Origin of the sequence: Mucilaginibacter angelicae, assembly GCF_042434235.1 — a bacterium.
Lineage (GTDB): Bacteria > Bacteroidota > Bacteroidia > Sphingobacteriales > Sphingobacteriaceae > Mucilaginibacter > Mucilaginibacter angelicae.
In genome coordinates this window covers 288358-346028 of record NZ_JBHLTS010000079.1, presented here as the reverse complement: position 1 = coordinate 346028, position 57671 = coordinate 288358, and the positions used below count along the sequence as shown (strand labels likewise).

At 42.6% G+C, this 57671-nt stretch carries 51 protein-coding genes and 1 tRNA gene (2 of these 52 only partly in view); 22 read left to right on the top strand and 30 right to left on the bottom strand.

What is annotated here, in order from left to right; all coding sequences use genetic code 11:
• Both ACFFGT_RS31265 and ACFFGT_RS31260 read right to left on the bottom strand, forming a co-directional pair.
• Nucleotides 1-1721 carry the 5' portion of a hypothetical protein gene (locus ACFFGT_RS31265; protein ID WP_377026446.1) on the bottom strand. 112 nt of this gene lie to the left of the window's left edge, so 1721 of the gene's 1833 nt are visible here — the first part of the coding sequence; its start codon is at nt 1719-1721; its stop codon lies off the left edge, out of view.
• A gap of 282 nt (nt 1722-2003) precedes the next feature.
• Entirely contained in the window at nt 2004-2945 is a 942-nt protein-coding gene (locus tag ACFFGT_RS31260) for a hypothetical protein (protein WP_377026445.1), read from the bottom strand.
• A 358-nt stretch (nt 2946-3303) separates the two neighbouring features.
• On the opposite strand from ACFFGT_RS31260, the gene ACFFGT_RS31255 reads away from it, so the two are divergent.
• From ACFFGT_RS31255 to ACFFGT_RS31245, 3 genes are all read left to right on the top strand, one after another.
• Entirely contained in the window at nt 3304-3795 is a 492-nt protein-coding gene (locus tag ACFFGT_RS31255) for a hypothetical protein (protein ID WP_377026444.1), read from the top strand.
• A gap of 678 nt (nt 3796-4473) precedes the next feature.
• Nucleotides 4474-5274 (top strand): sensor histidine kinase, encoded by an 801-nt coding sequence (locus ACFFGT_RS31250; RefSeq protein ID WP_377026443.1) that lies wholly within the window; start codon nt 4474-4476, stop codon nt 5272-5274.
• Nucleotides 5275-5325: 51 nt separating this feature from the next.
• Nucleotides 5326-5982, top strand: coding sequence for a response regulator transcription factor (locus tag ACFFGT_RS31245; RefSeq protein WP_377026442.1), 657 nt, complete (start codon nt 5326-5328; stop codon nt 5980-5982).
• Nucleotides 5983-6075: 93 nt separating this feature from the next.
• Here the strand turns inward: ACFFGT_RS31245 and ACFFGT_RS31240 are convergent, their stop codons facing one another.
• Nucleotides 6076-6966, bottom strand: a complete 891-nt coding sequence (locus ACFFGT_RS31240) for an AraC family transcriptional regulator (RefSeq protein ID WP_377026441.1) — start codon at nt 6964-6966, stop codon at nt 6076-6078.
• A gap of 124 nt (nt 6967-7090) precedes the next feature.
• Here ACFFGT_RS31240 and ACFFGT_RS31235 point away from each other — a divergent pair, with 124 nt between their 5' ends.
• Entirely contained in the window at nt 7091-7912 is an 822-nt protein-coding gene (locus tag ACFFGT_RS31235) for a phytanoyl-CoA dioxygenase family protein (RefSeq protein ID WP_377026440.1), read from the top strand.
• A 131-nt stretch (nt 7913-8043) separates the two neighbouring features.
• On the opposite strand, the gene ACFFGT_RS31230 is transcribed toward ACFFGT_RS31235, so the two are convergent.
• From ACFFGT_RS31230 to ACFFGT_RS31205, 6 genes are read right to left on the bottom strand one after another with little or no spacing between them, the layout of a single operon-like run.
• On the bottom strand, nt 8044-9033 hold the full coding sequence (locus ACFFGT_RS31230; protein ID WP_377026439.1) for an L-histidine N(alpha)-methyltransferase: 990 nt from the start codon (nt 9031-9033) through the stop codon (nt 8044-8046).
• A 26-nt stretch (nt 9034-9059) separates the two neighbouring features.
• Nucleotides 9060-10211, bottom strand: a complete 1152-nt coding sequence (gene egtB, locus ACFFGT_RS31225) for an ergothioneine biosynthesis protein EgtB (protein ID WP_377026438.1) — start codon at nt 10209-10211, stop codon at nt 9060-9062.
• A 5-nt stretch (nt 10212-10216) separates the two neighbouring features.
• Nucleotides 10217-11788: an ABC transporter permease/substrate-binding protein gene (locus ACFFGT_RS31220; protein ID WP_377026437.1), complete on the bottom strand. Its 1572-nt coding sequence runs from the start codon at nt 11786-11788 to the stop codon at nt 10217-10219.
• Complete coding sequence (locus ACFFGT_RS31215; protein ID WP_377026436.1) at nt 11781-12743, bottom strand: ABC transporter ATP-binding protein; 963 nt, start codon at nt 12741-12743, stop codon at nt 11781-11783. The genes ACFFGT_RS31220 and ACFFGT_RS31215 overlap by 8 nt, the downstream gene beginning before the upstream one ends.
• A gap of 11 nt (nt 12744-12754) precedes the next feature.
• Entirely contained in the window at nt 12755-14140 is a 1386-nt protein-coding gene (locus ACFFGT_RS31210) for a mercuric reductase (RefSeq protein WP_377026435.1), read from the bottom strand.
• 3 nt (nt 14141-14143) lie between these two features.
• Nucleotides 14144-14425, bottom strand: a complete 282-nt coding sequence (locus tag ACFFGT_RS31205) for a DUF427 domain-containing protein (protein ID WP_110584115.1) — start codon at nt 14423-14425, stop codon at nt 14144-14146.
• Between the two features lie 200 nt (nt 14426-14625).
• Between ACFFGT_RS31205 and ACFFGT_RS31200 the strand changes: the two genes are divergently transcribed.
• From ACFFGT_RS31200 to ACFFGT_RS31190, 3 genes are all read left to right on the top strand, one after another.
• Nucleotides 14626-14697 (top strand) — tRNA-Glu (locus tag ACFFGT_RS31200).
• 143 nt (nt 14698-14840) lie between these two features.
• Nucleotides 14841-18278 carry an ABC transporter permease gene (locus ACFFGT_RS31195; RefSeq protein WP_377026434.1) on the top strand — a complete coding sequence of 1146 codons (3438 nt, stop codon included), beginning with the start codon at nt 14841-14843 and terminating at the stop codon, nt 18276-18278.
• A gap of 130 nt (nt 18279-18408) precedes the next feature.
• Nucleotides 18409-19083, top strand: a complete 675-nt coding sequence (locus tag ACFFGT_RS31190) for a hypothetical protein (protein ID WP_377026433.1) — start codon at nt 18409-18411, stop codon at nt 19081-19083.
• Nucleotides 19084-19396: 313 nt separating this feature from the next.
• Here ACFFGT_RS31190 and ACFFGT_RS31185 read toward each other — a convergent pair whose 3' ends face one another.
• From ACFFGT_RS31185 to ACFFGT_RS31165, 5 genes are all read right to left on the bottom strand, one after another.
• A complete protein-coding gene (locus ACFFGT_RS31185) occupies nt 19397-19888 on the bottom strand; it encodes a hypothetical protein (RefSeq protein ID WP_377026432.1) in 492 nt (163 codons plus the stop codon).
• Between the two features lie 156 nt (nt 19889-20044).
• Nucleotides 20045-21025, bottom strand: coding sequence for a hypothetical protein (locus ACFFGT_RS31180; RefSeq protein ID WP_377026431.1), 981 nt, complete (start codon nt 21023-21025; stop codon nt 20045-20047).
• Nucleotides 21026-21412: 387 nt separating this feature from the next.
• The gene (locus ACFFGT_RS31175) at nt 21413-21847 is read right to left on the bottom strand and encodes a VOC family protein (protein ID WP_377026430.1); all 435 of its coding nucleotides are present in this window, start codon (nt 21845-21847) and stop codon (nt 21413-21415) included.
• A 69-nt stretch (nt 21848-21916) separates the two neighbouring features.
• Entirely contained in the window at nt 21917-22417 is a 501-nt protein-coding gene (locus ACFFGT_RS31170) for an SRPBCC family protein (protein ID WP_377026429.1), read from the bottom strand.
• On the bottom strand, nt 22414-22734 hold the full coding sequence (locus ACFFGT_RS31165) for an ArsR/SmtB family transcription factor (protein ID WP_377026428.1): 321 nt from the start codon (nt 22732-22734) through the stop codon (nt 22414-22416). Before ACFFGT_RS31165 ends, ACFFGT_RS31170 begins: the two co-directional genes overlap by 4 nt.
• Nucleotides 22735-23133: 399 nt before the next feature.
• On the opposite strand from ACFFGT_RS31165, the gene ACFFGT_RS31160 reads away from it, so the two are divergent.
• The 3 genes from ACFFGT_RS31160 (at nt 23134) to ACFFGT_RS31150 (ending at nt 24601) form a co-directional block, all read left to right on the top strand.
• Nucleotides 23134-23547: a nuclear transport factor 2-like protein gene (locus tag ACFFGT_RS31160; RefSeq protein WP_377026427.1), complete on the top strand. Its 414-nt coding sequence runs from the start codon at nt 23134-23136 to the stop codon at nt 23545-23547.
• A gap of 220 nt (nt 23548-23767) precedes the next feature.
• Nucleotides 23768-24055, top strand: a complete 288-nt coding sequence (locus ACFFGT_RS31155) for a hypothetical protein (protein ID WP_377026426.1) — start codon at nt 23768-23770, stop codon at nt 24053-24055.
• Between the two features lie 84 nt (nt 24056-24139).
• The gene (locus ACFFGT_RS31150; protein WP_377026425.1) at nt 24140-24601 is read left to right on the top strand and encodes a DoxX family protein; all 462 of its coding nucleotides are present in this window, start codon (nt 24140-24142) and stop codon (nt 24599-24601) included.
• A 364-nt stretch (nt 24602-24965) separates the two neighbouring features.
• Here the strand turns inward: ACFFGT_RS31150 and ACFFGT_RS31145 are convergent, their stop codons facing one another.
• Nucleotides 24966-25934, bottom strand: a complete 969-nt coding sequence (locus ACFFGT_RS31145; protein WP_377026424.1) for a zinc-binding alcohol dehydrogenase family protein — start codon at nt 25932-25934, stop codon at nt 24966-24968.
• Between the two features lie 115 nt (nt 25935-26049).
• Nucleotides 26050-26673, bottom strand: coding sequence for a Crp/Fnr family transcriptional regulator (locus ACFFGT_RS31140; protein ID WP_377026423.1), 624 nt, complete (start codon nt 26671-26673; stop codon nt 26050-26052).
• Nucleotides 26674-26901: 228 nt separating this feature from the next.
• Here ACFFGT_RS31140 and ACFFGT_RS31135 point away from each other — a divergent pair, with 228 nt between their 5' ends.
• From ACFFGT_RS31135 to ACFFGT_RS31120, 4 genes are all read left to right on the top strand, one after another.
• Complete coding sequence (locus tag ACFFGT_RS31135) at nt 26902-30195, top strand: hypothetical protein (RefSeq protein ID WP_377026422.1); 3294 nt, start codon at nt 26902-26904, stop codon at nt 30193-30195.
• A complete protein-coding gene (locus ACFFGT_RS31130; protein WP_377026421.1) occupies nt 30188-32110 on the top strand; it encodes a DUF3858 domain-containing protein in 1923 nt (640 codons plus the stop codon). The genes ACFFGT_RS31135 and ACFFGT_RS31130 overlap by 8 nt, the downstream gene beginning before the upstream one ends.
• A gap of 3 nt (nt 32111-32113) precedes the next feature.
• Nucleotides 32114-34081: a DUF3857 domain-containing protein gene (locus ACFFGT_RS31125; RefSeq protein WP_377026420.1), complete on the top strand. Its 1968-nt coding sequence runs from the start codon at nt 32114-32116 to the stop codon at nt 34079-34081.
• Nucleotides 34082-34367: 286 nt separating this feature from the next.
• Nucleotides 34368-34808, top strand: a complete 441-nt coding sequence (locus ACFFGT_RS31120; RefSeq protein WP_377026419.1) for a cupin domain-containing protein — start codon at nt 34368-34370, stop codon at nt 34806-34808.
• A 1-nt stretch (nt 34809) separates the two neighbouring features.
• Here the strand turns inward: ACFFGT_RS31120 and ACFFGT_RS31115 are convergent, their stop codons facing one another.
• The 8 genes from ACFFGT_RS31115 to ACFFGT_RS31080 all read right to left on the bottom strand — a co-directional run bounded on the left by ACFFGT_RS31115 (nt 34810) and on the right by ACFFGT_RS31080 (nt 40213).
• Entirely contained in the window at nt 34810-35652 is an 843-nt protein-coding gene (locus tag ACFFGT_RS31115; RefSeq protein WP_377026418.1) for an SDR family NAD(P)-dependent oxidoreductase, read from the bottom strand.
• A 73-nt stretch (nt 35653-35725) separates the two neighbouring features.
• A complete protein-coding gene (locus ACFFGT_RS31110; RefSeq protein ID WP_377026417.1) occupies nt 35726-36475 on the bottom strand; it encodes an MBL fold metallo-hydrolase in 750 nt (249 codons plus the stop codon).
• Nucleotides 36472-37548 (bottom strand): NAD(P)H-dependent flavin oxidoreductase, encoded by a 1077-nt coding sequence (locus ACFFGT_RS31105; RefSeq protein WP_377026416.1) that lies wholly within the window; start codon nt 37546-37548, stop codon nt 36472-36474. Before ACFFGT_RS31105 ends, ACFFGT_RS31110 begins: the two co-directional genes overlap by 4 nt.
• Before the next feature lie 7 nt (nt 37549-37555).
• Nucleotides 37556-38008, bottom strand: coding sequence for a nuclear transport factor 2 family protein (locus tag ACFFGT_RS31100; protein ID WP_377026415.1), 453 nt, complete (start codon nt 38006-38008; stop codon nt 37556-37558).
• Nucleotides 38009-38013: 5 nt separating this feature from the next.
• On the bottom strand, nt 38014-38745 hold the full coding sequence (locus tag ACFFGT_RS31095) for an SDR family NAD(P)-dependent oxidoreductase (protein WP_377026414.1): 732 nt from the start codon (nt 38743-38745) through the stop codon (nt 38014-38016).
• 4 nt (nt 38746-38749) lie between these two features.
• Complete coding sequence (locus tag ACFFGT_RS31090; RefSeq protein ID WP_243483928.1) at nt 38750-38968, bottom strand: tautomerase family protein; 219 nt, start codon at nt 38966-38968, stop codon at nt 38750-38752.
• 29 nt (nt 38969-38997) lie between these two features.
• Nucleotides 38998-39531 carry a YceI family protein gene (locus tag ACFFGT_RS31085; protein WP_377026413.1) on the bottom strand — a complete coding sequence of 178 codons (534 nt, stop codon included), beginning with the start codon at nt 39529-39531 and terminating at the stop codon, nt 38998-39000.
• A gap of 109 nt (nt 39532-39640) precedes the next feature.
• Nucleotides 39641-40213: a Crp/Fnr family transcriptional regulator gene (locus ACFFGT_RS31080; RefSeq protein WP_377026412.1), complete on the bottom strand. Its 573-nt coding sequence runs from the start codon at nt 40211-40213 to the stop codon at nt 39641-39643.
• A gap of 196 nt (nt 40214-40409) precedes the next feature.
• On the opposite strand from ACFFGT_RS31080, the gene ACFFGT_RS31075 reads away from it, so the two are divergent.
• From ACFFGT_RS31075 to ACFFGT_RS31065, 3 genes are all read left to right on the top strand, one after another.
• Nucleotides 40410-40895, top strand: coding sequence for a peptide deformylase (locus ACFFGT_RS31075; protein WP_377026411.1), 486 nt, complete (start codon nt 40410-40412; stop codon nt 40893-40895).
• Between the two features lie 59 nt (nt 40896-40954).
• A complete protein-coding gene (locus ACFFGT_RS31070; RefSeq protein ID WP_377026410.1) occupies nt 40955-41338 on the top strand; it encodes a VOC family protein in 384 nt (127 codons plus the stop codon).
• Nucleotides 41339-41491: 153 nt separating this feature from the next.
• Entirely contained in the window at nt 41492-42532 is a 1041-nt protein-coding gene (locus ACFFGT_RS31065) for a DUF4097 family beta strand repeat-containing protein (RefSeq protein ID WP_377026409.1), read from the top strand.
• A 57-nt stretch (nt 42533-42589) separates the two neighbouring features.
• On the opposite strand, the gene ACFFGT_RS31060 is transcribed toward ACFFGT_RS31065, so the two are convergent.
• The gene (locus tag ACFFGT_RS31060) at nt 42590-43762 is read right to left on the bottom strand and encodes an MFS transporter (RefSeq protein WP_377026408.1); all 1173 of its coding nucleotides are present in this window, start codon (nt 43760-43762) and stop codon (nt 42590-42592) included.
• A 374-nt stretch (nt 43763-44136) separates the two neighbouring features.
• Here ACFFGT_RS31060 and ACFFGT_RS31050 point away from each other — a divergent pair, with 374 nt between their 5' ends.
• From ACFFGT_RS31050 to ACFFGT_RS31035, 4 genes are all read left to right on the top strand, one after another.
• Nucleotides 44137-44754, top strand: coding sequence for a hypothetical protein (locus ACFFGT_RS31050; protein ID WP_377026407.1), 618 nt, complete (start codon nt 44137-44139; stop codon nt 44752-44754).
• Between the two features lie 355 nt (nt 44755-45109).
• Complete coding sequence (locus ACFFGT_RS31045; protein ID WP_377026406.1) at nt 45110-48103, top strand: SusC/RagA family TonB-linked outer membrane protein; 2994 nt, start codon at nt 45110-45112, stop codon at nt 48101-48103.
• 20 nt (nt 48104-48123) lie between these two features.
• Nucleotides 48124-49752 (top strand): RagB/SusD family nutrient uptake outer membrane protein, encoded by a 1629-nt coding sequence (locus tag ACFFGT_RS31040; protein ID WP_377026405.1) that lies wholly within the window; start codon nt 48124-48126, stop codon nt 49750-49752.
• Between the two features lie 76 nt (nt 49753-49828).
• Nucleotides 49829-50923, top strand: a complete 1095-nt coding sequence (locus tag ACFFGT_RS31035; RefSeq protein WP_377026404.1) for a phosphatidylinositol-specific phospholipase C1-like protein — start codon at nt 49829-49831, stop codon at nt 50921-50923.
• A gap of 76 nt (nt 50924-50999) precedes the next feature.
• Here ACFFGT_RS31035 and ACFFGT_RS31030 read toward each other — a convergent pair whose 3' ends face one another.
• Nucleotides 51000-51281 (bottom strand): DUF4242 domain-containing protein, encoded by a 282-nt coding sequence (locus tag ACFFGT_RS31030; protein WP_377026403.1) that lies wholly within the window; start codon nt 51279-51281, stop codon nt 51000-51002.
• Nucleotides 51282-51617: 336 nt separating this feature from the next.
• Here ACFFGT_RS31030 and ACFFGT_RS31025 point away from each other — a divergent pair, with 336 nt between their 5' ends.
• The gene (locus ACFFGT_RS31025) at nt 51618-53888 is read left to right on the top strand and encodes an FG-GAP-like repeat-containing protein (protein ID WP_377026402.1); all 2271 of its coding nucleotides are present in this window, start codon (nt 51618-51620) and stop codon (nt 53886-53888) included.
• 106 nt (nt 53889-53994) lie between these two features.
• Here the strand turns inward: ACFFGT_RS31025 and ACFFGT_RS31020 are convergent, their stop codons facing one another.
• The 4 genes in view from ACFFGT_RS31020 to ACFFGT_RS31005 are tightly spaced (at most 24 nt apart) and all read right to left on the bottom strand, a layout consistent with a single transcriptional unit that may run on beyond the window.
• Entirely contained in the window at nt 53995-55245 is a 1251-nt protein-coding gene (locus ACFFGT_RS31020) for a cation:proton antiporter (protein ID WP_377026401.1), read from the bottom strand.
• A gap of 24 nt (nt 55246-55269) precedes the next feature.
• On the bottom strand, nt 55270-56571 hold the full coding sequence (gene flxY, locus ACFFGT_RS31015; protein WP_377026400.1) for a flexirubin biosynthesis putative acyl-CoA ligase FlxY: 1302 nt from the start codon (nt 56569-56571) through the stop codon (nt 55270-55272).
• Complete coding sequence (acpS, locus tag ACFFGT_RS31010; RefSeq protein ID WP_377026399.1) at nt 56568-56945, bottom strand: holo-ACP synthase; 378 nt, start codon at nt 56943-56945, stop codon at nt 56568-56570. Before acpS ends, flxY begins: the two co-directional genes overlap by 4 nt.
• On the bottom strand, nt 56942-57671 hold the final stretch of the coding sequence (locus tag ACFFGT_RS31005) for a C45 family autoproteolytic acyltransferase/hydrolase (protein ID WP_377026398.1). The gene runs 953 nt beyond the window's last position; only the last 730 of its 1683 coding nucleotides appear in the window; its start codon lies off the right edge, out of view; it ends in the stop codon at nt 56942-56944. Before ACFFGT_RS31005 ends, acpS begins: the two co-directional genes overlap by 4 nt.

Genomic DNA, 57671 nt, shown 5'->3' with positions numbered 1-57671 from the left:
AAAGGCTGGTCTAAAACAAAACCCATTGGCGGGTTTACCAGATCAAACTTGGCAAATCCTCCCCGCGGTACGTTGCCTTGCGGCAATCCGTGCACCTCATGGGCAAGGGCGTTTGAGTTTACACCCAGTGCCCAGTTAAGCATCAATTCGTGATCGGCTGTAAAATTGGCGTGTGCTGCACTCTGAACCGGGGTACATCCGCTGCCGCCACCATTAAATAGTTCCTGCAGCTTAAGCAGGTTAACATCGTTCCAGTTATTCACATAAATTTTACCGATGAGCGCCTGCGTATTTAAATTGGGTGATGACGGATTAGTTGGGTCATCGGTAGTTTGAAATTTAATATACAGCATAGTACCGTTTTTTTGATTTACCGGTAATACCTCATCGCCAGGGAGCAGCCCGGTGCTGGCATCACCGCCGCCAATAATGGTATTGGTATTTAAATAAAACAGTGAACCATAAAAGCCATTGTCAAGCGCTGGCTGGTCAACCCTTACCCAACCGTTGGCATCGGGATGCAGCACATGATCGGGTATGGGGTTGGGAAAACTATCGGCCGGGATACTATCGGGAACCGAAGCAGGCTGATTAATATCAATCACTACATCCTGAAAACCCACGGTGCCGTTCCAGGTAATTTGCCGGGTAGCAACCTTCAACGCGGTGCCCTCCATTTGGGCAACAGTTACCGGGCTGAAATTTACATTATCAAGCGAGTATAAAAAGCGGTAATGAAGCACGCTGCCCGGTGCCGAGGGAACCCTTTTGGTAGCATAACCTCCCAGCTTAACCGAACCGAAAAAACCATAACCTGTACCGCCAGCACCAAACTTGGTGATAAGGGTTTTACCGCCTGCGTCAATATCCGAAGTAATGCTGAAATACCCTACTGAAGTAAACCATGGCACTTCGCCGCCGCCTTTGGTACAAAGTTTTACGCAAAAGCAATTATTGGCATTGTGCCTGTCGTTCTGGCGGCCGCGGGTGCGGTCTTCGGCCAGCAATACAGTGCCCGATGAGCTCTCGATCCTGAAATAATAATCCGGACCGGCGGGCCATTCAACATTAAGCCATGGCAATAAGGTTTTCCTGAAATTATCCCCGGGGTATACAATGGTAAACTTCCCGTTATTATCGGTGAAGGCATCACCCAGGGCATCGTCCTGCAGCCAGTCAACATCGTAAGCAAATACCCTAACCCCTGCAATAGGCGCTTTGGTTTCACAATCGGTAACATAACCGCAAACCACCCAAATATCAAGCAGGGTAAGGATCCGGCAAAACCATTTGGAATCTATTTTATAATCAAATCTCGCGTATTGAGCATTTTCCTGCGTGCTTTTATACAGGGGTTGAAGCGTAGTAATATGAAACTGCAATGCCGGGTCTTTTTTAGGCAGTGGAATTTTGAAAGGCACATTGCCGCAATACCAGTCCACATCAATGCTGCCGCCTTCATAGCCGGATTTAGCGCCGTCAATTTCGATGGCAAAATCGCCGTTTTCCTGTACATCGGCCTGGGTGATGAACAGTCGTTCCTTGGCTTTCAGTTCATCATCATTTACCTGGTGAAAGGTTTGTTTGGGATCGGCCACAGCAAGCCGGGTTTCGTTCTGCTGATCGGAAGGACGATAAACTTTTACCGATGTGCCCGCAACGGGCAGTTCGCAGTCCGAACATAATAAACCGCGCAGGTTCCCTTTAATAATGTAGTTCATAAGTTTTTGATTAGTATTTGTACCGGCTTACTCTTTAAACTGGATTTTCAGCATACTCCACTGCAAGCAAACTATAATGAGCTCATTTGCTGAGTCAAAGTTTGGGCAAAACCGGTACGCAATCAACGTTGCCACTACGCTATTATAGCCTGTAGTGGTACGCGATATAAAAACGTATCATCACCATGAACAAAGCGTAGAATTACGCTTTAAGGAGAGAATTCTGTATAAAAAAGCGCCTTTCCTGCCCGGAAAGACGCTTTGCAATCACATTTTAGGTTGTTATTGATACAGATATGTTTCGGTAAGGTGTTGCATAGCTTCCTGAAACAGGACGAAAGCAGTCGCCTCATCGTTTTGGCTTATTGCGTTAAGCGAAGTAGCGATATATTTATCGTACAGGCCTTTAAATATCGCCTCTTTGTTTTGTGTTTTATCTATAGCTTCCAGTAAGGACGCCGAAATAGTATAGTACTTTTCAACTTCCACACCACTAAACTTATCAGTTAATATTTTGTCGCGGAAAGTTCTTAACAGGTTAAGCTGGCTTTCGGCTCCGCTACCTAACATGGTTGTTGTAATTTGGGTAAGGGCGCATGGATCATTTGATGTGGTTACAGCAGGACAGCCTGCTGTACCAGGACAAGGCACAGCTTGTTCAATAAACATTTTCATTCCATCAGATGGCTGAATAATAAGCTTATATGGCAGATCTTCTTCTGCGAGATGTCCGAAGTGATAAATAAAATTATGGCAATCCGTAGCATTTAAAAATTCGCCTAACCGTACCCTTCCCATAAATGATCCCCTATTGATTTTGGTGTAGCTCATTTCCGGATCAAGCTTTTTGAAGTTTAATACATGATTAAACAATACCTGCCATGTCCTTTCCAAGGAAATAATTTCGCCGGTGTTAGTCATAAAACCGTATTGATTAATAATAGAGTTAGGTAAACTGGCTGTGACTGTGTAATTACAAGGAATCAGAACCAAAATCCTCGACGATGGATCATTGGCATCTTCAAGGCCGTTCATAAATTTAATGCCTGACACATTTTCACCGCTCATAGCAGTTTCAACTGCCATGCGATTAAGCGTCACCGACCGGATCTCAGTAGGAAATTTCTGCTGAAAATTTTCGGTTAGTTCCTTGTAAAAGCTTTCGCTGATGAATTCACCAACCTGTTCCGGCCTGATCTGTGCAATTTGCATTTCTTGTTTCATAAAAAATGGGTTATAGGTTTTTGTAATATGATTATTATTAAAAGCAATTTAATAAACAATATCCATATTCAGGTATTATATTAAAACATTTTTACAACTTAAAAAGCAGGATCATTTATGCATAAAAAGCTTAAGTAAGGAGAGTTTTATAGCCACGTAAGATTACAGTTTCTGATACGTAAAAATACGCATAATAAACAGGTAACAAAACGCAAAACATTTGTAATTTATTAACAATCAACAACATAAAACCAGATCAAAAATCCATTGCAGCTTATGTGACCGGAGATATCATTGAAACAGATGCTTATTAGTATTAGTTTTATACAAACTAAATCCCTACACGCTATTATTTTTTATGGAAACACAAGAAAAAAGACCATCATCACCCATCACCGGCCACGAAGGCGCACCAATTGAACTTGATTTAGCAGCACAATGGACAGAAAACCACAGACACCGCAATCCTAAAGATAATATATCACAATTTTTTGGTCGCGAAATATTAAATACCATACTTAATCAGCCCGATTGTATGGGGATCCGTATCTATTATGCCAATGATCAAAGGCTGAACGGCTGGCAAAAATTTTGGATAGCAATAAGCAATTTTCTATTATCTGTAATTGCCAACGTTGGTGGACAGCAGCATTTTATTATAACTGGGGTTCTTGAAACAGGGGAAGATCAGCTACCTGAAGAAAATGCCCCAAAAGCTAAATCGACAGAAGGTGTACAAACATTCTCACTAATGTCTGCTACTACATCTAATACCCTTGGTGAAATGTCGATACCTTGTCCGGGGGGGGCTGGATGTCCTCAAAATAGGCTTACAGGAAAAACCTCATAGCCAAAAAGTCATTCAAGATGCCTCTCAATATCCTCCTACAAGACCTATCGGTTGTTTCCGGCTTTTCACCGGTATTCGCCGCACTTGTCTTTTACAGACGGTTAAATAGGGCATTAAAGCTGGCTACATGGTACTTTATTATTTCAGTATCGTTCGACTGCTTCTTGTGGATTGCATCATATGAACTTCGTGAGAAAAATACAATGCCTACCTTTCATATCTATGTAACCGTTAGCGTTATATTGATGGGACTTGTATACTATAATATATATGTAAAACCTTATTTCAAAATACTGGCGCTTGTTTTATCGGCATCAACACTGGCAATAGTATTATTTTATGCCAAAAACGTATTTGAATATCCATCTGTATCAATAACCTCATTGAGTGTTCTTTTAATTGTTTTATCGCTTATTTATTTCTATCAATTACTTAATCCCCTTGAATTTGTACATATTGAAAAACAAGGATTGTTTTGGATAAACGCGGGGGTCTTATTTTATTCAGCGGTTAACATATTTCTTTTTATGCTGCTTAATCAGATACCTAAAAAAGATATCGCAGACTTTTACATGATCCATAGCGTGACGAATATTATAGCTAATATATTATATTCGATAGGTTTACTATGCAAACCACAAAAAACATCACTAATTTAGGTTTGCATATATAATAATCATGTACAACAGCCCTATTTTAGAGATAACCCAAAACGGACTAATCCCGGTTCTGATCATCGGGACACTTGTGGTTGTTGTATTGATTATTTTTTTATTCTTCTTCGTAATTATATATCAGCGGAGAATGTTAAAAAACCAGGCGGACCTGCGTGCCCTGCACGATGCCCGGCAAACAGAATTGATGAACGCCGTTTTTGAAACCCAGGAAAGCGAACGCAGACGCCTGGCCGAAGACCTGCATGATAGTGTTGGCCAGGTACTTTCGGCTATAAAGCTTAACCTGCACAGGCTGGATAAAAACTGCGTAAACGAAGTAACGCAACCGCTGTTAATGGACACGCGAAAGCTGGCCGACGAATGCATCCAGGAGATCAGGAATATTATACAAAATGTACTCCCCCCCATACTTACGGATTATGGGTTGCTGGTTGCAGTTGAGGCGCTATGCACCAAGGTTGAACACAATACCCATATCAAAGTAAAGTTCACTAAAAACTTTGCTGATAAACGTTTCCCGAATGAAATTGAACTGGCATTTTACCGCATAGCCCAGGAACTTTTTGGCAATGCTATTAAGCACTCGGAAGCCACTGCCATTAACCTCAATATGGCCCTGGATGCAGGGTACCTGGTCATGGAGTTTAAGGATAACGGCAAGGGCTTTAATATGGGCGATGTTAAGCAAGGTTTCGGACTTAAAAACTTACAAAGTCGCGTGCAACTCATTAACGGCGAAATAAATACGTATAGCAAACCGCTTAGCGGGGCTATCACTATCATTAAATTAAAAGTAGCATAGTTAAAATCAATAGCCTATATTTATTGATTATTTGAATTTTGAAAGTAACCAATGGGCCCAATTAAATTAGGTATAGTAGACGACCATAAAATTTTCAGAAATGGTTTAAAAGCTACCCTTGAAGACTGCGGGGATTTTGAACTGGTACTCGAAGCTTCGAACGGTAAAGAGCTGATTGGCTTATTAACCGATAAAACTCCTGATGTTATATTGATGGATATTAAAATGCCTGAGATGGACGGCATCCAAACTGCCACTTACGTTCACCAGCATTTTAAGGAGATTAAGATCCTGGCGCTATCCATGTTTAATGAGGATAAATACATTGTGGATATGATGAAAGCCGGAGCATCGGGCTACCTGCTGAAAAACGCCGAACCGGAAGAGATCATCGAAGCAGTAGCAACCGTTCACAACAAAGGCTTTTATTTTAACGAGCACCTTTCCATAACACTCATTAAACAACTGGTGGGTAACGACCAGGCCGATAATATCCCCAACAATAGGACCGATTTAAATGAGCGCGAAATTGAAGTGCTTAAACTGGTATGCCAGGAATGCTCCAACCAGGAAATAGCGGATAAAATTTTTCTGAGCGTACGTACTGTTGAAGGTTACCGGGCAAGGTTATTTGAAAAAACCGGGTCGAAAAACTTAGTGGGATTAGTTATTTATGCCATTAAACGAGGCATCATCAATGTAACTTAGTCTTATTGGTCTGAAGTCTTTAGTCCGGAGTTTTAAGCTTTAATTGCAGAACAGAAAAAGACTTGTGACTAATGACTATCAGCTAACACCAAGCTATGCCGATAGCTTTTCGCCAGCCAAATTGCGCATAAACCTTTTGCGGTAATTAAGCGGACTCAGGTTCATTTTGGCTTTAAACATTTTATAAAAGTGCGATACATCACCAAAACCACTCTCAAAAGAGATCTCTGAAATAGGCTTATCTGTTTGTACCAGCTGCTGTATAGCGTAATTAAGGCGGTACTCAATTATGGTTTCCATGAACGTTTTGCGGGTAACTTTTTTAAAGTACTTGCAAAAAGCATTCGGCGTCATGTTGGCAATGCTGGCCGCTTTATCTAACGATACGTGCTTTCTGAAATTTTCAACCAGGTAAGCAAACACGGGATTGATCCGCTCACGCTCGGTATTAGAGCGTTCGCCTATAATGCGGTGCTGATCGAGCAGTACATACTCTTCTGATGAAGCCATGCGGTGCAATATCTCCAGCAAACCTATCAACATTCTGAAATTGCTTTTTTCCTCAACCAGGTTAAGTAACAATCTTTTCACCTCGGCGCGGGTTTCGCCATAGAATGAAACGCCGCATCCGCTCTGTTGAAAAAGCTTTTTGATAAGCTGAAGCTCAAACTTGTTGAAAAACTCTTCGCCTAAAAAAGCATCATTAAACTGGATCACTACGGCGCTTGCCTCGCGAAGTACGGTTTCGTTTGGTTCAAGTTTCCAGCAATGAGGCAAGTTAGGGCCAAGCAAAACCAAATCGCCGGATGCAAAATCCTCCATATGGCTGCCAACATAGCGCTTGCCTGTGCCGCTAATAATACACGTCAGCTCATATTCCTCGTGAAAATGATATGGGGCATCAAATGCCAGCTTATCAAATTTCCGCACAAGAAATGATTGTGTATTTGTGGGCTGAAGAACTTCGTACGACGCTTTTATCATTGCATATTTTAACGTAAATATTATTTCATATCAAATTACGGATAAAATCACCCATAAATGTACCATTCATTTCATTTTTTTTCAACAAAAGATGAGTTTACTTTGAAATATAAACCTAAAAGCTATGAATACACAGATCGCTCACCTACCGTCGCTTGAAAATTTCATAAAACTATCCAACCACAATATTAATGAATTTCGCGAAAAAGGCCATACCCTTGTACACGAAGTGCTTACAAAAGATGAAATTGCCTCCTATCGCCCCGTAATTGTTGGCGCGGCAGACAGGTATAATACCGAAAAGCGCAAACTGGAAGAGCGGGATACGTACGGCAAAGCTTTTTTACAGATCATGAACCTGTGGCAGGTTGATGAGGATGTTAAAACTTTTGTGATGGCCAAACGCCTGGCCAAAATTGCTGCCGATTTAATGGGTGTTGAAAACGTACGCATTTATCATGACCAGGCCCTGTTTAAAGAACCTGGTGGTGGTCCAACCCCCTGGCACCAGGACCAGTACTACTGGCCTATCGACACCAACAATACCGTAACCCTTTGGATGCCGCTGATTGACATTGATGTAAACATGGGTATGCTAACCTTTGCATCGGGCTCATACGTTGACGGTGCTGTGTTTAATACCGAGATTTCAGATGAATCGGAATCGGCTTTTGATGATTATGTTAAAGAAAAAGGATTTGAAATAACCCGCGCCAAAACCATGAAGGCCGGCGACGCAACCTGGCACCGGGGTTTTACCATCCACAACGCACCCGGCAACGACTCGGATAAAATGCGCGAGATCATGACCATCATTTACGTAGCCGATGGCGCCCGCATTACCCCCTATAAAAACGAATGGCAAAAAAACGATCACCATAAATGGCTGATGAGCAAACCTATCGGCGGGCTGATAGATTCGGAGTTGAATCCGAAAGTGCTGTAGTTTTCTTTGTTCCCGTCATTGCGAGGCACGAAGCAATCCCAAACTATACAGGGTGAATTTGCATAGCCGCTCTGCTAATCGGGGATTGCTTCGTGCCTCGCAATGACGCGCTAAGAAAAATCATGGTTTGTTTATGCTGCCACCCACACCGCATCAATAAACCATTTTTTGGTGTCAAAAAACTGGCCTATTGGCTGAAAACCTGTGTTTATCGCTATCTGGTCGGTTTGCATGATAGTAAACTTCTGGGAGATTTCCATGTAGATATATTCATCCTTTTTGAAACCTATTTTTTCGTTCCCAATTGTTACATGCTGATCCTGTAAGCTGATGAGATAGCTTTTGCAGGCACCGGTTTCAGGATCATAGGTTGGATAATGTTCAAACTTGTTTACATCAAAATCGGCGTGCAGCTCGCGGTTAATCCGCCGAAGCAGGTTAAGGTTAAACTCACGGGTAATGCCGCCTTTATCGTTATAGGCGGCAAGGATAACCCGCGGGTCCTTTTTCAAGTCCATACCAATCAATACCATATCCCCTTCCGACAGGTTATTTCTTAGTTCGCGGCAAAACTCAATAGCTCCGTCAAGCGGCATATTACCAATATTTGAACCTAAAAACAACACCACTTTACGCTTTGGCGAAATTGAAGCAGCCTTTTTCAACATTTCAAAATATTCGCCGTTAAGGCCGGTGATCTTTAAACCGGGCAGGGTTACGGGCAGGGTTATATTCAGGTACGATATTACGTTATCTGAGATATCTATCGGCAGGTAAGTAAAATCGGCCTTTTTATCAAGCAGGTATTTAAGCAGGTAAGTTGATTTCGTGGCATCACCGGCACCAAGCTCTATCAGGTCAAAAGCATCGCCATCAGCAATCAGTGCATCGCAGATTTCAGCAGTTTTTTCTGAAAAAATCTCCAGCTCGCAATCGGTTGGATAATATTCAGGGCAGTTCATAAGCTCCTGAAACAGCTTATCGCCATTGGCATCGTAAAAATACTTTGAGTTAAGGCGCTTAGGTTCTGCTTTCAGCCCCTCAATAACGTCAGCATAAAACTGCCTGTTTTCGTCGCTTATGGTACAACTAACGACTGGTTGTGTAAAGACTTGGTTCATAGGTGGTGGTGGTTTTTTTGAACAATTTACTTCGCAAGTCTTATGCCAGTAAATTGCCATCGTAAATTTGTTTGAAAAAAATTGCGATAAGTTGCACGGCTATGACCCGGAGGCGTAACTTCCGACGCGCCGCGTAACACTTTTTGGTTAACCATAAATTTGCCATTGTATTCGCCTATGGCGCCGGGCGCTTTGGCAAAACCGGGGTAAGGCAGGTATGAACTTTCTGTCCACTCCCAACGGCGGCCCCAGTTAAATTTCCCGGCGGCTGCCTCCCATTCAAACTCGGTTGGCAACCTTAAACCTTTCCATGACGCATAAGCATAGGCTTCAAAATAACTGATATGGGTAACAGGCTCTTTTAAATGCAAAGGCTCTAAACCATGATAGGTATAGCTATGCCATTCGTTATCTACCAAATGCCAGTACAGCGGGGCTTCAACCTTATTGGTTTTTACCCAATCCCAGCCTTCGGCATGCCAGTATCTAAAATCATGATAACCTCCACTATTGATAAACTCCAGATATTCAGCATTAGTTACCAGCATAGGGCTTACCTGGTAAGCATTAAGGTATACTTTATGGCAGTTAAGCTCATTATCAAAACAAAACCCATCGCCGGTAAAACCTATTTCGTAAATGCCTTCATCCATTTTAATAAAAGCATCATCCCTGCCTTCATCAATATGAGGCGCCACATAACTTTTATTATAGGCCGGAAACAGCGGGTTATGGCCTAATATGAATTTAATATCGGTCATTAAAAGCTCCTGGTGCTGCTCTTCGTGGTTGAAGCCCAGGATAAGTAATTCTTTAACATCGTCACTTACATCACCGCACAAAAAGCTTTCCATAGCCTCATCAACATACTTGCGGTAGCTGTAAATTTCAACAACCGTAGGGCGGCTCAGGTTACCTCTGTCGGTACGGATTACACGTGTACCAACAGTTTCGTAATAACTATTAAAAACGTAGTTATAATCAGGGTTATATTCCTGGTAGCCCATGAAATAGGGCTTGAGGATAAAGGTTTCAAAAAACCATGTTACGTGACCAATATGCCATTTTGGCGGACTAACATCCACTACCGGCTGCACTACATAGTCTTCCGTTTGCAAAAACGAGCAAATTTTTTCTGTACGCTGGCGTACTTCTTTGTACCGAGCTGTTAAATCCATTGAAATTACTTCCTGTCCAAAAACTGTTTTAAGTTTGAAATTGTTTTAATACTCAAGTCTTTTGCCTGTTTCTGTCTCATCATTAAAGCGTACGCGTTATTAAAGCCAATGGGCCTAAGCCATTTTATCTGATACTTACTTTCAAACTGGCGCTGTACGTAATTGTATGTGTTATCCCTGTTTACTGTTACCTCGTTAACTATTTTTGGCGATGCCTGTAAAATTGCCAGTAAACCTGTCCCCGTGTATTCGGGATAAAAATCTATCTGGTTATTGGTCAGTGCATCAAAGCAAATTTTGGTACCGCCAAGGCCTGTTTTGGTTGATACATCGTGATCTGTATAGCCCTTTATCAGCATGCTGTACATATTAGCCAGGATGTATTGTTCACCAAATATTTTTGACCCTATGCGTACTATTCCATCGCTCCCACCCCGCTCGGCCCGCCACAATTTATTGGCAACCAAAAAATCCTTAGCAACCCTTTCGGGGCTTTGGTGAAGATAGTCGGTACGATAATTTAAAACCGTCATGACTGAATCATTTATTTTGCCCGCAAGCAGGTTTAATGTCGGCTCAAGGTCAGGAAATTTTTGCAGTACATCATCGCGCACAATGGGCGCCGCATAATACGGTGGAAAAATATGCTTGTCGTCATCCAGTACAACCAGGTTGTAAGCTTTTAGCCTGCCATCGGTCGAATAACCGCTGATCACGTCAAGCTGCTTTTCAAACGCGGCCTTATACATCACCGCATCGCTAATCACAATGGTGTGGATCTTTAAGCCGTATTTACTCCGGAGGCCGAGATCACCATCCTGCCGGCCCATAAATTCGGGCGTAAAGCCTGCAGTAAGTTTCCCTTTTGATTTTGCGGGAACAATGTAAAACAGGCATAATATTATCAGTAACACCGGAAACACATATACAACCCGTTTCAGCTTTTTAAAACTGATTTTTTGCACCATTGACAGCAGCAGATCAAAAATAATCGCCAGCAGTGCTGATGGGATTGCCCCCGCCAGGATCATGTTGGTATTATTAAGCGAGATGCCACCGAAAATAAACTCGCCCAAGCCACCGGCCGCAATGAGCGAAGCCAGCGTAGCAACACCCACGTTAATCACTGTAGCGGTGCGGATGCCTGCAAATATCACGGGCATGGCCAAAGGTAGTTCTACCTTAAATAATATTTGCCATTTACTCATGCCCATGGCAACCGCAGCTTCCTTAACCGCCGCATCAACCCCTAAAATGCCCGTGTATGTATTACGGATAATGGGTAACAGCGCATATAACAGCAAGGCAACAATAGCAGGCTTAGGGCCTATCCCTAAAACAGGGATCATAAAACCGAGCAATGCTATGCTGGGGATAGTTTGCAATACCCCGGCAATCCCTAAAACCGCACCCGCCAATTGCTTTCTACGAACGATAAGGATCCCCAGCGGCAAGCCAACGAGTACAGCAATACAGAGCGAGATGAAGGTAAGCCCGATATGCTGCAGGGTTTGTTCCTGCAATTTGCCGGATTGCTGCTGCATAAACTGAAATAAGGTTTGCTGCTGCTCATTCATGGGCCTGGTGGTTTTTATATTGATAAAAAGCCGCCATCAGCTGTTCAAAGCTTACAGTTTTAACCTGATTTTGATCTTTACTGATATTGACGGTTTCGTCATCATTAAATTTAAAGCTCTCTAATGCCTCCCACAAATTGATGCCGGCAGTAAATGACGATGCATTTGCCTCCTTATGCAGTTCGGGCAGCAGTTCCCACAGATCGATCAGTTTAATGGCTTTAAACTCCAACTGCAAGCGCTGGTGCTTCAGAAAATCTTTTACAAAATCGTTCGCCGGGCTAAAAAGCAATTGAGCCGGTGTGCCCGACTGGACAATTTTGCCTTTGTCCATCAGGCAGATCCTGTCACCCAGTTCAAAGGCTTCCTGCACATCATGTGTAACCATAATGATGGTTTTGCGCTTAAGCTCATCAAGTGCTTTAAATTCGGCATGGATTTTTGAGCGGGTAACATTATCCAATGCCCCGAAAGGCTCATCCATCAATAACACTGGCGAATCAGATACCAATGCCCTGGCCAGGCCAATACGCTGCTGCTGACCGCCGCTTAGTTCATTAGGGTAAACATCTAAATACGAGGCATCGAGGTGAAGTTTCTCCATCAGCTCGGCGGTGCGTTTTTCTGTTTTCTGCTTATCCCATTTTAGCAGGTTGGGAACAACTGCAATGTTTTGGGCAACGGTATAATGCGGAAACAGGCCATTATTTTGCAGCACATAGCCAATTCCGCGGCGCAGGGTTTCGGGCTGCTGTTCCATGATGTTTTTACCATCAATGTAAATAGCGCCGTTTGTTGGCTCAATAAGCCTGTTGATCATTTTGAGCGAGGTGGTTTTACCGCAGCCGCTGGTACCTAACAGGATAAAGTTTTCATGCTCTTCTACTTCAAACGATACGCCATCAACCGCTTTAACCTCTCCAAAATGCTTGCTTACATTGTCAACTTTTATCATGCGCGCCGGATTTAATCACCAAGGGTCATGAAAAGGTTATTCAGCGATTCGGAATACAGCGGATGGGCAAAAACGCAATAACGGATCCTGTCGTAAGTAATGCCGCCTTCCATGGCCATTTGCAGTACGGTCATGATCTCGCCGCCTTCGGGCCCAAGCACAGTAGCGCCTAAGATCTCCTTTGTAACCGGATCAACAATAGCTTTCATAAAGCCGCGGGTATCGCCGGTTTCAATAGCACGGGCCACATGTGCCATTGGTAGTTTTGCCACTTTATATTTGATGCCTTGTTTTTTTGCCCCAGTTTCATCGAGGCCAATCCTGCCCAATTGCGGATCGGTAAACATGCAGTAAGGCACCGGCCGGTCTTTGATGCTATAATCCGTTTGCTCAAAAAGGTTACGGTAAACAATGGTATAGTCGTTATAGGAAATATGTGTAAATGCCGGGCCGCCCTTTGCATCGCCAAGCGCATAAACACCAGCGGCGGTAGTTTCCAGCTTGTCGTTTACCCTGATGTTGCCATGCTCATCCGTTTCGATCCCTGCAATGGGTAAATTCAATGCCTCCGTTTGTGGTTTACGGCCTATAGCTATCAGTACATGGGTGCATTTAATTTTCCGCTCCTCCCCTTTTTGGGATATAGTCACTGTTATTTTGCCGCCCGTTTTTTGTTTAAACTTAATGGCTTGTGTGTTATTGTGAATCGTGATGGATTCCATTTCGAGGATCTTTTGCATCTCTGCTGAAATATCCTCGTCCTCATGCGAAACTATCCGTTCCGATTTTTCCAGGATAGTAACCTTACTACCAAAGCGCCGGAACATTTGTCCAAACTCCAACCCGATATAATTTCCCCCAAGCACAAGCAGATGTTCCGGCACTTTGTCGAGATCAAGTATAGTGGTTGAGTTAAGATATTGAATCTCATTCAAGCCCTCAATTTCAGGGATCAAAGGCAATGCCCCCGGATTTAAAAAGACCAGACCGGCTGCAAAAGTTTGCTTTTTACCACTGTTAAGCCTAACCTCAACCGTTTTTTCGCCGGTAAAGACAGCCTCCCCAAACACCACATCAAGATTTCGCGTTTTTTCGGCGGCTTTCAGCCCACCATTACGCGAGCGTAATACAATATCATCCTTACGCTTTTTTATGGCGGCCAGATCAACCGAAAACTTTTTTACGGGTACGCCCAACTCATGGCTTTTACCGGCCATATAGGCGGCCTTTGCCGAAGCGACCATGGTTTTGGTGGGCGTACAGCCATCGTTAACACAGGTACCGCCATAAAATCGTTTCTCAATTAAAACAGTCTTTTTCCCTGCATTAGCCAGCCTCTTGGCTAAGGGGCCGCCGGCCTGACCGGCACCTATAACAATGGCATCGTAAGTTTTCATAGTTTATTCAGTAATTTTTACACCCTTCCAAAACGCTACATAATTGGTAATGTTTGTTGCAGCCTCTTTTGGCTCGGGATAATACCAGGCAGCATCCTGGTTTTCCTTGCCATCAACTTCAAGCGAATAGTATGATGCCAACCCCTTCCATGGGCAGGTTGTATGTACGTCGGACGGCTTAAGATACTCGGCCTTAACACTTTCTTTAGGGAAATAATGATTATTTTCAACAACAATAGTGTCATTACTTTCGGCAATGACCTGGTTATTCCAGATAGCTTTCATAAAAAGATGATTGATTTATGGAATAAAGATAGCCTTAACCCATCAAAGTTTGCAAGCCTGATGGTGCGATTTTATTTTATTTAATTGATATACAATCATTTTCACAAGCCTTTTAAATTTTTTTTTAAAATTATTTTTATTTTATCGACTAAACTCTATCTTTGCAATCCCAAATCAAGGGAAACAAAATAAAAAAAGACGGCCCGTTCGTCTAGGGGTTAGGACAGGAGATTTTCATTCTTCAAACAGGGGTTCGATTCCCCTACGGGCTACGAAGCCGCTTTACGAAAGTAGAGCGGCTTTTTGCTTGGTATTCTTATTCGGAACATTACAGCAAAACATATTTATCATCGCATAATTTTGTATATATCAATATATTGTAAATTTGGAATAGCCTTTGGGCTATTTGAATTACTTGAATCCCGATATATTCCATATTAACCTGTATCATGTGGCCGCCATGGCAACCCTGTTTTCGGGGTTTACTCTTGCGCTGCTTTTAGCATTCGCAAAAAGGGACGGCCAAACAGCCAACCTGTTTTTAAGTGCCGCTTTAACTGTAATTATACTGAAGACTGGCGGGCTTTCGCCGATTTTTTTACCAGCGCTGGGGCCGCTGTTGTATTTTTATGTACGGCAGTTAACGTCTCCAAACCTAAAATTTGGCCGAATGGATGTCCTCCATTTTTGCCCTTTGCTGGTTGCGTATTGGATGCCGGGCTGGCTGGTGCTAATTTCGGTTGTCATTTATTTATACCTGGCGCACCGGTTGATACAGCATTTTTATAACCGTTTGCAGCCGGTGTTGATGGATAGGCCGCGCTTTGCTTTCCACCGGTTGGGTAAGACCTTGCACCTGCTCGCTTTCCTTTGCATATTATGGCTGTTTAATGATGTCTTGAGTTTTACCGTTGCTTTTGTGCTTATTGGCGTAGCCGCCGAAGTGATGCTAAAATTGGATAGCAGCACGCAACCGGCCACACCGATAACAGATAGATACAATGCAAAGGAAAAAAGCCGCAGGCTAAAGGAAGCTGTAGCTGCAAACCGGTTTTATGAGGATGCCGAACTGACCTTGACCTCCCTGGCAGTAAAACTTAGTATCCATCCGCACGATTTATCGCGGATTATTAATGTGGGGATGGAAAAGAACTTCAGCGACTTTATAAATGAGTTCAGGGTTCGTGAAATTGTGCGAAAAATGCAGGATCCATCCTGCGATAGGCTCACGCTGCTCGGTATCGCCTATGAGTCGGGGTTTAATTCCAAAACTACTTTTAACCGGGTTTTTAAAGAAATGACCGGTAAAACACCAGTCGAATACAAAAGCAGTCTGGCAAAAGAGGTATCAATTGATAAGTTGGCACCTCCGCCACATGTATCGCCGGTAATATTGCGTTCAGGAAGCCCGGCAGGTTGGGCTCCTGTAAAATTAAACCGCAATTATATGATTAGAAATTATTTAAAAATAGCTTTTCGCACGCTGGCAAAACAAAAGACATTGTCTTTCATCAACATATTTGGATTGTCTGTTGGAATTGCCTGTTTCAGCCTATTCATGCTGTATGCTATCAATGAATTTAGTTTTGACGGTTTCCACAAAAATGCGGCTAACACCTACCTTGTTTTGGACGCAAATGGAAAGCAAAACATAAAAGCACTTGAAGGAGTCATTTACACCCCGATGCCCCTGGGGCCTGCGATGAAACAGGAGTTACCGGGAATAGAGAATTATGTTCGTTATATTCAGCCATATGAAACATTCGTAAAAATCAAAAATGAGGTGAGACGGGAAAATCTCGCCTATGCCGACTCCTCGTTCTTCCATGTTTTTTCGTTCAAATTTAAATACGGGAATGCCAAATCGGCTATCAATGGTTTGCACAGCATTGTATTAACTGAAAAAACTGCCGAAAGACTATTTGGTAAAACAAATGCCATTGGCGAATCATTCCAGGTAAAGATCGGGGATGCACTTGAAACCTTTATAGTTACAGCAATAGCCGAAAACCCGCCATCCAATTCTTCCTTCCAATACAGCATGCTTATCAATTTTGATTGCTTTGCTAACACGAGGTCAGGGAAAATGGGGGCCCATGACTGGTGGATGAATTTGTTTGTGACCATGGTTCAGCTAAAACCCGGAAGCACATTGGCTAATGACAATAAGTTATTCGCCAATTTCTGGCACAGGCATTTTCAAGCAGCAGGATCAGGCGGGTATAACCTGGTGCCAATCAAGGATATGCACACCAGTCCGGCACTGGTGGGTATTAAGATTTCGCCTGTTGATCCAAAATCGATTTGGATATTACTAAGTATCGCTGCCGGTGTTTTATTAATCGCCTGTATTAATTTCACCACGCTTTCCATAGGCCGTTCAGCAAGCCGCGCAAAAGAGGTAGGCGTTCGCAAAGTTATTGGCGGGACCAAAAAGGCTTTGGTAGTTCAGTTTTTGACAGAATCATTATTGCTTGCTTTTTTTTCGACGTTGATAGGCCTGGCACTTGTATACCTGCTTTTACCTTACTTCAACCAATTGTCCGGAAGGGAGCTAAGTTTCTCTTTCTTGCAATTCCCACAGTTAACCGGCCTTATTGCCGGCTTAGTGCTGATTGTTGGCCTGCTCTCCGGATGCTATCCTGCTTTAGTATTGTCGGGCTTTAATACAGTGGACGTGTTGAAGGCTAAAATCAAGTTAGGCGGCGCCAATTTTTTCACAAAGGCCTTGGTCACTTTTCAATTTGTGCTTTCCGCCACGCTTATTGTTTCTGCAATAATCATCACGCAGCAATTACGTTACATGGAATCAAGAAACCCTGGCTTTGATAAAGAGAATGTGCTTGTTGTGGAGACGTTTGGTGTATCGGATGCAAAACACCTTTTCCCGCTCTTCAAACAGGAACTTTCCGGGCATCCCGGCATTTCAGGTTTGGCCGGCGCCGACAATGGTCTTGGCGAGCATGAAGGGACGGGCTTCACGGACTTTAGTTACCAGGGCAAGGCTATAAATACAAAACAATTTCATATTGATCCCGACTACATACCAACGCTGGGGATGCACTTGCTTGCGGGAAGAAATTTCGACCCGGCAATTGCTTCAGATACCGTGAACGCTGTCATCATTAATGAATCGATGATGAACGAATTGGGATGGGGCCCCGAAAACTGCACCGGCCGGCAATTGGAAGGCTATGGTAACCAAAGCTTTAAAAACCCGACAGTGATAGGCGTTGTCCGCGATTTTAACTATGAGCCCCTTACTGATCGTGTACAACCGGCGTTGTTTCATCAGTTTGCCAGAGGCGGGGAAAGTCTCAATTCTTTTTATGTGCGCCTGCAGCCAGGCAATCCTTCAAAAGCTTTGGCTGTGATACATTCTGCATGGAAAAAAATTGCGCCCGATTACCCGTTGCAATATAATTTTCTCGACGAAGATATTAACCGCTTCTATAAAGCAGAAACAAGGTTGGGCAATATTATTAGCTGGGCAGGCGGGATTGCCATTTTTCTGGGATGCCTGGGCCTGCTGGGGCTTTCAGCGCTTGCGGTTGTCAACCGCACCAAAGAGATCGGCATCCGCAAAGTGCTTGGTGCATCTGTTTCAACTATCATCAGCCTGATTTCAAAAGATTTTTTAAGGCTTGTTGTAGTAGCTTTTTTTATTTCAACTCCAATAACATGGTGGTTAATGAATAAATGGCTGCAGGCCTATGTGTACAGGATAAATATTGAATGGTGGGTTTTTGGAATATCCTGCGTAGCAATTATAAGTGTAGCATTGCTGACGGTATGCTTCCAGGCGATCAAAGCAGCTATCAGTAATCCGGTGAAGAGTTTACGCTCCGAATAAAGGGGACTGGGCCACGCTCTATAAACCGGCAATTTTTTTATTCAGTAAAAAGCGAACTTGTTGATTTATATATTTATACTTATAGAATGGTTCTATATTTGAACCTGACACACCCTAAGGCATTACACATATGATCAAATTCCCTCATTTGCTTTCAGTGCTGCTATTAACAACCGTGGTCATCAACGCCAGCGCACAAAAGCACTCTTTTAACCCCGTGGTGGATGCAAACGGAAACCCCGTCGCCAATAGCAAGTATCTGCACATCAAAGGATCGCCTTTTATCTTTGACGAATGGCTGCCCGGAGAAGTGGTTACAAAGGCCGGTGAATCCCATAAGGGCATGTTGTTAAAGTATAATATTGAAACCAATCTGCTCACCTTTGTATATGACCCGAAGGACGAACCTTTGAAATTTGCAGAACCGATAACGGCATTTACTATTTTCGCCGAAAAGAAAATGAGCTTTGCCAACAATTTTCCAAAATTCGAGGGTAATGGGAAAGATTCCTACTATGAAGTGGTTGCACAGGGAAAAACCATGTTATTAAAACACTACAAGCGCTTCTTAAGAGAGATGACAAGTTCCGAATTGTCAAAAACCGATGCCGTATACGTACAAACGGCCACTTATTACATTTTTAAGGAAGGCAAAATGGCTGTTATTAAACCAGATGTAAAATCCGTACAAAAAGCCCTCGCCGATAAATCAACCCAGATAGATAGCTTCCTGGTTGCCAAAAATATTACTTTTGAAAACGAAGAAGATCTGAAAAAGGTTATTGATTTTTATAACAGCTTATAACGGCTGGGCATAGATTTCATTGGCTTTACCCCTCCATTATTTTTATTTATGCCTGTAAATGATTTTGACAGCTGCTTAGACAAGGAACCAGGTGAAATTAAAACGCGGGATGCCTCAAATCCTCTATAAAAGAATTTGAGATCTTCCCCTACGGGCTATGAAGCCCCTTTACAAAAGCAGAGCGGCTTTTTTGTTATTATTTACTTTCGAAACACGCGGCACGCGTACACCAGCGAGGAGAACACAAGCGGCCCACATGCGCTGATAGGGCTTTTATAATGGCAGTGCTGCGCGTAATTTTAAAATTTACGGGTTAGCTTTTACTTCGCTTATCCCACAACCTCATTAGGTTTATCATCTGCGAATCTGTAAGTGCCTGACACCAAATCAAAGTTCTGATCCCATATGTCATTACCATAGCGGGCTTTCCGGCTTCTATAAAAAATCTAAATGTATTTCCATCCCGGAGTTCAACGGTTCCTAAAACATAATCATACTTTTCAAGCACATGATTTATAGGCAGGTTATACCCTTTTGCGCCCGCCATGTGAGCAGTGCCTTCAATGCCTTTTTCTTTGGTAACAAAACGCCGGGTAGTCAGCAGGCTATAGTTGTCTGCATCAATAACGGTTGAGCATATGATTAATTCATCTTCCGCAATGGCTAATTGTATCTCCGGGTAGACTTGTAGAAAATCCGAATAATTTTCATAAAAATTTGTCCACCAGAAAACGTAGGGTTTGATCGTATGTCTTTTAATCTCGTAAATACAAAAACTGTGGATTATTTGGTCTGATTTTGGCACTTAAGATTAGTGTTAGTCCGTCGAAAAATAAATCTTTATAAATTCTAAATCAAATGATTTATTTTGGCGTACTAAAGCCGCTCTACTTTCGTAAAGCGGCTTTTTTGTTTCGATTTGATTTTCGGAACACGCGGCGCGTGTACACCGGCAAGGGGGTTATTTCCTCCGAAATAACCTATAGAAAAATCCTTTCTTATTATCGGAAAACTTTTCGGCATTTCCATCTTGTTTTGAACCTGCTTGCTGTGAATTATTTTCCGAGGGGTGAAATTGGAAAGACCTTTCGTTGAACGCCTTATATCTGTAACTCCGTTGAGCAATTTCAAAGCCAAGTTCAATAGGTAATGTTCCAATCTTTTTTTGAAATGAGCCATCAAACAAATCAAATTGTACCTGATATTCAAGCCCGGATAAATTTCCTGAGATCGTGTTTTCCATATCAGACAAATTTTCCGCAGAATCATCAAATATGGTACCTAAAACCTTCAGCCATTTATCATCAATTTTCATAAAGTAGAATTCAAAAAAATTTGTCTTTTCTACTATTAGTTCATTTTTTGTAACTGCGATGTGATACGATGGATTTTTGCCAAACTCAATATCAAAAGACATCCAAATTGCAGGTAATGTGAAGTTGACAATATCACCCACTATTCCCCCCTTGACTCCGGCCTTGCGGGAATAAAAATTTCTGGTGAATGGATGGAAATGCCAGCCTGAATAATCTGCCGATATTTTTTTTAAAATATCCATGTGTGCAGAGTGATGACCATCATTCTCGTATATTTTCTGTCCGTTTCTAACAACAAACCCATTTGACGAACATTTACCACCAAAACAATCAACGTTTATAAATACAATTTCTGTATCGGCAAAAATTTTTGAAAGTTCTATGCTGTAATCTCTTAGCTGATTCTCAACTTTATAAATCTTATCAGTTTCGCTGTTGAACTTTTCTTCTTTAAACTGACCAAATGGAATTTCTCTCAGATTATCATTCGTCTGACAAATAACCCCATGAAATGGAGTGAAAAATTCATGCACATATTGATATCTTAAATTCTTCGTAAGGTTATCTATTAAAGCGTCACGGTTATTTTCGACTTTAGCAATTATGTTATATGTGATATAGCTCATAAAGTGATTTCTACTGGGAAGAATTTAGCCCGATTAAGTTACACTATTTGGCAGTTTATTATCACACTTTTCTATAAATGTTAATCCCTGCGCTATCGCAAGCGTCCCATATGTGCGTAAACAGACAACACAATGATGCCGTATTATAAATCAAACGATGCGGCCTCTCCTGTTTTTAAGCAGATGCTTAAGCGCCAATTTCAAGCTTATATCCTTTTCCACCAACAACAATCTTGCTATAATTTAAACAACCATAAATCTTAAAACAAGCCCGATTACCCCTTATGGACAAAAAGGCCGATTAAACCTTTCGTTAATCGGCCTTTTGCTGGATTTTGAAACACGCGGCACACGTGCACCAATAGTACGTTGTTTGCTCTGTTAAACTTACCCGTTGTAATTGGGGTCAAATTCCACAATCCATTCAATACCATATTTATCTCTAAACATACCGGCGTATGTACCCCAGGGGCTGTCGCCAATCGGCCCTTCAACTTCTCCGCCTGCCGATAACCCGTTAAATATTTTATCGGCTTCTTCACGGCTTTCAGCGCTCGCATATATTTTAGATCTGTTTTCGTTTTCGCTTACCCGTCCTACAAATTCTGGAACATCATTAGCTATCAACACATTGTGTTTGCCGATAGGTAGTCCAATGTGCATTATTTTATTTGCTTCACTTTCTGCCACCTGAAACTCAGGACCTGCGAGATCCTTGAAGCGAATGATCTTTGTGAACTCTCCGCCAAAAACTGATTTGTAAAAATCGAATGCTTCCTGAGCATTGCCATTGAAGTTGATCCAGGGATTAATTGTTCTCATAATTTTAGTTTTTAAATTGTTATGTTTTTCTGTTTATCTCTTCGGTTATTAATAATCGGCTATTCACCTTTATGATTTTTGCGATAAGGTTGCAAACAAATCGTCCAGGTTTTTTAACATCAGGGTAAATCCTATCCTGAAACCATCCGATAATTTTTCCATTCGTTCAAGCGATTCATTAAAAATGGTAATATGCACTTTTGTTGTACCATTTTGTTCGCTGAAATTGTAATCCCATTCAGAACCCGGCAATTCAGGGTTTTCATCTTTATCTGCAAAGGAATTATATAGTTTAAAATTGGTTTTGGGTGTAATGGAAGTATATTCCTGTATTATCCAACGCTCTTGTCCTTCAGGGCTTATCATAGCATAAAATCTTCGCCCCCCAACTTTGAAATCCATGTATTTGGTTTTACAGCGCATGGGTGCAGGTGCTGCCCATTGGTCAAGTATCTCCTGTTTAGTAAAAGCATCCCATACCAAAGAAAGTCCGGCATCAAATTCTCTTGTTATAAATACCGTTTTCGCTGCTTTGTCAACAGTAAAATCAAATAGCAAATCGTTGTTCATTTTTTCTGTTTTTTAATTGTGGATAATACTTTGTCGAGCTGATTAAACTGAGTTTCCCAGTTTTGCCTGAATTGGGCCAACCAATTGTCAAATTCCTGCATTTTTTTTGCATTAAAGTGATAATAAATTTCCCTCCCTGACTGTTCGGGCTTAATCAATTCGCATTCATGCAATACTTTAATATGTTTTGACACAGCCTGCCGGCTCATATCAAATTTTTCGGCCATCGCATTTGGCGTTAACGCTTGAATAGCAATTAAAGTTAAAATAGCTCTGCGTGTTGGGTCAGCTATGGCCTGGAATATATCTTGTCTCATTTTTTAATATCTAATTGCGCAACCTTCAGGTTGCAAATATATATGCAACTTTTGAGTTGCGCAAATTTATTGCATTATTTTTTTTCGAGGTAATTGACAGGAAGATTTAATGACAGTAGTAGTATTTGTTACACAGAGCTGATGTGAGCGCTTTTTTGTTATTGCCCCTCACAGGAATGAGGCGCTGAAATAGAGCGCTGCCCGCCTTCAACCCGGATACCATCTATCGCTATTTCGTTAAAATTAACGAATATTATTTTTTGATGAGTTTTTAAATTATCATAAACAACTACAAATCAACAATATAACTCGAATGGCATTCTAATTGCATTCATACATGAATGTACGGGAGGGCTGGTAACTTCCCTCCCAACAAATAACACAATAGGAGAAATAACAATGCATCCATTACGTAAACTAAGGGAATCCGGTAAAGCTACAGCCGCGCAGGTGAGAGAGCTGCTTGCCGAAAACATCGTATTCAACAGCCCGATCCTGGTACGGCCTATCGAGGGACGTGACGCCATCGCGGCGATTTTCGCTCAATCGAGCTCTACACGCGGTTCCGGCACCTATACAGCCGAATTTAAACTTGATGAGCGCACCACCTTCCTCCGCTGGGTAGGAACCATGGATGGCCACAAGATTGAGAGCCTGGAGATCATCGTTGACAACGAACAGGGATTGATACAGGAGCGCACTATTGCCCTCCGCCCATATCCGGCGGTGAAACTGTTCCGCGATTCCATGTATGAATCGCTCAAGGATAAGCTGCCGCCCGATGTTTGGGAGTACTCAACTACGCTGCAGTGATCAAGTACCGTTCCTGCCCCCTGCCGGCCGCAAAACCGATAAGGGGCAGGAAAAATTATCCTCATTGACTACTGCTCCCATCCTGGAAACAATACATGGGAAAGAATTTTTAGAAAATTTTTTGACAGCCTTAGGATCAATATCCGGAGGCTTTTTTATTTATTTTTAGAGCACAAAAGGAAACCATACCTAAAACGTATAATAAAATTTATGAAACCCAATGAAAACTTTAACCGAATTTAAAGCATCATTAAGTTCAGATCAGCCCAATAGCGATCTTTCTGTGCAGTTAAAAAGCCTTTGGTACGATGGCAAAGGCAATTGGCACCAGGCGCATGCACAGGTTGATCATTTGAATGATCAGGCATCGGCATGGGTGCATGCCTACCTGCACCGTAAAGAAGGTGATATTGGGAATGCTGATTACTGGTATAGCAAAGCACGGCAAATCCGCCCGAACCTATCATTGGAAGAGGAATGGGAGCAATTGGTATTACAATTTCTTTGATCGGATAAGCCTGATAGTTTTCATTTTCATCAGTCGCAGTAAAAGGCTGCGTGATAAATCAAAAGGCAATTAAAATTGGACGATATGATTAAAGATCTTGTTCAAACCGACAGCAGTTATGTTTACCTGTTTCTTAGGGTTGTAGCCGGCGTTATTATTTTTCCATATGGTATGCAAAAACTTTTTGGCTGGTTCGATGACCTGGGTGGCGGAGTAGGGATCCATGGGTCGCTTGAACAGTTAAGGAGAAAAAAAATTCCAGTATTCATTGGTTGGTTGATAATTATTGGACAGTCATTGGGCTGTTTGATGTTAATATTGGGCTGCCTGACAAGGATTGCAGCGGCCGGGAATCTAATTGTTTTTACAGGAGCGCTCATTGTTCATGCACCCGATGGCTGGGCAATGAATTGGCTTGGAAAAAAGAAAGGCGAAGGCGTTGAGTATTTTGTTTTACTTCTTTCAATTCTTCTCGTGCTTATTTTTAAGGGAAGTGGCGCTGTGTCTGTTGATATTTGGGTTGCAAAATATCTTGCTAAAGATTAGTATTCTGCGTTTATAGCTATGGGCATAAACAGGAACATTTATGACTACATGCCGGTTGCACTTAACTTGCCAAACGCTTTAAATCTTCAATTAAAAAATTAGGGCACTCTTCCCCGCAGAACTATGAAGCCACCTCACTAAAGTAAAACGGCTTTTTATGCCTATGCTTTTTGAGACGATGCAATGATATCACCAACCTCAAGCCAAAATTATTTCATTTGCGTTTTTTCGATTTGGCATTACCACAGTATAAAAAATGGGGAGCATCCGAGCGTGCAGTAGCAATGTCAAGTATTCCCTCTTCCTTGAAAAATTAGTCAACAGCTATATAAAATGGCGTGATCCTTTGGAAAATTGAAAGCGCTCAGGTCAATACAACAATTTTACCATTCGCAGCATTGTTATCCATTAAGCTATGGGCATCAACTATGTCTTCCAGGTCAAACACCCGCCCGATGCTGAGTTTAACTCTCCCTGCTTCTGCTTCATTGATGAACTGCTGAAAGCTTTGCTGATCAACCCTGATCTGTCCACTGTTGTATATGGTGAGACTAACGGTTGCCGGGATGTATTCCATCGGGGTAAACTCCTGGAACGACCATTGTTCGGACAGGATCCCCGTCATACAAACAATACCGCCGGGTGCTGCACAGTCCAGTGAATCTTTAAGGGTCGATGTACCTATCAATTCCAATACTTTATTTACACCCTCCGGAATTATCGCCTTTATCTTTTGTGCAATATAACCATCATCAATTACTACATGATCCGCGCCATTGTTCAACAGCAGATCTTTTTTCTCCGGGTTTCTCGTTGTGGCAATCACAGTCAATCCGTTGTTTTTGGTCAACTGGGTTGCCAGCATGCCGATAGAAGATGTTCCGCCCCGGATCAAAATTGTTTCACCCCGGTGAATTTTCAATGCCAGATGAAGAGAGCCATACACTGTTTGAAACATTTCAGGCATTGCCCCTAATTGTTCCCATGAGAGGTTACTCTCAAACGGGTTCAGCAAAGATTTCGGCAGTACAGTATATTCGGCATAGCTGCCGTCAAAATCACGTCCCATGCCACCCATAAAGGCGGCTACCTTTTGTCCTGGTTTAAACTCGCCGGATGGGTCATTTTCCACTTCGCCTACACATTCTATACCCAGTACACGTGGAAACCTGACATTGGGCGATAATCCCTTACGGGTCATTAGCTCCGACCGGTTGAGGCCAAAAGCCTTCACTTTAATTAAAACCCAACCTTCTGCCGGTGTTGGAACCGGTCTTTCTTCAATTATAATACTTTCCGGTCCGCCGGCTATTTTTAAAACTGCTGCTTTCATTTTTTTATTTAAAACCCGCGCTCCTGATTTATTTAGAGCAACTATGCAAAGCAAAGGTCAGTGAAAGCCTGTTAAATAACCGATAAGGTATCTTAAGAAATACCCTTAAGATAGTTTAAGGTTTATAGATAAGTTTTTTGCGAATGGAACTGAGAAATTCGGGCGTTATACCGAGATAAGAAGCAATCTGTGTATTAGGCAGCCGGTTAGCCAGGTTAGGGTATTGCTTCAGGAAATACTCGTAACGCTCGTCGGCCGAAGAGCTGATATTTTGCAGCACCCTGTTTTGCAACTCGATATATTTTTGTTCGATGATTACCCTAAAGTTATGGTCAAACTTTTGGAAATGAACATACAGGTATATTAAATCATCATGCCTGATCTGCAATATGGTGCTTGGTTCAACTGCTTCAATATAAAGTTTGCCAGGCTTTTCCGAATAAAAACTACCCAGGTCAGTGGCCCAATCGTTTTCGGCAATAAATTCTAAATTATGTTCCTTACCGTTTGCATCAACGGCATACATTTTCAGGCAACCGGATACTACAAAGGTAAAGTGACGACAAACATCACCCTGCTGTAATACAAACTGCCTGCGCTTAATCCGCCTTTCAATAAAAAACGTTTTCAACACATCCCGCTCCTCTGCATTGAGCGGAAAGTAATTATTAAAATGTTGCTCCAGTTTTTCTATCAACACATTTACTTGTTTATCTGCACCAAGTCCTAATTTAAACAAATTAGCATTATTTCCCGGTTAAACTACAAGACCCGGTAATTAATGGCTGCTGTGGATTTCCATAATATAACAGCCTGCTTTTTTCGCTTACGCCTGTTAAAAAACGCCCCCATGTGGTGGTAATATCCTACATCTTTTTAAAGAACTTTTAATACACAATAACACTTTATTTGTTTGAGAAAATATTTTATTTTCACTTGTTGAGAAAACAGAATTGAACCTTATCACATGAAGTATTTTTTATCGTTTTTATTACTGCTTGTTTTATCCAAAACATCACTTGCTCAAAAAGTTGAACTGATCAATTCAGGGGAGCTGATCAATAAAGCAATCACCCTTTATGATTCCAGCCAGCATAAAACCGCGCTTAAATTGCTCAGCAAAGTAAACCGCAGCGACACTAACTATGTACGGGCAGTTTATGAAAAAGCCATCAATTGCGAAGCCGACAGTCAGTTTACCCAGGCAATAAAATATTGCCAGGAAGGCCTTGCCCTTAAGGAGCAGCGCGAATTTGAGCCCGATTTTTATAACAGTTACGGAAATACACTGAACGATATGAAGCAACCCGAAAATGCTATCCGGGTTTTTGATATCGCCATTGCTAAATATCCGGCTTACTCCCTGCTGTATTTTAATAAGGGTATAGCGCTGATAGCATTAAAACGTTATGCCGATGCTGAAGCCCAGTTTCAAAAAACTCTACTCATAAACCCTTACATGTATAGCGCCCATTATCAGCTGGGTATTGCGGCATTACAGCAGGGTAAAATAATACCGGCGTTTTTAAGCTTTACCGGCTATCTGCTGGTTAATCCCCAGGGTAAATACTGGTCAAAATCAATCAACTTGTTAGATAAAATAACAAAGAGCACAGATGATGTGCTTGAGATGAAAAACAAGCGTACCGGCCAGCAGGACGAAGCTTACGCAGAAATAGAAGAGATAGTGCTTTCAAAAATAGCGCTCGATAAATCATATAAAACCATCATTTCAATTGATGACCCCATTTCAAGGCAGATGCAGGCTGTTTTTGAAAAACTGGAATACAAAAAGGAAAGCAAGGATTTTTGGATACAATATTACCTGCCTTTTTATAAGCAGGTTTACAGCCAGGGCAAATTTGAGCCCTTCGTGTTCCACGCCTTCTCAAATGTAAATATCCCTTCAGTGCAGGACTATAATAAAAAGAATAAGAAGCTCCTCGAAGCCTTTGTTAACGATGCCGCTGCCTATTTTAACCTTGTACGGGCCACCCGCGAGCCGAATTTTGTCAAACGCGATTCGGTTAAGGTTAAATACTATTTTGAGGACGGCAAATTTATAGGAAAGGGAACACTAATCAATAACGGAGAAACTGTAATTGGCCCCTGGGAGTCAGATTATCCGGCAGGCAATAAAAAATCATCCGGCAATTACAGTGCGCTGGGCAAAAGGGAAGGCCTATGGACTTATTATTTCAGAAATGGAGACATCAGGGCAAAAGAGCTTTTTAAGGACGGCAAGCTAAATGGCGTGCAGGAGTATTATTATGAAAATGGCAACCTGAGCTCCCGGGAAACTTATTTAAATGGAGTTGCAGAAGGATTGGTTACCACCTATTATTACAACGGCAACATGCACACGTCTGTTAATTATAAACTTGATAAAAAAGAGGGCCAGGAAAAACAGTTTTACGAAAACGGCAAGCTGGAAATGGTTAATAACTACACCGCCAATGTGCTTAACGGCCTTGCAACAGAATATTTTAAAAGCGGCAAAGTTAAAAGTACTACGCACTATGCAGCCGGAAAAATAGATGGCCCTTACAAATCCTTTTACGAAAACGGGCAAACTGAAACCGAAGGCCCATTTATTAAAGATAACGCCGAAGGCGATTTTATCTACTATTACGCATCGGGCAAGGTTAGGGAAAAACGTCATTACATTGGCGGCACCGAAGAAGGACCTCACCAGGAGTTTTATGAAAACGGGCAGCTATTGGTTAGTGATACCCGTAAAAAAGGAAAAATGGATGGCGAAGCCACAGGCTACTATGAAAATGGCAAGGTTTTGTCAAAATATGTTTATAGTAACGGCGTTCCCAAATCGGCAAATTACATTAATAAAGCCGGCAATAAAATTTATGCTGCCGATATAAAAAGCGATGCCATTAATATTGTTTCTTACCATACCGATGGCTATAAAAACTCACATGCTTATTATAATTCAAAAGGCGACCTGGATGGCCCCGATACTATATTCTACCCCTCGGGAAAAATAAACCAGATAAACCAGTATAAAGACGGCGCTATGAACGGCCTTTCCGTTACTTACTATCTCAACGGAAAAATAAAATCAGAAGTAAATGTAATTGATGGCAAGGACGATGGCTATCTAACTACCTTTTACCAAAACGGCAAGCCCGAATCTGAAGGCTGGACCCGCGGGGGGCAGCACCAGGGCGAATGGCTGTTTTATGATGAGGGCGGAAAACTAAGTAGCAGATCATATTATTTAAATGATGATTTGTCTGGTTACAAAGAAACTTACGACCCCAATGGCAAAAAAAGCATGGAAGAAAAATATCAGGGGGGCTGGCTTGAAAAACTAACCCAGTATGATACTTTGGAAAATGTTATAGCTGTTGATACTTTTCCAAAATGTTCAGGAAAATATCGCCTTCTGTATCCCGGTGGGCAGTTAAGGGTACAGGGCAATTATATTAACGGCAACTTTGACGGCCCTTTTAAATCATACTATGTTGATGGCTCGGCAGAAAGCGCTTATTTCTACAAAAAAGGCAGTATTGACAGCACCTATGTGAGCTATTATTACGGTGGTAAAAAGTACAGTGAGGGCCGCCTGCGCAACGGGGATAAAATAGGCGAATGGAAAACATACGATGAAGACGGAAAACTAAGCAGCAGTGCTAACTATATTGCCGATGATATAGATGGAGAAAAAACCTACTTTTTTGAAACCGGAACCAAAGATTATATAGGCAACTATAAAAATGGTGTTCTTAATGGCGTATCAAAAAAATACGACCCGGATGGCAGCCTTGCTTACCAGGTAAACTTTAGCAACAACCATGCAATGTCATATTCGTACTTAGGGCCTGATGGCAAGCTGGTGCCTGATAAACCCATTGATTTTGTAAACGGCTCGATAAAAGCATATTTCCAAAACGGAAAACTATCCCGTGAATGCACCTATAGTGATGGTGTAAAAAATGGCAACGATGCCCTTTACTACAGTAACGGCCAGGTTCGCTCGACAGATAAACCAGTATACGGCACCGCCGAAGGGTTAACAAAAACTTACCATCCCAACGGAAAACCAGAGTTGGAGTATTATTATGTAAATGACAACCCCGATGGTATCTGTAAAGAGTATTACAACAACGGGAATTTAAAAAAGGAATTGCACTACATAAATGGGGTAAATCATGGCCCGGTCAAATATTTTAACGAGACCGGCAAGCTGATTAAAACACTCAATTATTACTATGGCAAATTATTATCTGTTAAAAATGAATAAGCCGTACCTGTTATTTTTGCCTTTGTACTTGTGTTTTTCCTTGTATTCGGGCGTACTAAAAGCGCAAAGCTTTGATGTATTGCGCAAGCAATTTCCTGATGAAAAAGCGGTGCTTTTAAACCGGGTTTATGAGTATAACATTGATTTAAAAAACGGCGAGCCCTATGTAACAAGCAAAGAGCTGCAGCAGATAGAATACCTTTTGGGCAGCGCCACCGCTTACATGGGTAAATTTGGCTTTTCGCACAGTGATTTTCACCAGTTAGTATCGTACGAGGCATTTACCCGCACACCCGATGATAAAAAACTGAAAGTTAGCGAATTTAAAACCAACACCGATAAAGAAGGTTTTGTGTTTTATGACGATGTTAAAGAAACAACATTCCATTTCCCTTCGGTTGAACCTGGTGCTATAGGAAACTTGCAGGTATCATGGCTTAATAAAGACGCCCATCTTTTATCGCCATTTTATTTCACCAGCAATATTCCTACTATAAACAGCGAGCTGAAACTGACGGTATCCAAAGATATATCGTTAAAATATCAGCTCATAGGATTAGATACCAGCAATATAACAGTTAGTGTAAAAAGTGAGCACCGTAATAACGTTTATACATTTCAATATAAAAACTGCCCGGCCGATAAAAGTTATGATGATGCACCAGGCTTTGCATGGTATTCGCCCCATGTGGTTTTTTATATAGGGAGCTATAAAAACAACCAGGGTAGCAGCACATCATATTTATCCAACGTAAACGACCTGTACCGCCTGAGCTATAACTACATAAAAGCGGTAAATAACCAAACTAATCCCGAGCTCAAACATATTGTTGATTCTTTAACAAAAGGGGTAAGCTCCGAAGAAATTAAGGCCAGAAACATATACGCATGGGTTCAAAGCAACATTAAATATGTGGCATTTGAAGACGGTATGGGAGGCTTTATACCGCGCGACGCCGGTTTGGTATGCAGCCGGCGCTTTGGCGATTGTAAGGATATGGCCAGCATCCTTACCGAAATGCTTAATGCAGCCGGTGTAAAAGCATATTTTACTTGGATAGGCACCCGCGATTTGCCCTACAGTTTTACCAAAACACCGTTGCCGCTGGTAAGCAACCACATGATCTGCACTATTAAGCTTAATGATAAATTTATTTTTTTAGATGGTACAGATCCAACCTGTGTTTTTGGGATGCCATCCTCGGCCATACAGGATAAGGAGGCCATGATAGCCGTCAGCGAAAATGATTTCCAGATTTTAAAAGTGCCTGTAATTGAAAAAAGCAAAAATGTTTTGGTTGATTCAACCTGGCTTACGCTTACACCAACCGGCATAAAGGGACATGTGAAAAAAGATTTCAAGGGGTATTTTGCCATGGAGATGCATGGAAAGCTTATTTACTGGGACAAAAAGAACATGGACGAAATTATGGAGAACCTGCTTGAAAGAGGGTCGAACAAATTTAAGCTCGATACTTTCAGCATTGATCAAAAGAAAAGTGCGGGAGAGTTTTCGATGTCGGCCGATTTTACTTTACCCGACTATGCCAAAAAACTGGGTAACGATTACTACCTGAACCTGAACCTTTTTAAATTTTTCCAGAACTCACATATCGATTATCCAAAACGAAAAGTACCTATAGAGCATGATTTTAACTTTGAAACCAAATATGTGACCCTGTTTAAATTGCCCGACGGATATAAGGTTTCCTACCTGCCTCAAAGTAAAACCTTTCACAATAAAACCTGGGGTTTTGATTTAAAGTACGAGCAGAAAGATAATTATGTAATACTAACACAGGAGTTTGATAACGATCACCTGATAACCACAAGCGATGAATTTGAACAATGGAATAAGGTGCTCGAAGCCTTGTTTCCGCAATATAAAGAAACCTTAAGCCTCACAAAAATTTAAAAAATGATAAAGCAAACCCTGTGTTTACTGACAGCTTTACTGTCAATTGAGTATGTACACGCGCAAGCCAGCCAAATTGAAAAAGAAAAATGGGCCGAAAAACCCGTAATCAATAAGGTTGACAGCAAATATGATAAAGAAGCTGCAGTTATAATTTCGGATAAAAGAAGGGTTGAGTTCGTGGATCTGTCAAAGGATATGATAGACGAATATTATACCATCCACAAGATCATCCACATTAACGACGATAAGGGCATCGAAAACTTTAATAAGATCTACCTCGGCGTAAGCGAAAACGCCGATATAGTTGAAATTAAAGCCCGCAATATTCTCCCTAACGGAAAAGTTATTGAACTTGATAAAAACAATATCAAAGACATTAAAGACAAAAACGACGACGTTTACAAAATTTTTGCCATGGATGGCCTGGAAAAAGGCTGCGATGTTGAATACTATTATACCTACAAAAAAGCAACATCATTTTTTGGCCGCGAAGTATTACAGCAAAGCTTTCCGATATTGGAAAGCTCTTTCCAGGTCATAGCACCCAAACGTTTAAAGTTTGAAATTAAACCCTATAATTTTGAAGTTCCTGTTACAGATACGGTACTTAATGAAAAACGGATAACGCAATGCAGCTTCAAAAATACCGTGGGCGCCGAGGAGGAAAAATACGCTAATTATTACGCCAATTTGTTCAGAATTGAATACAAGCTTTCCTACAATCAGGCAACTACTACCGGCGAGCGCCTTTTTACCTGGAACATTCTGGCTAAAAGATTATATGGATTGTATACCGGAAACTCTGACAAGGAAACAAAGACGCTTGCCGACCTGGTTAAGAAAAATGGCTGGGATGCCATTAGCGACGAAACTGCTAAAATAATTGCTGTTGAAAATTATATAAAGAAGACTTTTTCATACAACGAGGATTTAAAAAGCGAAAACGATAATGTTGTTGAAAAAATCATTCAGAACAAAAATTCCGGCACAATAGGTATTATGCGCCTTTATAGCGGCATATTCCAAAACCTGGGTGTAAAATATCAGTTTGTTTTAACTGGCAGCCGGGATAAATTCCTGATTGATAAGGGATTTGAAAACTGGAACAACTGCGATTATCCCATATTTTATTTCCCTGCCGAAAATAAATTCATGGCCCCTACCCGGCCCGATTTGCGGTATCCCTGGATAAATCCGCTATGGGGTGCAACCAATGGCCTTTATTGCAAAAGCACCACGCTCGGTACCTTCTCAACAGCTATTGCCGAAGTAAAGGAAATTCCGCTGGAGGACTATACCAAATCGGCCCAAAGTATGGATGTTAAGCTGGCGTTCAGCAATGACCTCGATTCATTAATTATTGATGAAAAGCAGATTTTTTCAGGTTATCCTTCCATCGGTTACAGAAATGCTTTCAACTTTTCAAATGATGAGCAAAGAAAAGATATAATTAAGGATATAACCCAGCGGTATTCAAATTCAGAAAACCTCTTGTTTTCCGAAATATTAAACCAGCCATTTGAAAGCCAGGGCAATCTTCCGGTTATTTTACATACAAAGGCAAAAACAGGCACATTGATAGAAAGAGCAGGCAACAAGCTGCTTTTGAAAATTGGAATGGCCATTGGCCCGCAGATAGAAATGTACCAAGAAAAGCCAAGGCAGGAATCTGTTGATACCGGTTTTGGGCACACCGAAGAAAGGAAACTTGAGGTTACCATTCCCGAAGGATATAAGGTGAGTAATTTGAACGACTTAAAAATTAATCAGACCTATAAAGATAACGGTGAATTAACTATGGGCTTTGTATCAGATTATGAGCTAAAAGGCAACCTGCTGGTTATCCATATTATGGAGGAATACAGGAAAACCACTTATCCGCTTTCTCAATTTGCCGATTTCAGGAAAATCATAAACGCATCTTCAGATTTTAATAAAGTGGTTTTAGTGCTTGAGAAAAAGTCATAAAACGCATTGTAACTCAGCTTATGTAAGGGTTAAAAAAACATTCTCCCATGAGATTGGAAGCCACTTTAAGAAATTGGAGCGGCTTTTTTGTTGATCCCCCTATTATGACGCTGTGATAATATTAGCAGGAGTCCCGAGAAATAAAAGTCCGGGATTATGTGATTCGCTCAAACCTGACATCCTTAGATAATTCATTTCGTCGCCACTTTAATTTTCAAACACTTCAATTAATATTCATTAAATTAGTTGAATAAACCTTCGTCTAAACACATAAACCCAATCATACATGTTTCCTCATTTTAAAGAACGCATCAGCTTCGGCAGCCTTGAGATCAATTTTTTGCTTGATGGCGATGATACCGACGGCTCACTGGTACAATTTGAACTTGTTGTTCCGCCCGGAGTAAAAGTGCCTGCACCTCATTTTCATGTTGAGGTAGATGAAACATTATATATACTGGAAGGAACACTTACCCAATTGATCGGCGCAGAAATGCGGGAATTGCACCCCGGCGACCATTGTTTTATAAAAAGGGGGACTGTTCATGGCTTTAACAACCTGCATGATAAAACAGCCAGGGCGCTTTGTACGCTGTCACCGGCATCTATCGGCCCGGCTTATTTTCGTGAAATTGCCGCATTACTTAATGCCGGCGGCCCGCCAGACATGCAAAGGGTCATGGCCATTATGAAAAAGCACGGACTTGAGCCTGTTAAACCGGCATAGATTATGATTTAAAATCGGCCGAGATAGTTAACTGCTTCCATTGTTCCAGTTCGGCAGTCATTGCACTGAGCTTTTCAGATGCACGTTTATAGGCATCTTCGCCCAGATAAAGATGGAGCGGCGGCTCGGCCATTTCTGTAAGGCCGATCATAATTTCCGAAGCATTTTCAGGGTCGCCGGGTTGTTTACCATCAGCAGCAAGGTAGCGCTGCTGGGCATTTTTAACTGCATGATAACCCTGAATGTTACTTTCGGTAAAAGCCAGTGAACCGGCAGTAAGGAAACCCGTACGGAAGCCCGATGGCTCAACCACAGTTACTTTAATGCCAAATTCTTTAACATCGAGTGCAAGTACTTCCGAAAAGGCGGCAACTGCGGCCTTGGTTGCCGAATAAACCGACCAGCCCGGCGCGCCAACAAAACCGGCTACCGAACCTATATTGATAATATAACCCGAACCCTGCCCGCGCATAACAGGCAGCACTGCTTTGGTAACATCAATAGCAGCCAGCACATTCACGCTGAAAATATCGCGGATCTTTTGCCTTTCGGTTTCTTCAACCGTACCAGCCATACCGTAACCGGCATTGTTAACCAGTACATCAATTTGCCCGAAGGCTTTGAGCGTTTCACGGATGGATTCATCTATACAATCCGGGTTGCCCAGGTCAACGGCTAAAGGTAAAAACCTGTCGGTATCAATTATACCTACCGCCTGTTTCAACGATTGCGCATTACGTGATGTTGCGGCCACACGATGACCTTTTTCCAATAGTTTTTTTACGAGGGTAAGTCCCAATCCCTGGGAGGCCCCGGTTACATACCATACTTTTGTTGAGTTCATGGTTTAATTTTTTTATGCATGAGCCATCCAGTCCGCATTTTCAGCAGCCCATAAACCCACACCAGTAATTAATTTATAAACTTGTTTTTACGCCCGGATTAAGGATCCTAAGCTGCCCGCCAATACCCAGCGCGTTAAATGATTGCTGCAGCATCTCACCCGTTTCGGTATAATGCGACCAGCCCTCAAAATGCACCGGTATAATTGTGGCACCGGGAAAGGCAAAGGCCGTATCAATTGCATCATTAGTACCCATAGTTACATTGAACGGCCCGCGCGGTTTAGCGGCCCCCGCAAATATGAATACGTATTGAGGGTTAAATTTTTCTGCCACTTCTTTTATTCCGTCATAAAACACGGTATCTCCGGTAATATAAATCTGAATACCCGCGGTGGTTACAATAAAACCGGTTACATCGCCTGTAAGTTTTTCGCTGCCTGCGGGGCCATGCCTTGCAGGTGTACCGGTTATAACTACATCATCATTTAATGTAATGCTTTCCCATGGTGCAAGGCCAATTGCGTTACCGCCCAGCCGCTCTGCCCCTATTTTCGTCGTTAATGTTTTATCAACCTGTTTCAATAGCTCCCGGCCTGCATGGTCAAGATTATCGCCGTGCTGGTCGTGGCTTAGCAAAACCACATCTATTTTACCGATCTCGGTAGTAGCCGGGCCTTCGGTTTTATGGTAGGCGGGTTTATCATTGATCATAAATTGCTCGCCTGCGGGGTCAAGTGTAGGATCGGTCATAAGCCTTAAGCCGCCGATCTCCAGAATGACGGTTGGTCCGCCCAGGTAAATTACATTAACTTCGTTTTTCATGGGTTCATAATATTGGCAGTGTCTTCAATTATTGATTGCATCAACGCGGCTGCCTTAGTATGTTTCAATATCGGCGCTATCTGCCCACCCCAAAACAAAATCATGTCCCATTTTTGCTGCTCAAGCGCTGCTTTTCTTAATGGCGACATAAAAGTTGTTTGCAATGGAAAAGGCAAAAATCCCGCTTCCTTCCCAACCAGGTCTTTAGCTATCCGGCTGGTAATTCCACGGCCAAGCCTGCCCGTAAATGCACGGGACAGGGTAGTATATTTTGCTGCATCCGAAAACAACATTTCCCGGTGAATAGGCAGCGCCCCCGATTCGTCACATGCTAAAAAAGCAGTACCTATCTGTGCCGCATCAGCACCCAGGGTTAAGGCCGCTGCTACTCCCCTGCCATTGGCAATGCCCCCGGCAGCAATAACAGGCACTTTCACTTTCTCCTTGATTAGCTGAAGCAACACAAAAGTACCTGTAGTTGATGCCTCGGCCGGTGCAAGGAATGACGGCCGGTGGCCGCCAGCTTCAAAACCTGATGCTATGATCATATCTACCCCGCTTGCCTCTAACGCTATAGCCTCATCCAATGTAGTAGCAGCACCTGCAGTAATTATGCCCCGCCTGCGGCACTGCTCTAAAACATCGGCAGGCAATGTACCAAACATAAAGCTGAATACTTTCGGGTGCAGATCAAGAACTACCTGCAGCTGATTTTCAAACCGGAGCTTAAAAGGCGCCGGCTTTGGCGGTAAAGGGATCCCGGCTTCGTCAAAATAAGGTTTAAACATTTTTGTTGCCTGCTCAAACTGCCCATCGGTAGCCTCACCATTGGGAGCATCGGTTTCCGAAACCCACAGGTTAATATTATACGGCTTATTGGTTGCCGCTTTAATCTGTTTATCAACCGCTGCAATTTCCTGTCCGCTGAGGGTATAAGCTCCATAGCCGCCCAGTCCGCCTGCATTTGATACCGTAGCCACTAACTCAACCGACGACAAATTGCCGCCAAAAGGCCCCTGCAAAATTGGATAATCAATTCCCAGTATTTCTGTTGCTTTTGTGTTGTACCACATGGCTTTTTTATTTGCTTGTATCGCTGATCATTTTATTTACGATGAGCCACTTGCCCTCAATTTTATGAAACGATAAAAACTCATAGTAATTAAAGTCATACATCTTCACCGTTACTTCGGCAACGGCAATTGAGTTTACTACTTTCACAAAAATAATCTTCCCTTCAAATGGTTTGCCCGAATCTTTGGGGCTTTGCCTGTTTTTTACACCATCCAGATAAACATCTAATGTTTTGGCATACGGCTGCCCTTTTACGTCACCAAAAAGCAGGGTGCCGCCATTCATCACCTGTTTTAACAAATCCACATCACCTTCATAAATTCCTTTGAAGTAGTAAGTTTCAAGCGCCTGTTCAATGGCTGCTTTGTCTTGATTGTTAGTTTCCATTTTGTTGCTGTTTTGTGCTTTTACGCCCTGCAATGTGCAGAGCATAAAAGCGGTTAATAAAAGGGTTTTCATCTTAATTAAAGGTTACGGCCGGCGGCTGTACCACCGTCAACATTGATAATGGCGCCGGTAATAAAATTACTTTTGGCAACAGAGTAAGCCATTTGTGCAATATCTTCAACTTCGCCAACACGGTTTAGCAGGTGCAACCCTGCAGTTTGATCGGCATTGTCGCCGTGCATTGGGGTGCGGATGGTACCAGGCGCAATGGTATTTACCCTGATGTTATCTTTACCAAACTCGCCGGCCAGCTGTATAGTAAGCGCATGCACTGCCCCTTTTGAAGCCATTTGCGCTGTAATAGGAACCCCGCTAAGGGCATGGTTAACCAACGGTGTGCCTATATTGATCACCACACCATCGTGCTGTTTAATCATTTGAGGGATTACGGCCTGGGTGGTAAAATAGGTACCTTTAAGATTGGTATCTAAAAAACGATCAAGGTATGCCTCATCAACTTCAAGGAAAGGCTTGGTTTCAAAAATACCGGCATTGTTTACTAAAACATCCACACTCCCAAATTTTTCTATGGCTGTTTGGGCCAACTTTTTGCCGGTTTCCTTATCGCTTACACTCCCGGCAACCATGGCCAGGTTATCACCTGCCCCAAGTTCCTGGTAAACTGCTTCCAGTTTATCGGGAGTTGTTGAATTAATTACTACATTATCGCCCATTTCTAAAAAATAACGGGCTATTTCTTTACCGATACCAGATGAAGCTCCGGTAACGATTATGGTTTGCTTTTTCATTGTTTTACTTTTTATCGGCAGTGATGCCTTTTTCTCTTAGTACGGATACCTGTTCGCCGGCATATCCCCAATCATCCAAATCAACTTCACTGATCACCACATGGGTTAAATGCGGGTCTTTGTTCAGGGTATTGACAATCAAATCGGTTACACCCTTTATCAGGGTTTGTTTCTGCTCGCGGGTAACACCTTCGCGGGTCAGTTCAATTTTTACGTATGGCATGGCTTTGGTTTTTAATCAAAAGCTGTTGGTTAAACAGCTTTTGCGGTTATGTTTACATTCAGGTCAAAATCATTATAGATGAGCGTATCGCCCAGGTCTTTAAAAAAGTTTCCGGAACGGAATTTCATACCATATTTGGTACGGTCAACCACAACTTTACCTGTTGCGCTTACGGTATCGGCAGCGGCGGTAACCTGTGCATCAAAACCTACAGCATGAGTGATGCCTTTTATAGTAAGGTCACCGGTAATACGATAAGTGTCGTTGTTGCCTTTGCTGATAGCAGTAACTACAAATTGAGCTTCGGGATAGTTTTCAGAATTAAAAAAGTCGTCGGAAGCGAGGTGGCCTGCAAACTGGGCGTTGGTAGCCGGATCAGTTATGTCAAGTATTTTAATAGAGGTGGTATCGATATCGAATTTACCGCCTGTTAACTGTCCATCTGTAAAAGCTAAAGAACCGTCTTTTATAGCGATGGTACCATTGTGTGCGCCTGTAACTTTACGACCAACCCAGTCGATATTACTTTTTGCGCTGATGATTTCAAATTTTTGAGTTTCCATTTTGTTATGTCTTTAATGACAATACAAAGTTGCGTACTAACCGCCCGGAAACTATGTGACCTACATCACAATTGAAACGCTGCCTTATTTATGTGATGTATATCACATTTTAAGAATGATACAAACGACTCAATGTTTCTCTTGAAACGCCTAAATATGAGGCTATTAGTTGTTTTGGAACTATATTATACAATGTTGGATATTGCGCCAGCAACTCTTCATAGCGATGTTTGGCGTCATTATTCATAAACGATAGAAGCCTTTTTTGAGTGGCTACATAGCCTTTATTGGTACGCCAGCGAAAGAAGTGCTCGCCCTCATGAATTTCATTGCAAAGCTTTTCGCGGTCCTGGCTGGTAAGGCAAAGTACTTCGGCATCTGTAATACAATCTACATTAACTGTAGCGCGGTCGCCGCTGTAAAGCGCGTTGTAATCTGAAGCCCACCAGGTAGGCATGGCAAACTGCAGGATAAACATTTTCATGTCGTCATTAATAAAAAACGACTTCAAATAACCCGAAAGCACAAAATACTCACAGTCTACTTTATCACCTTCGCCTATTATGGTTTGCCCTTTTTTAAATTTTTTGTAGGTAAAGTGCGAAAAGAAATAGTCGAACTGTTCATCGGTCAGTGAGATGGTTTTGCTTACGTGTTCTTTTAAAATTTCTTTTGGCTGCATGGTATTATAAAACTAACTACAAAAAACTTTATTTCAATAAGTAAATCAACGTTTAACTTTCTCGTTTATACGGTTTCAGCTTATTTTAGTTTCGCCATTTCAGAAAATAACAGGCATTATTGGTTAGTACAAAATTAACTCAATTAACAGGCGTTAGTGCTATCCCGGGGATAATTAAATTTACTTTTACTATTAAATGAAAATACTGAACGATATTTTGCTGCTTGGCGATGAACGCCTTTACCAGGTTTGCCCGCCCGTATTAAAAAGTGAGTTACTGCTGGTAAGCGGCTGGGTTGAGGATATGCACAATGTGATGCAGGAAATCAGGCAGAAGTATAATTTTGGCAGGGCTATAGCAGCCCCTCAGTTGGGCATTATGAAGCGCCTCGTTTACATGAACATTGATAAACCCGTGGTTTTCATTAATCCCGAAATACAGGATGCCAGCGACCAGCTTTTTGAACTTTGGGACGATTGCATGAGCTTTCCCAACCTGCTGGTAAAAGTTAAAAGGCATAAAACCATCACCCTAAATTATCTGGATGAAAACTGGCAGCAACAGCAATGGGTAATGACGGATGCCCTGTCTGAACTGATGCAGCATGAGCATGATCATTTAAACGGCATTTTATGCACTATGCGGGCTATCGACAATATGTCGTTTAAATGGAGGCCGTAACGTAATATGATTTTATAGCTGTTGATCCGTACGTTAAATCATAACTTTTCCCCTTGCTTATGAAACAATTTATAGCACATATTACAGTAGTCGTAACCAACTACGATGAAGCAATTCGATTTTATACGGAGAAATTGAATTTCGACCTGATTGAAGACACCCTGATCAATGAAAATAAAAGGTGGGTTTTGGTAAGGCCGAAGGGTTCATCAGAATGCAGTTTATTGCTGGCAAAGGCTGTAGGTGAAGAGCAACAACGCAGCATAGGGCAGCAAACGGGCGGCCGCGTATTTCTTTTTTTAAGAACCGATGATTTCTGGCGCGACTACCACGCAATGCAGGATAAGCATATCAATTTCGTACATGAGCCCAGGGTTGAACCCTATGGTACAGTTGCTGTTTTTAAAGATCCTTTTGGTAATTTATGGGATTTGCTGGGCTGAGTTTAAAGTTACTGCTTTATTGCAATAGTAAGCGCTACAAAAAACGGGGATAAGAAGCGGGTAATTGATACATAAGTCTAAATAAATATTAAAACACCTGTAACGTATAGGGGTAAAGGAGGGTCATAGCTGTATCACATTAAAACCCCTTTTATGAAAAATTATATTTTACTCCTTCTGCTTGCCGGGCAAACTGCTGTGGCGGCAGCGCAGGATGGCGACAGCCGTTCATTATACCTTACCAAATCATTAGCCAATGATGCTATTACAAGTGCTGTAGTACGTACATCAGCCGGCGGTATTGTAGTTAGCGGACAGCCGGGACAGGCACCGCGTGTTGAAGTTTACGTTAAAGGCAACAACGGCAGCGAGCTTTCAAAAGAAGAGATCAAAAAACGCCTTGATAAAGATTATACCCTTGACATCTCGGTTAACGGGCATGAAGTTAAAGCCATTGCTAAAAGTAAACACCAAAATTTTTTTAACTGGAGAAGCTCGCTGAGCATTTCATTCCGCATTTATGTACCTCAGCAATGCTCAACCGACCTGGAAACCAGCGGCGGCGGTATTGGTCTTGATAATTTAAAAGGCAATGAAAAGTTCAGCACCAGCGGTGGCGGTTTACAACTCGACAGGCTTTATGGTACCATCCGCGGTAATACTTCGGGCGGCGGGATCCATGTTTCTAACTCGGGCGACGATATTTCGCTTGAAACCAGTGGCGGCGGTATTGAGGCTAAAAACTGTAACGGTAAAATTAAGCTTGAAACCAGCGGAGGCGGCATAACATTAGAAAACCTTAAAGGCACTATCAATGCCGAAACCAGCGGCGGCGGCGTTGACGGCAATAATATCAGCGGCGAGCTGATCACCAGCACATCGGGCGGAAGTATCAACCTTAAACGCATAGCTGGCAGCGTTAGCGCGGAAACAAGCGGCGGCGGCTTGTATGCCCAGATGCTTAAAGTTGGCAAATACCTTAAGCTGGAATCAAGTGCTGGCAATGTTGATATCGAGCTTCCACTAAATCAGGGTTATGACCTCGATCTGAGAGGCGAAGGCGTATCACCATCATCTCTTGCTAAATTCAACGGCCAATGGGAAAAGGAACGCGTTAACGGCAAATACAACGGCGGCGGCATTCCGGTTAAAGCCGAGGCATCGGGTGGCAGCGTTAATTTAAAATTTAAGTAAGAAATTAACACCTAAATAAGAAAAGCTCTGGTTTGTAAATCAGAGCTTTTCTTATTTCTATTCTTCACCAACATTTCTTCTCCTTATCAAAGCTATCAACCCCAACACCGGCCCAATTGCCAATATCATATAAATATATCGCGCGTTTTCGACTGTTCGTAAAGCAGTAATCAGTTGAATGCTTATAATGGTGATAGCAAATCCAATACAATTAACGATAGTGAGCGCAGTACCTTTTGACTGCTGATCGGCATTTTGTGCAACCAATGTTGAAAACAACGGCGAATCGGCTATAACGGCAATACTCCATATCAACAAAAACACGATCATTAGCCACGCCGTACCGGCAAACAAAAACAATGGTGATACCAAACAGCATACGCAGGAAATTGTCAATGCAATAACCGCCACATTCTTCACCCCCATATATTTCGATATAATACCGCTTCCTACACAGGCCAAAGCCCCCACACCAATGATCAAAAAAGATAGCAGCGAAACATTTAAAGCAGCGGTTGCAAACCGGACATTGTAGGCAGTTAACATTACAGGCACAAAAGCCCAAAAAGCGTACAGTTCCCACATATGCCCAAAGTAACCAAAGGCTGCCGCCCTGAATTGCCTGTTGCCAAAGCTTTGCAAAAACGCGGCTGGGCTCAGCACAACCCCCGACTTTCTTGCAGGGCCATCGGGCACAAGCAATATCATAGCACATCCACCCAAAGCCGCCAGTACAGAAGTTGATAATATAACGTAACGCCATGGCAAAGCCGCCATCAGGCTTTTAAGCAAGTGCGGAAACGATGTGCCCAAAACCAATGCCCCCACCAAAAAGCCCAGGGCTTTTCCTAATCCCTGCGGATAATGATCTGATGCTATCTTCATGCCCACCGGGTAAATACCTGCCAGGAAAAACCCTGTTGTATACCTTAATACCAGTATTAAAGTAGCGTCTGTTCCAGGCAAACATGCTAATGCGTTGATGGTAGCGGCAATAAGTGCGCAAGTAAAAAACACACGCACCGGCGAAAACCTGTCTGCTATACCAAGAATAGCAAAAACAAGGGTACCGGTAATAAACCCTAACTGAACAGCACTTGTTAAGTAAGCGAGGTATGATGGCTCAAGCTGCAGCTGTTTGGCAATATCGCCCATAACGGCGTTACCCGCAAACCACAACGAAGTGCAAAAAAACTGGGAGAGTACAATTACGGGAAGGATACGCTTCATTGATTTTTCCAAACGTTGCTGTGCTGAAATTAAGGCGCGCAATAATAATTATAAACTACGCTTTATAAAAAATGAAAACCGCTTTTATCAGGGAAATCCAGTTTAAATGAACTATCTGTACGAGGCACCTGCGGAGCCTTTTACGATTTTAAAGATTCTATAAACACGGGACTCCTCCGGAGTTTTGCAATTTAGGCCTTATTACTCCGTTAGGAGTATCGTGTTTATAGCAATGAAAGGGCAAATGCTATGGCTCCGTAGGTGGCTCGTGTTTTAAAGCAACGCCATTCCCTCTTTTATTTCCAGCTATATTGTTTTTACAAAAAAATGTATCTTGAGTTTTAAAACTCAACCTAATCTCATCACAGCAACCAATGGATAAGCAGCAAGTTACCGACCAGATAAAATGGATGATTGCCGACGGCAATTCAGATCAGGAAATTGAAGCCTTACTGATTGCTGAGGGTGTTGCCCGCGCCGAAGCGAAGCGGAATCTCGCTATAATTAAACACGAACTGTTTCCTAACGAATACCCAGAGTTTATTGAACCCAATAAACGTAGAAATTACTTGTGGCCCGGGTTGTTAATTATAACTGCTATTATATTAGGGGGATTATACTCCTGGCACAAAAACAAGATAAACACAGCAGAAAGAGATCTAACCCCTGCCGATATGATCCTGCTTATGAAAGCAGGGCCCGGCGTTTATACCGCCGAACTTAATAAAATCAACAGTGGATGGGCCTATAACCAGGATAATGACAGATGGGTTAATAAACAACGAAAAACAGCTATCGCCATCAGAATGGGCCAAACCTTGTACATGTGTCCGGTGCTGCGCGATCATTCATTCCAGGACTATCTTGAAAATCATAACTTCAGAAATGTACTTTATGGTAAACCCGGTAGCACGGTCTTTGAAAACGATGAGTTCATGTTCACTATCCAAACCAGCGAGCACTATACAATGATCTCCTTAGCATACAGATAAGCTGTTTACTTCCTCTCTCAATTATTGCACCCGCCACCGTGTACCTACCCGCTTGCCTTTAATAAATTAAGTGTGTAAACGACACAATCATAAAAACGCCCGGTCGGGCTTAAATAAAATAGTTTAACCAAAATTAACCTAAAGATAACAGAGCGATTGCGTTTACAACAAGCAATCTACTGAAACACAATACGCTATAAAAAAACAACTACAAAACGACTAATTTTTAATTAATAGATAAATTAACCGCTCCTTTATTTATTCCTAATACAACAAGCGTTGCTTTGCACCAATTATCGCCCTCCTAATTTCTCCGGGCATCTATTAAAACAGGGGTTCATCATTAATTAAAACTATGAAAAAAAACTACAGATTTATTTTACGGCTATTTTTTGAATCAAGTAAAACGTTTTGTCTTTTCCTGCTGATGCTTATAGCCTCATCAGCGGCTTTTGCCCAGGAACGTACTATCAGAGGTACCGTTACAGATGAAAGCAATCTTCCTTTGCCAGGGGTAGTAGTAACTGTAAAAAGCACAGGCAAAGCCACTTCAACCTCAGCTAACGGTATTTACCAGGTTGTAGTAAGCGGGGCCGATGACGTGATCAAATTCACCTTTTTAGGTTCACTGCCAAAAGAAGTTACTGTTGGCGACAAAAAAGTAGTTAACGTTACTATGGTAACCGATACCAAACAGCTTAAAGATGTTGTAGTTATTGGTTACGGTACATCAAGCCGCAAGGATGTAACAGGCGCAATCACCTCTGTTAAAGCCGAAGACTTTAACCAGGGTGTATTGACTACCCCTGCCGAGTTATTGCAGGGCAAGGTAGCCGGTTTAAATATTACCAAAAGCGGTGACCCAAACAAACAACCCGCAACTATTTTAAGGGGCCCGTCAACACTGCGTGAAGGTGCTGCCCAGCAACCGTTTTATGTAATTGACGGTGTGCCAGGAGCTTCCATCGATCTTTTAGCACCTGCCGATATCGAAAGTATTGATGTATTAAAAGATGCATCATCAACTGCTATTTACGGTTCACGTGCTGCCAACGGTGTAATCATTGTTACCACCCGCAGGGCCAAAGCCGGGCAAACCAGGTTATCTTACAGCGCTTATGGTGCTGTTGAAAACGTGTCAAAAAACATTGACGTACTTACCGGCGATCAGCTGCGTAAATACCTAACCGACAATGGCGTGCCTAAATTAAGCAGCGCCGATGACGATGGCTCAAATACCAACTGGCAAAAACTGGCCGAAAGAACCGGCTATTCTCAAAACCATAACCTTTCATATGGCGGCGCCGGTACCAATTCGGAGTATGGCGCAAGTGTAAACTACATGAAAAACAATGGTATATTAAAAAACACCAGCCTTGAGCGTACAATTTACAAAGGTTATATCAATCAGCGTTTTTTCAATGATCGTTTAAAACTGGGTATCACGCTTACCAACAGTGTTACCAAAAACAACGATATCTTCCAAAGCCAGGTATTATCGGGCATTTTATTCTACCTGCCAACAGTTAGTCCTTATAACGCTGACGGTACTTATAAAGAAAACTACAGCCGTACAGGCAGCGGCCCTTTAAACCCACTATCGTTGATCAATAACAACTTTACCAAAACAGAGAATAACAAAACGCTGATCAATGGTTTTGCCTCTGTGGACATATTAAAAGGTTTAAAGTTCACGGTGTCAGGATCAACTCAAAAAGAACAAAACAACGTTAACACCTACTCTACCAGCCAGTCGGGCATATATGTTAACGCAGGTGGTGTAGCTGTACGCAGTGCTTACACTAATACCAGCAACGTTGTTGAAGCTTATTTTAACTACGATCGTGTTTTTGGTAAACATTCACTGAAATTATTAGGCGGTTATTCTTATCAGCAAGACCGTAACAATGATGGCTTTGGTGTACAAACACAAGGTTTTTCAAATGATGCGTTAACATACAACTACCTGGCACTGTCAAACCCAACCCAGCTTTCACAAATAGTTTTCAACCCTAACTACATCTCAACGTTGAGGTTCGTATCATTCTACGCTCGTGGTCAGTACGAATTTTCAGATAAATACCTGTTACAGGCCTCACTCAGGGAAGACGGTTCATCGGCATTTGGTATTAACCAGCGCCATGGTTACTTCCCGGCTGTTTCGGCAGGCTGGAAACTGATCAACGAAGATTTCATCAAATCAATTCCAGTTATCAGCGACCTGAAATTAAGGGCTGGTTACGGTGTATCAGGTAACAGCTTAGGTTTCGACGCCTTTACTGCAAGGTTAATTTATGGCGTTCCTCCGGGCGGTGGTAAGTTTTTAAGCAATGGCAACATTGTTAACCCTATTGGACCGGTACGTAACGATAACCCCGATTTGAAATGGGAAAGTACAGCAACTACCAACATTGGTTTGGATTTCGGCATCCTAAACAACCGCATCACCGGTTCGGTTGATTACTATATCAAGAAAACATCCGATCTGATCTATACCTACCCGGTATCAACCACACTGTATTTTTATCCATTCTACACTGCTAACGTAGGTAAAATTAAAAACAGCGGTATCGAGGTTGTTATAAACGCAGTACCTGTAAAATCACAGGCCTTTACCTGGCGTACGTCGTTCAACGTTTCGCATAACAAAAACGTTGTACAAAGCTTATCAAACAGCCAGTTTGGCCTTAATTTTATCCAAACTGCCCAGTTAGGCGGTAAAGGCCAGTCGGGTAACTACAGCCAGATCATTCAGCCGGGATATGCTATCGGTACTTTTGACCTGTGGCATTATTTAGGTAAAAACGCTAACGGCGTAAGTACCTATCAAAAAGCCGATGGATCAACAACTGCTACCCAACCACTTACTACCGATCAGTTTATTAAATACGATGCACAACCTAAACTGATTTACGGCTGGAGCAACAGTTTCTTCTATAAAGGCTTCGACTTAAACTTCCTGGTACGCGGTGTTTATGGCAACAAGATCCTGAACGCAACCCTTGCCTCATTGAACAACCCTGCCGACTCAAAACTGCAGAATATCCCAACGTTTACTTTAGGTGAGTCATTTAAGGATATCAACGCCTACCTGATCTCTGACCGTTTCCTTGAAAGCGGTTCATACCTGCGTTTGGATAACGCTACTTTAGGTTATACCATTAAACCGCATATCCAGGCTATTAAAAGCTTACGTTTCTATGCTTCGGGCAACAACATTTTCATCATCACCAAATACCGGGGTGTTGATCCCGAAGTTAACATCGGCGGCTTAACCCCAGGTATCGATAACCGCGATTTTTATCCTAAAACACGCACGTTCAGCTTAGGTATGACTGCACAATTCTAAAAACCTCAGAAAGACAAAAGATGAAAAAGATATTTTTTATATGTGCCGCAATTGCTGTGATCATGAGCACATATTCATGTACAAAATTAGATGTACCTGTTGAATCACAATACGTAAAATCAAACTTCCCGGTTACCGATGCCGATTATACCGCATTGCTGGGTACCATTTACTCCAACCTGTCATCAAGCTACGCGGTGCCTTACTGGCGCATGCAGGATATGTCTACAGATGAGGCTATCCTACCTGCCCGCGACGGTAACTTTGACGACGGCGGCCAGTATCGCCAGTTACACTACCACAGCTGGACTTTTGATCACCCTAACGTTATCAGCGTATGGCAATGGGGCTTTGGTGGCATCAATACCTGTAACCGTATTATTACTGTTATCAACGCATCGTCGTCAACAGCAGCAAAAAAAGCAGCCTCTGTTGCCGAAGTTAAAGCAATGCGCGCCCTTTACCTTTACTTCATGATGGATTTGTATGGCAACGTGCCTATCATTACCGATTTCCCGGTAACTACACAGCCAACCAATCAGCCGCGTGCCAAAGTGTATGATTTTATTGAAAGCGAGCTTAAAGCCGTTTTACCATTATTACCCGCCAAAAGCGCTAATGCTGCAACAAACGTATCGCAATACGGCCGCCCAACAAAAGGCATGGTATTTGCCCTGCTTGCAAAAATGTACCTGAACTCGGGTGTATATACCGGTACCAACCGCTACCAGGAAACTGTAAGCATGTGCGATAGCGTACAGGCCAACACCAATTACTTCCTGGATGCTAAATACAGGGATATATTTTTGCCAACCAACGGCCCGGCCATTAATGAAACCATATTTGCAGTGCCTTATGACCAGCAAATACCGGGCAACCAATTTACCCGTTTCGGTTTCTTTTACTACCTGGTTAACGCATACGGCTTTAATGTGGGTTTAAGTATTGCAATGAGCACTACGCCCGAATTTTATAACCGTTTCAATATTCCTGGCGACGACCGTACCAAAACATGGCTGGCCGGTCCGCAATATTATCCTGATGGAACTGGCGGCTTTACCAACCAACCTGTTTACTATCCTACGGGCACCGCGGGCGTTCCGGCAAATACACAGATCAACATCAAACCTGACCTGATACTTACCGGCTTAAAACCAATGGATTTGGGTAACGATGTGCTTAATGCACAATCAGAAGGTGTACGTTCCATCAAATACTACCCTGATGTTAACATTATCCAGGCAACCCGTTTAAACAGCAATGACGTACCGGTATTCCGTTTGGCTGATATCTACCTGATGAAGGCAGAGGCCATATTGCGCGGAGCAGCTCCAACTACCATAAACGGCGATGCACAAACTCCGCTTACCCTGGTAAACAAACTGCGTACCCGTGCCCACGCACAGGCTGCCACATCAATTGATTTGGATGGCTTACTGGACGAGCGTGCACGTGAGCTTTCATGGGAAGCATGGCGCCGTAATGACCTGATCCGTTTTGGTTTATTCGAGAAGGAATATCCACTACCGGTAATGGGTGGCAAAACGGATGACCTGAAAATGAATACTGATCCAACCCGCAGGTTATACCCAATCCCATCAACCGAATTAAAAACAAATCCTAACCTGAAACAAAACCCGGGTTATTAATAATATAATCTTCAAAAAGCGCAAAAGGCAAGCCTTTTGCGCTTTTTATTTGTTAAACAATAAAACCAATTAAACAATGAAAATTATAGGCGGATTACTTGCCGGTATTGTTCTTACTGTATTTACACTAAAAAATGATACCGACGATCAACCCATGAACCATTTCCAGGTAATAGGATCGCACAATAGCTATAAGCAGGCTATTAACCCCAAGTTGTTCCGTTTTTTGCAAAAGCGCGATTCTGTTGGCATGAGCAAGATAGATTACGAGCATATCGGCCTTACCGACCAGCTTAATTTAGGCCTGAACGCGTTGGAAATAGATGTTTATGCCGATACCAAAGGTGGTAAATATGCTCATCCGAAAGGATTGGATTGGGTACCGGGCCAACCGGCTTTTGATACACAGGGCGTAATGAAGGAGCCAGGCTTTAAAGTTTTCCATATCCAGGATATCGATTTCCGCAGTAACTGCGCAACCTTTAAGCTTTGCCTGCAGGAGTTGAAGAAATGGAGTGATGAGCATCCTGATCATAACCCTATTTACATTACCATGAACGCAAAGGACGAGGCTTCAAAAAAACCGGAATTTACTGTTCCTGAAAAATTCACGTCCAAAACCTTTGCCGATCTGGATAAGGAAATCCTGGACAACCTGGGTAAACAATATTTAATTACCCCGGATGATGTACGCGGTACGTACAAAACCCTTGAGGCGGCCGTATTGCATAACAACTGGCCAACGCTGAAAGCAGCCAAAGGCAAGTTCATTTTCATCCTTGATGAAAAGGGCGAAAAAAGGGCTGCCTACATTGCCGGTCACCCTTCATTAAAAGGCCGTGTGCTGTTTGCTGACGCGATGCCGGGCACACCAGAAGCAGCTATCCATATCATGAACGATGCGAAGAAAGATTTGGCAGCAATTCAAAAACTGGTTAAAAAAGGTTACATCATCCGCACCCGCGCCGATTCTGATACTGAAGAGGCCCGAGCCAATGATAAAAGCTCATTTGTAGCAGCACAAAAATCAGGCGCACAGATAATCAGTACCGATTATTATAAAAAAAGCACCCACTTTAAATCTGATTATGTGATCAGTTTTGATGGTGGTACTTATTTTAAACCCAACCCGCTGTTTAAAACAACCTCTTCGGTTTCGGCCAGTAAATAAGCGACAAACATATATTAACAAAAGCGGCCCGGATTTTAAACCCGGGCCGCTTTTGTTTTATTCAGCAATTGAAATCTTATACCGTCACCGTGCTTGTTGTTGGGTCAATAATAGCTTTAACTTCGGCAATGCTGGTTACCGGGAAGCCGCCCTTCATGGCATGCTCCCGAACAACATCCTCGCTTTCGGCAATGTGGATGCAATAGATCTTATCGGCAGTAACAAACGACTGGATCCAATGATATGGCTTACCCAATTCATTCACAACCGAACACGACGCCTGTGAAATTGCCTGTAATTCTTCGGCCGACAGGTTACCGGCTCCGGGCAAATCCCGTTCAATAACAAATTTTTTCATGATCTATAATTTAAGGGTTAGTATTGGTTTGATTACCAGGTAAGGGATGGCTATAGGACGCCATCGATAAAATAGCGTCAAACAAACAGCATAACACTATACAAATCAAATATATACATAAAAAAATACACATTAAAAAATCTCTTTGGCAAAACTTTTAGGATTGTTTCAATCTCGCATAGATGTTACAATGTCACTTAATACTAAATATTAACTTTATATTCAGCACTTTTATATCTGCTTAAAACAGGGCTTTTCTATTTTAACCTGGCTTGATATGTTTACAAACCAGTTAACCTGTATATACCAATTTTAAACCATTTGCTCAACCCTATTATGCGTTTGCAGTACATTTATATCAGCACTATAAAAAGCTATTTATTTTTTATGGCGATGACCTTTTCAGCAGGGCTATTTTCGTCATGCGGAGGCTCATCACACGAGGAAATGATCAAGATCCTTAGCAGCGAAGGTAAACGGACTTTTAGTAACCTGAACGCTAATTGCCCCGAAGCCCAGCTGCTGCATTGTGATTCGGACCTGCGTACGGCTACCGATCAGGGTAACATCAATTTCCTCAATTATGCAAAAGCTTCCTTACTGGTAAGGGTTGGGCAGGAAGAAAAAGCAGTATCGATATACCAAAACCTGATTGACAGGATGGACCCGGCAGTGAGCAAACAAATGCTGCCGGAGGTAGCCATAGCCTACATGCGCGTTGGCGAGCGTAACAATTGCATGCTCAACCACACCGGCTCATCATGTGTATTTCCAATCAGGGATGAGGGTGTCCATGTAATTAAAACAGGGTCGACCAAAGCCATTGAAGTTTATGAACAGATCCTGAAAGCCAACCCTGATGACCTTGAATCAAGATGGCTGCTGAATATAGCATTTATGACTTTGGGCAAATATCCGCAGGGGGTACCCCATGATCTGCTTATCCCCAACCTCAACGCCGATACCGGCTATAAAGTAAAACCTTTTGTTGATGCAGGCCCCAGTCTTAATTTAAGCGTTAACAACAAAGCAGGCGGTGTTATTGCCGATGACTTTGATGGTGACGGCTATATTGATCTCATAACATCAGGCATGGGCTTTGACGATGCCATGCATTATTTCAGGAACAATAAGGATGGTACTTTTACTGATATAACAGCAACCAGCGGACTGAAAGGCATAACCGGCGGCCTCAACATGCAGCAAACGGATTATAATAACGATGGCAAGCCTGATATTTTTATTTTGAGGGGTGCCTGGCTTGATAAGGGTTTTGGTAACCAGCCAAGCTCCCTGCTCCGCAACAATGGCGACGGAACTTTTACCGACGTAACTATACCGGCAGGCCTGCTCTTTTATCACTCTACCCAAACCGCCACCTGGGCCGATTTTAACAACGATGGCTGGCTGGATGTTTTCATAGGTTATGAAAGTAAAACACCTGAGGACATTGAAAAATGCGCCCTGTACATCAACGATCATGGCAAGGGCTTTGTAAACGTAGCCGAACAAGCCCATTGTGATGTTTTTGGGTTTGTAAAAGGTGTAACATCCGGCGATTATGATAACGATGGCAAACCCGATATTTTTGTATCCTGTATCGACGGGAAAAAATTCCTGCTGCACAACACAACACAGCCCGGCCAAAACGTAAACTTTGAAAACGTAACCGATAAAGCAGGTTTTGCAGGCAATGTTAGCGCAACCTTTGGCACCTGGTTTTTTGATTATAACAATGATGGTTACCTTGACCTTGTGGCCTGTAATTTCAATTTTAAAAGCTATACCACCACATTGGGCTACTTTGCAGCCGCCGAAGCTTTGGGTAAACCGGTAAAGGGCGCCGGCAATATCTTCCTGTTCAGGAACAATAAAAACGGCACCTTTACTGATATAACCGATCAGGCCGGGCTCACCAAAGTAGTGTTTGCCATGGGCTGCAACTTTGGCGATATTGATAACGACGGCTACCCTGACATGTATTTCGGCACAGGCAATCCCGATTTCCGGTCGCTGGTTCCCAATAAGCTTTTCCGTAATATGGATGGCAAACGCTTTGCCGATGTAACCACTTCGGCACGGGTTGGCAACCTGCAAAAAGGGCACGGCATCGCCTTTGCCGATTTCAGGAACGTAGGTAAACAAGACATTTACGCCGAAATGGGCGGAACCTATAACGGCGACTCCTACGCTAACCCGCTGTATGTAAACCCTGGTCAAAATAACAATAACTGGATCAGCCTGAAGCTGGAAGGCACCAAAGCCAACAAAGCCGCCATTGGCAGTCGCATTAAGCTAATCATTATTGAAAATGGCGTAAAACGATGCGTTTATAAAGATGTAAACTCGGGCGGCAGTTTTGGCTCGTCGCCCCTGCAGCAGGAAATAGGGATAGGTCAGGCCAAATCAATTGCCGAAATAGAGATAAAATGGGCAGGAACGGCAGAAAAACAGTATTTCAGGAACGTGACACCCAACCAGTTTTTACACATCACCGAGGGCGACAATGTGCCTCAGCCCATAAAACTGAAACCGCTTGAGTTTAAGATCAAAAGCGGAACAACGGTTTGTTTGCCGGTATCGTTAACCGCGCAGGTTAAAAATTAAACTGATTGTAGGGACGCATAATTGCGTCTCCTGCATGAAAGTCAAACATGCAAATCCGTAATGTAAATCCGGGGACGCAATTATGCGTCTCTACAACAAAAGAAAATCATTTATTTTTTTCATCTGCAAACATTGGCTCAATTTCTTCAACAGGCGCAACCAGCTTTTTACCCGCCCGCTCAGTGGCAAATGAGGCCACCACGCAGGTAACTAATATCAGGATAATAGTACCGTTCAAAATATTATCATCAATAATTTGCGCCTTGTACCCCACCAAAATAATAGCCAGTGTAGCCGCGGCATGTGCGCTGCTTAGCCCGAATATAAGCGTGCGCTGCGTAGACGAATATTTGAATATTTTTTGGGTAGATAATGCCGCCAGCCATTTCCCTAACAAAGCACCAAGGGTTAAGCTTGCCGCTACAATGGCAGCCTGCGGCCCGCGGCCCAGTACACGCAGATCAACTAACATGCCTACGCTGATCAAAAAGAAGGGGATAAATATGGCATTGCCCACAAACTCTATCCTGCTCATTAAAGCCGGAGATTGCTGTACAGCCTTATTCAGCGCCAGCCCCGCCACAAACGCCCCGATAATGGGCTCAACCCCGGCCAGCTGTGAAAGAAAGGCCGACAGAAATACAATGAAAAGAACAAATACATAAGGTAATGTTTTGCTGTCGCGATACCGGTTAAAGAACCAGGTTGCCAAAGGCGGGATCAACACAAACATAATAAACGCGAAAATAGAAAGGGAAATAACCAGCTGCAGCCAAAAGCTAAAGCCCAGCCCGCCATCCTTAGCGCCCATAATTACAGGCAACAATATCAGTACAGCTGTATCTGTAAGTATAGTCCCGCCTACGCTTATAGCCACGGCTTCGTTTTTTGAGATGCCGTATTTACTCACAATAGGATAAGCCACCAGTGTATGCGTGGCAAACATGCTTGCCGTAAGCGCCGATGTAATTAACGAATAGCCCAGTACATAATAACAAATGGGGAAACCGATAAGAATAGGGATACAGAAGGTAAAAAGCCCAAATACAAGGCTTTTATGTTTTTTCTGCTTAAACTCATTCAAATCAAGCTCGATGCCTGCAATGAACATGATATACAACAACCCGATGGTAGAGAACAGCTCAACTGCCGAGTTCTTAGCCAGCAGGTTTAACCCATGCGGACCAACCGCTATCCCTGCCACAATAAAACCTACTATGCCGGGAATTTTAAACTTGCCCATAATGATAGGCGCAAGTAAAATGATCAGCAATATCAGCGAGAAGATAAGCACCGGGTTACTAAACGGCAGCGCTAACTGCTGTGTTAGCCGGCCAAGGATATCGGCATTATGCATACCGCAAATTTAACATATAATGGCTTACTTTCGCCTGTCGATAAATTTAACCGGCTTACGTACTGCCTCAGGGAATTGTAATTTCTGCATTTCATCGGCTTTAAGATAGGTGATATGCGGGCTTACCCGTAAGCGGGCCTGCAAATTAGCGCGGATCTTACGGTCGCATTCATCCGTATAGTTAACGGGCAGCAGGTGCAGCAGCACTTCGTCCATGCCTATCTCGTTAGAGTACACTTCGGCCACAAAATCGCGGATCTCTCCCATCCCATTCAGCAGATCGAACAATGCTGGCGGGTAAAGCGTGGTGCCTTTAAATTTGATCATCTGCTTTTTACGGCCTACTATGGATGACAGCCTGATACTGGTACGCCCGCAGGCACATGGCTCATCAAAATAATGGCAGATATCACCCGTTTTATATCGCAGCAGCGGCATCCCCTCAACCCCAATCGTGGTAATGGTAACCTCACCCGATTCGCCGGGAGCAACCGGATTGTTATGTTCATCCAAAATCTCAACAATCAATAGCTCGGGCTGGTGATGGCCTCCCCTGCCCTCGCCGCATTCGGTAAAAGCAGTTTGCATTTCGGTTGAAGCATAGGTTGAATAGAGTTTGATATTCCAGGCTTCGGTGATTTTTTGGCCAAGGATATTCAGGCTGAAATCGGTATTGCGGATATTCTCGCCAATGCAAACCGCCTTTTTAACCGACGATGCATTGATATCGATATGGTGCTCCTGCGCAAACTGAATCAGCTTTAAAATAAAAGATGGCACGGCGACAATAGCCGTAGGTTTCAATCGCAAAATGGTTTCCCATTGCAGCGATGGCACGCCAGGGCCCAAACGGATAATACCGGCGCCAATTTTCCGGATCCCCGAATAATAGGCCATACCGGCCATAAACTGCCTGTCGAGCGTAAGCATCAGCTGGTACAGGTCAGCTGCTGAACCATCGGCACAGGTAAAGGAATTGTATTCGTTATAGGCAAGCCGTTCCAAATCACCCTCGGTAAGGGCGATGGTTACGGGGCTGCCTAAGGTGCCCGAGGTTGAACTGTATTCAATGATCTTCCCCCTGGTCACGCATAAAAAATCATCATTTCGTTTTTGCAGGTCTTCTTTAGTGGTTGTGGGGATCAGCCGCAGGTCATCAAGGGTTTTGATCTTGTTAATATCGATATGATGTGTAACAAACAGGTCTTTATAAAAAGGCGAATTTTGACTGAGATACGCCAGCAGTTCCTGCAGTTTTTGCTCCTGGAATTTTACAACATCCTGTTTGGGTTGCTTAGCGAGTGGTTTAGGTAAATCTGTTATCACTTTTCAATAATTACCACGGCAGATGCCATTGTTTTAAGATGGGTTAATGATACGGAAATTTTTAGCAGGCCGTTGCGATTAATCACCACTGCGCTTTCACCAATTGGCTCTAAAACGGGTTTACCGCTTTCATCATTAGTAACCTCTATTTCGTTAAAGGCGGTATCCTTTAGCCAGCCGGTACCCAGTGCCTTAAAAAAAGCCTCTTTGGCCGCAAAGCGAGCGGCATAATGCTGGTATTTATTGGCTTTGCTCTCGCAATAAGCAATTTCCTTTGCCGAAAAAACCAGCTCACGAAAGCCTTGTTCTTTGGCAATGCTGCTTTGTATACGCTCAACCTCTATCATATCGATACCAACACCTGAAACTGTCATGAGCTTAATTTTTTAGTGCATTTTTCAACCTGCTTTTTGATATAGTTTTCTTCGTTTACGGTAGCTACCACCTTGGTCAAAGCCATTTTATAATACCCGAGGGCTTTTTTATAATCGCTATGTTTAAACGAGTAATCTCCGGCAATAACATAGGCGTGGTAAAACTGCGGGTTGCTGGCTACCAAACTGTCGGAGTTGATCTCTCCGCCATCATATGCTTTTTGCTTTAGCGAGCGGAAAGTTATGAAATCATGATAGGCTTTGGTGTTTAAAAACGTATCCGGTTTAATGGTCAGCTCTGTATCAATAATTTCATGGTCGGATTGCATACCTTTCATGGCAAAAATCTTTTTTAGATCGTAAGCCACAAACCCGCCCAGTTGCCATGGTGAGGTAGATACCCAAACCAACAGCTTTTGCGGCTCAAACACCACCGAGTGGTGGGCTATCAACTGGTTAAGGGCTTTTTCGTTGCCCATGCCAATATCTTCGCCGTGCAGGCCCTGGCGGTCACGTAGAATATCCACCGTTTTTTGTACGGTGTTTTTTCCTTCGGCATTCAGCAGTTCCATTAAACGCTGGTAGCGGTAAGGGGACGCGCTGTTGCTGAGCTGCACCATGTTTTCTTTAGAGTGAGCCAGTCCCTTGCTTTGAAAATGATTGGCGCAAACAATAAAGTTCTGGTGCGGATCGTACACATCTAACGTATCAGGCGTTTTTTCAATC

Coding starts and splice junctions, on each gene's coding strand:
- ACFFGT_RS31115 (WP_377026418.1), bottom strand. CDS start 35,652: ATGAACTCAACAAAAGTATGGTATGTAACCGGGGCCTCCCAGGGATTG.
- ACFFGT_RS31045 (WP_377026406.1), top strand. CDS start 45,110: ATGAAAAAAAACTACAGATTTATTTTACGGCTATTTTTTGAATCAAGT.
- egtB (WP_377026438.1), bottom strand. CDS start 10,211: ATGGATTTAACAGCTCGGTACAAAGAAGTACGCCAGCGTACAGAAAAA.
- ACFFGT_RS31110 (WP_377026417.1), bottom strand. CDS start 36,475: ATGAAAAACGAAGTTAATGTAATTTACCTGGGCGGACCAACCGTCATT.
- ACFFGT_RS31170 (WP_377026429.1), bottom strand. CDS start 22,417: ATGAACAACGATTTGCTATTTGATTTTACTGTTGACAAAGCAGCGAAA.
- ACFFGT_RS31105 (WP_377026416.1), bottom strand. CDS start 37,548: ATGTGGTACAACACAAAAGCAACAGAAATACTGGGAATTGATTATCCA.
- ACFFGT_RS31130 (WP_377026421.1), top strand. CDS start 30,188: ATGAATAAGCCGTACCTGTTATTTTTGCCTTTGTACTTGTGTTTTTCC.
- ACFFGT_RS31050 (WP_377026407.1), top strand. CDS start 44,137: ATGGATAAGCAGCAAGTTACCGACCAGATAAAATGGATGATTGCCGAC.
- ACFFGT_RS31190 (WP_377026433.1), top strand. CDS start 18,409: ATGATCAAATTCCCTCATTTGCTTTCAGTGCTGCTATTAACAACCGTG.
- ACFFGT_RS31085 (WP_377026413.1), bottom strand. CDS start 39,531: ATGGAAACTCAAAAATTTGAAATCATCAGCGCAAAAAGTAATATCGAC.
- ACFFGT_RS31065 (WP_377026409.1), top strand. CDS start 41,492: ATGAAAAATTATATTTTACTCCTTCTGCTTGCCGGGCAAACTGCTGTG.
- ACFFGT_RS31215 (WP_377026436.1), bottom strand. CDS start 12,743: ATGATAAAAGTTGACAATGTAAGCAAGCATTTTGGAGAGGTTAAAGCG.
- ACFFGT_RS31020 (WP_377026401.1), bottom strand. CDS start 55,245: ATGCATAATGCCGATATCCTTGGCCGGCTAACACAGCAGTTAGCGCTG.
- ACFFGT_RS31150 (WP_377026425.1), top strand. CDS start 24,140: ATGATTAAAGATCTTGTTCAAACCGACAGCAGTTATGTTTACCTGTTT.
- ACFFGT_RS31155 (WP_377026426.1), top strand. CDS start 23,768: ATGAAAACTTTAACCGAATTTAAAGCATCATTAAGTTCAGATCAGCCC.
- ACFFGT_RS31070 (WP_377026410.1), top strand. CDS start 40,955: ATGAAACAATTTATAGCACATATTACAGTAGTCGTAACCAACTACGAT.
- ACFFGT_RS31180 (WP_377026431.1), bottom strand. CDS start 21,025: ATGAGCTATATCACATATAACATAATTGCTAAAGTCGAAAATAACCGT.
- acpS (WP_377026399.1), bottom strand. CDS start 56,945: ATGACAGTTTCAGGTGTTGGTATCGATATGATAGAGGTTGAGCGTATA.
- ACFFGT_RS31125 (WP_377026420.1), top strand. CDS start 32,114: ATGATAAAGCAAACCCTGTGTTTACTGACAGCTTTACTGTCAATTGAG.
- ACFFGT_RS31240 (WP_377026441.1), bottom strand. CDS start 6,966: ATGATAAAAGCGTCGTACGAAGTTCTTCAGCCCACAAATACACAATCA.
- ACFFGT_RS31080 (WP_377026412.1), bottom strand. CDS start 40,213: ATGCAGCCAAAAGAAATTTTAAAAGAACACGTAAGCAAAACCATCTCA.
- ACFFGT_RS31095 (WP_377026414.1), bottom strand. CDS start 38,745: ATGAAAAAGCAAACCATAATCGTTACCGGAGCTTCATCTGGTATCGGT.
- ACFFGT_RS31205 (WP_110584115.1), bottom strand. CDS start 14,425: ATGAAAGCTATCTGGAATAACCAGGTCATTGCCGAAAGTAATGACACT.
- ACFFGT_RS31145 (WP_377026424.1), bottom strand. CDS start 25,934: ATGAAAGCAGCAGTTTTAAAAATAGCCGGCGGACCGGAAAGTATTATA.
- ACFFGT_RS31060 (WP_377026408.1), bottom strand. CDS start 43,762: ATGAAGCGTATCCTTCCCGTAATTGTACTCTCCCAGTTTTTTTGCACT.
- ACFFGT_RS31175 (WP_377026430.1), bottom strand. CDS start 21,847: ATGAGAACAATTAATCCCTGGATCAACTTCAATGGCAATGCTCAGGAA.
- ACFFGT_RS31220 (WP_377026437.1), bottom strand. CDS start 11,788: ATGAATGAGCAGCAGCAAACCTTATTTCAGTTTATGCAGCAGCAATCC.
- ACFFGT_RS31025 (WP_377026402.1), top strand. CDS start 51,618: ATGCGTTTGCAGTACATTTATATCAGCACTATAAAAAGCTATTTATTT.
- ACFFGT_RS31245 (WP_377026442.1), top strand. CDS start 5,326: ATGGGCCCAATTAAATTAGGTATAGTAGACGACCATAAAATTTTCAGA.
- ACFFGT_RS31260 (WP_377026445.1), bottom strand. CDS start 2,945: ATGAAACAAGAAATGCAAATTGCACAGATCAGGCCGGAACAGGTTGGT.
- ACFFGT_RS31100 (WP_377026415.1), bottom strand. CDS start 38,008: ATGAAAACCCTTTTATTAACCGCTTTTATGCTCTGCACATTGCAGGGC.
- ACFFGT_RS31160 (WP_377026427.1), top strand. CDS start 23,134: ATGCATCCATTACGTAAACTAAGGGAATCCGGTAAAGCTACAGCCGCG.
- ACFFGT_RS31165 (WP_377026428.1), bottom strand. CDS start 22,734: ATGAGACAAGATATATTCCAGGCCATAGCTGACCCAACACGCAGAGCT.
- ACFFGT_RS31210 (WP_377026435.1), bottom strand. CDS start 14,140: ATGAAAACTTACGATGCCATTGTTATAGGTGCCGGTCAGGCCGGCGGC.
- ACFFGT_RS31235 (WP_377026440.1), top strand. CDS start 7,091: ATGAATACACAGATCGCTCACCTACCGTCGCTTGAAAATTTCATAAAA.
- ACFFGT_RS31250 (WP_377026443.1), top strand. CDS start 4,474: ATGTACAACAGCCCTATTTTAGAGATAACCCAAAACGGACTAATCCCG.
- ACFFGT_RS31090 (WP_243483928.1), bottom strand. CDS start 38,968: ATGCCATACGTAAAAATTGAACTGACCCGCGAAGGTGTTACCCGCGAG.
- ACFFGT_RS31230 (WP_377026439.1), bottom strand. CDS start 9,033: ATGAACCAAGTCTTTACACAACCAGTCGTTAGTTGTACCATAAGCGAC.
- ACFFGT_RS31135 (WP_377026422.1), top strand. CDS start 26,902: ATGAAGTATTTTTTATCGTTTTTATTACTGCTTGTTTTATCCAAAACA.
- ACFFGT_RS31075 (WP_377026411.1), top strand. CDS start 40,410: ATGAAAATACTGAACGATATTTTGCTGCTTGGCGATGAACGCCTTTAC.
- ACFFGT_RS31040 (WP_377026405.1), top strand. CDS start 48,124: ATGAAAAAGATATTTTTTATATGTGCCGCAATTGCTGTGATCATGAGC.
- ACFFGT_RS31255 (WP_377026444.1), top strand. CDS start 3,304: ATGGAAACACAAGAAAAAAGACCATCATCACCCATCACCGGCCACGAA.
- ACFFGT_RS31035 (WP_377026404.1), top strand. CDS start 49,829: ATGAAAATTATAGGCGGATTACTTGCCGGTATTGTTCTTACTGTATTT.
- ACFFGT_RS31120 (WP_377026419.1), top strand. CDS start 34,368: ATGTTTCCTCATTTTAAAGAACGCATCAGCTTCGGCAGCCTTGAGATC.
- ACFFGT_RS31030 (WP_377026403.1), bottom strand. CDS start 51,281: ATGAAAAAATTTGTTATTGAACGGGATTTGCCCGGAGCCGGTAACCTG.